Consider the following 57,054-nt stretch of genomic DNA (forward strand, 5'->3'; position numbering starts at 1 on the left):
CCGCCGCAAGGAAAAGAAGAATGTCGCGCACGGTCACGCGCACATCAAGAGCACCTTCAACAACACCATCGTCTCGATCACGGACCCGACCGGTGCCGTGATCGCGTGGGCGTCGAGTGGTCACGTGGGCTTCAAGGGCTCGCGCAAGTCCACCCCGTTCGCCGCGCAGATGGCCGCCGAGAACGCTGCCCGCAAGGCCGCCGAGCACGGCATGAAGAAGGTCGACGTCTTCGTGAAGGGCCCGGGTTCGGGCCGCGAGACGGCGATCCGCTCGCTGCAGGCGGCCGGCCTCGAGGTCGGCACCATCCAGGACGTGACCCCGCAGCCTCACAACGGCTGCCGCCCGCCCAAGCGGCGCCGGGTCTGAGGAACGGGGAGGAGTAAGAAGAAATGGCTCGTTACACCGGCCCCGCGACGCGTATTTCGCGTCGCCTCAAGGTTGACCTCATCGGCGGCGACCAGGCTTTCGAGCGTCGCCCCTACCCGCCGGGCCAGCACGGCCGCGGGCGCATCAAGGAGTCCGAGTACCTCCTGCAGTCGCAGGAGAAGCAGAAGGCTCGCTACACCTACGGCGTTCTCGAGCGTCAGTTCGTCCGGTACTACAAGGAAGCCGTCCGGCGTCCGGGCAAGACCGGTGAGAACCTGCTGCAGATCCTCGAGTCCCGCCTGGACAACGTGATCTACCGCGCCGGCATCGCCCGCACCCGCCGTCAGGCGCGTCAGCTGGTGAGCCACGGCCACTTCCTGGTCAACGGCCAGAAGGTGAACGTCCCGTCGTTCCAGGTCACCAAGTGGGACATCATCGACGTGCGGCCGAAGTCCATGGGCATGCTGCCGTTCGTGGCGGCGAAGGAGTCCTTCGGCGACCGCCCGATCCCGGCGTGGCTGCAGGTCGTCCAGTCCAACCTCCGCGTGCTGGTCCACCAGCTCCCGGAGCGCGCGCAGATCGACGTTCCGGTTCAGGAACAGCTGATCGTCGAGCTCTACTCGAAGTAGTCCGGCCCCGGCTGGAGTACGGGCGGCGGCGCAACAGGTGCGCCGCCGCCGCGCCATCCCTTCGACGTCATATGGCGGGCGTCGTCTGGAAAGGAACTAGGAAGAAATGCTGATTTCCCAGCGGCCGGCTCTCGGCGAAGAGACGGTCAACGAGACCCGCTCCCGGTTCACCATCGAACCGCTGGAGCCCGGCTTCGGCTACACGCTCGGCAACTCGCTGCGTCGTACGCTGCTGTCGTCCATCCCGGGCGCGGCCGTGACGAGCATCCGCATCGACGGCGTGCTGCACGAGTTCACCACCGTTCCCGGGGTGAAGGAAGACGTCACCGACATCATCCTGAACCTCAAGGAGCTCGTGGTGTCCTCGGAAGAGGACGAGCCGGTCACCATGTACCTGCGCAAGCAGGGCCCCGGTGAGGTCACGGCGGCCGACATCGTGCCGCCGGCGGGTGTCACCGTGCACAACCCGGATCTGCACATCGCGTCGCTGAACGGCAAGGGCAAGCTCGAGATCGAGCTCGTCGTCGAGCGCGGCCGCGGTTACGTTCCGGCCCTGCAGAACAAGCAGGCGGGCGCGGAGATCGGCCGGATCCCGGTCGACTCGATCTACTCGCCGGTGCTCAAGGTGACCTACAAGGTCGAGGCCACCCGTGTCGAGCAGCGCACCGACTTCGACAAGCTGATCCTGGACGTCGAGACCAAGCCGTCGATCACGCCGCGCGACGCGGTCGCGTCGGCCGGCAAGACGCTGGTGGAGCTGTTCGGTCTCGCCCGCGAGCTGAACGTCGACGCCGAGGGCATCGAGATCGGCCCGTCGCCGCAGGAGGCGGACACCATCGCCGCCTACGCGATGCCGATCGAGGACCTGGACCTCACCGTCCGGTCGTACAACTGCCTCAAGCGCGAGGGCATCCACACGGTGGGCGAGCTCGTCTCGCGCAGCGAGGCGGACCTGCTCGACATCCGCAACTTCGGCGCCAAGTCGATCGACGAGGTCAAGCTCAAGCTCGTCGGCCTCGGCCTCGCGCTGAAGGACAGCCCGCCCGGGTTCGACCCGACCGCGGCGGCCGCCAGCTACGACGGTGAAGGCTGGTCGGAGGGTGTCGGCAGCATCGCCGACGGGATTTCGGACGGCCACGACGATGGCCAGGACTACGCAGAGACCGAGCAGCTCTGAGGCCGTGTGCCTGGACGCTGTGAGCTGAACTAGGAGAACCAATGCCCACCCCTACCAAGGGAGCCCGGCTCGGCGGGTCGTCCGCGCACGAGCGGCTGATCCTGGCCAACTTGGCCACGCAGCTGTTCGAGCACGGCAAGATCACGACCACCGAGGCGAAGGCCCGCCGGGTCCGCCCGCTGGCCGAGAAGCTGATCACGAAGGCGAAGCGGGGCGACCTGCACAACCGCCGTCAGGTGCAGAAGGTCGTCCGTGACAAGGACGTCCTGCACAAGCTGTTCGCCGAGATCGGTCCGCACTTCGCGGAGCGCGCGGGTGGCTACACCCGGATCACCAAGACGATGCCGCGCAAGGGCGACAACGCCGCCATGGCCGTCATCGAGCTGGTGGCCGAGAAGACGGTGACTTCGGAAGCCGAGCGCGCTCGCAAGACGAAGTTCGCCAAGGACGAGAAGGCCGCCGCCCCGGTTGCCGAGGAGACCGCCACCGAGGCGCCCGCCGCTTCGGAGGAGGCTCCGGCCGCCGAGGAGGCCAAGGCCGAGGAGACCACCGAGGCTCCCGCCTCGGAGGCGACCGACGCCGACGCCAAGAAGGACTGACGTCCTGACGGCCGATTCGACACCGGACGAGCCCGCCACTCCCCCCGGGGAGGGCGGGCTCGTTCGTCTGCGCCTGGACGTCTCCTACGACGGCACGGACTTCTCGGGCTGGGCCCGGCAGCCGGGCCGCCGGACGGTCCAAGGCCTCCTGGAGGAGGCACTGCGGAAGCAGCCGCCCGGGTCCGCCGTGCCGAAGTCGGTCGTCGTGGCGGGCCGCACGGACGCCGGCGTGCACGCGACCGGCCAGGTGGTCCACGTCGACGTGGTGCCCCTTTCCGAGCCCTCAGGCCGCATTCCCGTGTCTCCCGAGGGCATCCCGGACCTGACGCGCATGGTGGGCCGGTGGAACCGTCTCCTGCCGGGCGACGTGCGCGTGCTGGGTGCCCGGATCGCGCCCGAGGGCTTCGACGCCCGGTTCTCCGCGATCCGCCGTCACTACCGCTACCGCGTCTCGGACGCGCCCTGGGGCGTGGACCCGCTGCGCCGCCACGACACGCTGGCCTGGAACCGTCCACTGTCGACGGACGCGATGAACGCGGCGGCCGCGGAACTGCTGGGCCTGCACGACTTCGCGGCGTACTGCAAGCAACGCGACACGGGCACGACGATCCGCGAGCTGCAGCGTCTGGAGTGGACGCGGGTGGACGACCACCTGCTGGAGGTCCGGGTCTCGGCGGACGCGTTCTGCCACTCGATGGTCCGCAGCCTGGTGGGGGTGCTGCTGTTGGTCGGCGACGGCCGCCGCACCGACGCGTGGCCTGGGAAGGTCCTGGAGAGCGGCATCCGCGACAGCGCGGTGGCCCCGGCCCACGGCCTCACGCTCCTGGGCGTCGACTACCCGCCGGACGGCGAACTCGCGGCCCGCGCGGAGCAGACGAGGAACGTCCGCACCTCGCGCTAGCGATCGACGGAACTACCTTGCGCATCGGTCGCAAGGGCATGGCATCCCGCACCGCCCCCGGATTACCTTCTGGCGCGGCATTTCAGCCGACGGGAAGGGTGGGAACATGAATCGCAAGAAGGCCTGGTTCGCGGGCGCGGCCGCGGCGGTCACGGTGTCGGCCGGCACGCTGGTGCTGACCGCCGGACCGGCCGCCGCCGCGGGCTGCTCGGCGCCGGGGGACAAGTCCTGCGTGGCCACCACGTACCAGACCTCGGCCGTCCGGAGCATCCGCGTCAACGGAAGGTGCCTGACGGGCCCGTCGGGCCACCACCCGGACGTTCTCGTCGACCGGTTCGGCACACCGGACGTGCAGACGTACGCCGGGACCAGGTGTGAGAGCAGCAGCCACAACTCCGCGGCGGTCCGCTGGGGCAGCGAGGACGCCGAGCACTTCCGCTGGGTGCGGATCGCCTAGCGTCGCGGCCCACCGACGACGAAGCGGGTGGCTCCCCGAGAGGAACCACCCGCTTCCGGCTGTCCGAAGAGGACTCAGTCGCCGCGGCGGACCGGGCCGAGGAGCTGCTGCTCCTTGCCCGTCGTCACCAGGCGAAGCGGTCGCCAGAGGTTGCGGCCGAGGGCCACCACCTGGTCGTCCTTCAACGTCGTCAGCTGGCGCATCATCTGGGGCGGCAGCCGCCAGATGCGGGCCGCCAGCTCGGCCTGGCCGGCCGGGAGGCGCTGCATCAGCACCAGGTCGGCCGCGTTGGCCGTCGCGCCCGCCTGCGGGTGCAGGTACGGGAGCACGTAGACCGTCGTCTGCCAGGGCGAGCGGGGCGGGAACAGGTCCTGCGGGGTCGGGCCGCCGTCGGTCACCACCAGCAGCGGCGCGTCCTCCGACGGCCGCGGCAGCTCGACCGGCGACAGCCGGCGGATCTGCACCAGCGGCGAGGGCCGCCCGTCGCGGCTGCCCGCCGCCCGGGACAGCACCTGCCACTCGGTCGGGCGCCCGGTCGCGACCACGACCCACGCGCCGACCGCCATCGCCCGCATGGCCACCTGGCGGGCCAGGTACAGCCCGCCGACCAGCACGATCCGGGTGGGGGTGGAGCGCAGCGCCGAGATCGTCAGCGGCTCGCCCTTGAGGCCCGAGCCGAGCACGATGCCCCCGCGGTCACCCGACGGGCTGATCGCGTCGAGCATGGCGGGGTCGACCGTGAACTCCGGTGCCACGCCGCTGTTCTGCCCGGCGTCACGGACGCGGGAACTCATGCTGTGCCTCCGATCGGCAACGTCGCGGCGAACGCGGAAACCTGCAGCCCGCGCAGCGGCGTCAGGTCGACGCCCAGCCGCTCGGACAGTCCCTGCAGCCGCTGGTCGGCGGCGTCGAGCTCACGCGGGTTCCGCGCGCTCAGCCGGACGACGCCGCGCAGCCCGATCTTGCCCTCGTCGGACGCGGGCGAGATCGACATCGCGAGCGTGGCCGACAGCGCGCGGACGCTCGTCAGCGCGTTCAGGCTGCTGCTGACCTTGCCCTTCGGCCAGCCGGTGATGGCGTAGCTCGCGTGCCCGATGCCGGCCGCGGTCACACCGGACCAGCGCTCCTGCAGCGTCACCTTGGCGGGTGAACCGGCGACGGCGGTCAGCTCCGCGGCCGAGATGCCGGCGCGCAGCAGCTCGTCCGGGTCGAGCGGCCGCGTCGGCACGCCCTGGGACTCCAGCGCGTTGCGCACCCGCGACAGCGCGCCGATGAGCGCGCGGTGGGCGCCGACGACGCCGCCGCCGCGCTCCCGGATCGCCGCCGGGCACCGCTTCGGGTCGAGCCGGATCGCCACCCACGTCGTCCGCCGCGCCGCCGCGGGCAGCGGGCCCAGCACCTCCATGTAGGAGCTGAGCGCCGGCGAGTCCGACGGCAGCGCCGCGCTGCCCGGGTAGCAGTGCCAGATCATCTGGATGGAGTCGAGGACCACACCGCGGTCTTCGAGGCAGGGCGCCAGCGCCGACAGCGGCAGGCTCGGTGCCCCGTCCGCCTGGGTGATCAACGCCGGCGCCGGCTCGACGAGCAGCACCGCCGTCCAGGTGCCGTCGTTCCAGGCGAGCCCGACCTGCTGGCGTTCGTGGTCGACGCCGTGGGCCACGACGAGGTCCGGCACGGCGATGCGCAGCAGGTTCACCCGCGCGTCGTCCGGACCGGTGACCGTGGTCTCTTCGGCGGCCATGGCTTCGACGCTGCTGGGCGGCAGCGGGGTGGCGACGCGGTCGTGCGAGCGGAAGCTGTAGCGCAGCGTCAGGCCGACCCACTGGGTGAACCAGCGGCCGCGCCACCGCAGCAGCGCGACGATGAGGGCGAAGCCGACGATGCCGATGCTGACGTACTTGAGCGACAGGTTGATCGCGAGCAGCACGAGGCCGATCGCGAGGCCGACTTCGAGCACGACGAGGTTCGCCACGGGCAGCGGGCCGAGGGTGACGCCGGAGGAGCGCCGCCGCGCGGGCGGGGCCACCCGGGCCGGGCCGGGCGGGGGAGTGGCGGGACCGCTGTCGTCGGGCCCCTGAGGACCACCAGGGCCGCCGGGACCACCGCCGCCGGGACCGCCGGGGCCACCGCCGCCAGGGCCACCGGGACCGCCGCCGCCGGGACCACCAGGACCGCCGGGACCACCGCCACCGGGACCACCCGGACCGCCAGGGCCACCGGGACCGCCGGGACCACCAGGGCCGCCGCCACCAGGACCACCCGGACCGCCGGGACTACCCGGCCCACCCGGACCACCAGGACGTCCGCCAGGGCCGCCGGGCCCGCCTGGGCCGGGACCGGGGCCACCAGGACCACGAGGAGGCATGCCAGGACCACCGGGCGCGCCGGGAACACCACCGGGCCCACCAGGGCCGCCGGGAACGCCACCGGGTCCACCGGGACCGCCGGGTCTGCCCGGCCGCGGCGGCGGGCCCGGCGGACGGCCACCGGGCGGCGGGGGCCCGGGCGGGCCAGGCGGACGTGGAGGAGTGGTGACGGACATCCGCGCTTTCTCTTCCCCTCGTGCTTGCTGCGTACCCGGAAGCCGGGTCCCGGGGTGCCCGACACTAGCTTGAGTTGGTAGAAACCCCACACCAGACGGTCCCCGTACGGCTATCCTGCGGAACCGTACCGCGACGGGGAGAGCTGTAGGTCGAGAATGCCATCAACACCCACGACTAAGTCTCAGGTCCAGGCGTATCAGTTCGTCCTACGGCGGATGCAGTCGGCGCTGGTCCGCAGGGACGCCGTGATGCTGCACGACCCGATGCGCACCCACACGCGGGCCACGATCGTGGGCGTCGTGCTGGGCGCGCTCGGCATGATCGTCTTCGTCGTCTGGGGCCTGCTCAGCCCGGCGCCGTCGGTGCCCGAGGCCGGGAACATCGTGATCGGCGAGCAGTCCGGCACCGTCTACGTCGTGGCGGGCAACCCGAAGAAGCTCATCCCGACCTTCAACCTCGCGTCGGCCCGGCTCCTGCTGCTGGCGCAGCAGAAGCAGCCGGGCGCGGGCGGTGCGACCGGGGCACCCGCCCCGGCCCCGGCGAGCCCGGCGAGTGTGAAGAATCCCACGGTCGTTTCCGACGATCAGCTGAAGAACATTCCGCGCGACAAACTGACCGGAATTCCGGACGGTCCGCAGCTGATCCCGTCGGATTCCCAGCGTATTTCCCCCAATTGGGCGGTCTGCGACCAGGTTCAGCTCGACCCGTCGCTGCCGAACCCCGACACGGGCCGGACCAACACCTACGTTTTCGGCGGTATCGCGCCGAGCGGCCTCGGCGCCGAGCTGGGCGAGAACGAGGCGCTGCTGGCGAAGGCGGACAACGGCAAGACCTACCTCGTCTACCGGCTGCCGAGCTCCCGGAACCGGCCGAACGCGAACACCGTGCGTGCCGAGATCGACGTCGACAACCCGAACGACGCCGTCCGGACGGCGCTGCAGCTGCCGCCGTCGCCGCGGAAGATCACGCAGGGCCTGCTGAACGCGATCCCCGAGGTCGCGAAGCTGACCCCGCCGAAGATCGCGAACGGCCCGGCCCCGGCGGACTTCGACGGCCTGACCGCCGGCGACGTCTTCGCGACGCAGCAGGCCGGTCAGCGCGAGCTGAACTACTGGGCGATCACCACGACCGGCATCCAGCGGGTGTCCAACGCCGTCGCCGACATCATCCGCGTCGCGAAGAACGGCAGCTCCGGCAGCATCCAGACGCTGGGCCTCGACAAGCTCGCCGGCGTGCGCACCCTGCAGCCCACCGACCCGGACTACATCCCGGTCGACGACTTCCCGCGCTCGGTGCCGACGGTCCTCGACGCGACGAAGAACTCGTCGGTCGCGTGCCTGGGCTGGTCGCTGGTCGGGTCCGGTCCCGACCAGGACGCGCACACGTCGGTGTACGTCGACACGCAGCTGCCCGGCCAGAAAGCCACCGGCGACAAGTTCACCCCGATGGCAGTCACCACGCCGGGCCCGAACCGGGTGCCGCTCAACGGCTTCTACCTCAAGCCCGGGTTCGCCGCGGTCGTCCAGTCCGCCACCGGCAAGGCCAGCTTCGGCAAGGGCGCGATCCAGCTGATCTCCGACCGGGGCATCCGCTACAGCGTCCCGGACGCCCAGACCGCGGACGCGATCGGCCTGAACAACCGGCAGCCCGCGCCCGAGTCGATCATCGGCCTGCTGCCGACCGGGGCGTCGCTGAACACCCAGGACGTGCTGCGGCAGTTCGACGCGGTGCCGATCGACCCGAACGCCGGCGCGTACCCGACCCCGGCCCAGCCGCCGGGGAACTGAGCGGAACCGCCGTCCGGCGGCGGGCGTCCCACGCTCGTAGGTCTTTTTCGTGAGCGGAGGTGCCGTGGCCGGCTTGAGGATGGACGGCGTCGTCGTCGCCCGGTACGCCGAGACGGCGGAGGCCGCCGCGGCCGACCTGGACGCGGCGGCGGCCGAGGTCGGCGGCGACGTCACCGCGGAGTCCTACGGGACGCTGGGGGCGCAGATCGGCCTCGGCGAGTCGTACGGCCGCGCGGCGGGGGCGTTGCGGCGGCAGCTGGCCGACGGCGCCGAGGCGCTGCGCTCGGCCGCGGAGGCGCTGCGGCAGGTGACGGTCCGCCACGGCGGGCAGGACGAGGAAGCCGCGGAGCTGATCAAGCGGGCCGGGAGGCTCGAGGGATGACGACTTCGGTGCCGGTGCCCGCCGGCGAGGACATCACGGCGGCGGCCGAGCCGTACCTGGCGTACCTCACGGACCTGTCGGGGCAGCTGGGCGTGATCGACCCCGTCGAGACGTACTTCCGCCCGCTGCTCGGCCGCTGGGCCGATCTCGGCGCGGAAGCGGACCGCCTGCGCCAGGCCGCCTCGGTCGCGGCCGAGGTGTCGGCGCGCCTGGACGACCAGCTCGGCCGGCTCGACGCGGGCTGGGCGGGCCGCGACGCGGATTCGTTCGTCACCTACATCCGCGCGATCGGCGCGGCGGGCGGCGACCTCCGCGAGGCCCTCGAAACCCTGGCCGGAGCGCTGGACGAGATGGTGACGACCCTGCGGAACGTCGTCGTCGACCTGGTCGAGGTCCTGGTGGACGCGGCGGAGCTGACGTCGGAGACGATGCTGCTCCCGAGCGGCGGCGCCAAGCGGGCCCGGACACAGCTGCAGGAGACGCAGGACTCGGCGAAGGCCCTGCACGAGACGGCCCGCGACGTCATGGAGGCGTTCGACCGGCTGTGCAACGGCGTCGACGACCCGGACGCGGCCTCCCGCACGATCGAGATCCGGCACCGGTACCCGCCGGAGCGCTTCAAGCTGCACGACGACGCGCTGAACGAGGCCGGCGAGCAGGAAACGTCTGCTTCGGCCGCCTCGGCCGACGAAGTCATGACACCGTCGTCGGCCGCCGGCCCGGCGGAGGGGCGGCACACGGGCGCCGGCCCCACCGACCCCGACCACCCCGCGGACCCGCAGCCGGCACCGTCCACAGCGGACCGCCACAGCACGTCGGGTGGCGTCCCGATGATGCCGATGATGGGGTTCGGTGCCTTCGGCGGAGGCGGCCAGGCCCGCCGCCCGTCGAAGGCCCGCCCGGTGACGAAGTCGTCCGACCTGCTGGGCGAGCCCGGCCTGGTCGCCCCACCGGTGATCGGCGAGGACGAGACCGCGCAGCAGAAGAAGCCACCGGCCCCACCCGCGAAGTGACGAAAGGGGCATCACGCGTGATTCGCGGGGCATCTCGCGTGATCAGCGGGGCATCACGCCGATGCCCGCCCAATCACGCGTGATGCCCTTCCCAGCACGCGTGATGCCCGCTCAATCACGGGTGATGCCTCTTACCGCACGGGACGTCAGCGGCGGGTCGGGCCGGTCTGCTCCGGGCGGTTGCGGCGGATCGTGTGCATCACGAACAAGGTGATCAGCAGCGCGACCACGCCGCCGCCGGTGCCCGCCAGCGCCACGATCACCGGGGTCGGGCTGCGGTCGTTCGCCGGGGGCAGCTGGGCCAGCTGCGGGGCCGGGATCGGTGCCTGGTTGCCCACCTCCGACGGCAGGACCTGCGTCAGCGCCGCGACCGGGTCGATCACGCCGTAGCCGACGAAGTTGTCGCGGCCGCCCGGGGCCGCCGGGTGCTGGGCCGTCTCCTTGATCCGGTTGACGATGCCCTTCGCGTCGAGCTGCGGGTACTTGGCCTTGACCAGCGCCGCCAGGCCCGCCACGTACGGCGCCGCGAAGCTCGTGCCCTGGATTTCGCTGGCCTTGTCACCGTTTTCGAACGTCAGGTTCGCCAGGCTGCTGGACCCTTCGGCGGGGTCGAGCGAGATGATCCGCGTGCCGGGGGCCGCGACGCCGACCCACGGGCCGCGCACGCTGAACGGCGCCACGCCGCCGGACTCGTCGATCGCCCCGACCGAGAGCACGTCGTCGGCGAACCACGGCGGCGTCACGATCGTCTTCGGCTTCCGCGCGTCCGGCTGGTCGTTCTGCGGGCAGGTGTCCGTCGCGTTGCCGGCGGCGGCGATGATCACGATGCCGGCCTGCGCCGCGAAGTGCACGGCCGCCTGGACCTGCTGCTCGCCCTCGGTGATCGAGCCGGTGGCCGGGCGGCAGTTGTCGACCGACATGTTGATCACGTCGGCCTCGCGCCGGTCGGCGATGCCGCGGATGATCTCGGCCAGCGTCTTCAGCGTGCCCGCGGTGCCCGCCTTCTCCAACTGGCGGCCGCCGTTGGACTGCCCGGGTGACGTCCCGTCGCCTTCGGCGGCACCGCCGCCACCGCCCGGCGGCGGGCTGGTGCTCGACGACGGCGTGCCCCCGCCGGTGTTGCTCGCCGGCGGCGTCTGGGTCGACGTGTCGGGCTCGTAGTTCTCGCTCAGCTGGCGGTAGGACACGATCGTGGCGTCCGGCGCGACGCCGACGAACCCGACCTCGGGGTTGTCCGGCTTCGCGCCGATGATCCCGGCGACCTCGGTGCCGTGGCCGTCGCAGTCCTCGAGCCCCGGTGGCTGGCCCTTGGTCGGCGTGGCCACGTAGTCGCCGCCGGACTTGATCCGGTCCTGGAACCACGGGTGGCGCGTCACGCCGGTGTCGATCACCGCGACCCTGACGCCGCCGCCGGCACTGCCCGTGGCCGCCCGGACGATGTCCTGCGCCTTGGAGATCTGCAGGTACTCCTGGCCCCACGGCCGGTTCTTGATCTCGATGTTCTGGCCGAGGGTGCTGCGCTGCACGCAGCCCTTCGTCTGCTTGTACTTCTTGTCCGGCCCGCGCGAGTCGGGGATCAGCTTGCCGGGGTCGACCGGGGGCGGCGTCGCGAAGTAGCCGTCGGCCGGGGCGGTCTGGGCCTGCGCCGGGAGTGCGCCGGCGACCGAGGCCAGGACGCCGATCGTGCCGGCGACCAGTGCCGTCGTGGTCCGCCGGGCCGGGCCGAAGGAGCGTCCTGCTGCCATCCGAGATTCACCCGATCCGGTCACTTGAAGTTCAGGTGCCGCAGAGTGGTGTAGAGGTCCATGACCCCGAGGGCCAGCGGCAGCACCGAGGCGATGCAGATCGCTTCGATGATCTCCACCGTGCGGCGCAGCGGCGGCGAGAACCGCTGGTTCGGGAAGATCACGCCGACCACGAGCGCGCCCGCGGCGAGCAGGATCAGCAGGCCGAAGACGTAGAGCAGGCGGTTCTGCGCGCTCGCCGAGACGAGCCAGCCGATGGCGATCCCGGTGGCCGAGACCAGGCCGGTGGTGAGCAGGGCGATCGCCTGGCTGCCGTTGGCGTACGCGCGGGCGCGCAGCAGCAGGACGAGCGTCGCGACGACGCCGAGGATGATCCCGAACGCCCCGGGCGCGCTCGCCGCGATGATCGCCGAGATCGCCACCGTGGCACCGCAGCCGACCATCAGGCCGGTCATGTAGTTGTGCGCGATCGCCGTGCGGCGCTCGATCGCCCGGTAGTCGGGGAAGCCGGAGTCTTCCTTCAGCTCCTCGGCGTTGCTCGGGACGTGCGGCAGCGGCAGCTTCGCGAGCCAGATCGTGGCGCGCGGCAGGATCGAGATGCAGGCGAGGGCGACGGCGACCGTGCCGGCCGCGATGCCGGCCGCCGGGTGCGCGACGAGCGTGCCGAACAGGAAGGCCAGCGCGCCGAAGGTGCCGGCGGTCGCCGCGGCGATGAACGTCGTGATGCCGGCGCCGATGACCATGATGCAGACCGAGGCGACGATGATCACCAGGACCGCGCCGAGCAGCAGGTTCGCCCGCAGCGAGAGGCCCGGCACGATGTAGAAGCCGCTGACGAAGGCCAGCGGCAGGCCGCCGGCCGCGGCGATCAGCACGCCGGTCGCCTCGGCCTGGTAGCCCTTGGCGAGGGTCGCGCCGATCGCGACGCAGGCGATCGCGGCGATGCCGCCGGCGATGGCCGCGCCGAGCGCGCTGCCGCCGTAGAAGGAACCGCTCATGAACAGCGCGACGGCGGCGGCGAACAGCGCCAGCCCGCCGGCGACGTGCCCGAACCGGTTCGCCGTCTCCTTGGTCCACGGCCGGAAGCTGTCCGGGGAGGATTCGGCGATGGCGTCGACGACGTCGTCGTACAGCGGCGGCGGCGGGTTTTCGTTGCGCTTGCGCAGCTGGAGCAGCTCACCGTCGACCACGCCGAGCGAGGCCAGCGTGCGGCTCGGGTCGAGCGGGGCGTCCCCGAGCTTCGCCAGCGCCCAGCCGCCGTGGCGGGCCCCGCCGTCGGGCGCGGTCTCCTTGGCCATGTCCAGCAGCATCGGCAGCAGATCGGCCACCGCGACGTCGGCGGGCAGCGCCACGTCGATCCGGGTGGACGGCGCGACGACCGTCACCCTGCTGAATACTGTCGTGCCCGTAGCCACTGCACTGCCCCCGCTCTGATGAGACGTCTCCCGGGGGAACTTATACCGAAGCCCGGTGCGGGCATCATCGAACGTCCGAAATTCACCGGCAACCGCAGCTCAGGGCAACGAACGCGGCATTACTGTCGGTGGTGGGCCGTACACTCGCCCCACGACGGTGAGACAGCGTTACCGGGCGGTTCCGGCATCCGGCGGAATTCCACGGAGGCGTTCGATAGGTTGGTCGCGCACCAAGCGCGGTGGCCGCCATCGTCGAGTTTGAATGAGGGGTCCTTCGATGAGCACGCTGCAGTTCAAGAAGTCGCCGCGGCTGGCGGCACCGCGGCCGCCGGGCGGTGAGGTGCACCTCGAGCCGCCGCCCGAGGTGCCCCGGGTCATCCCCGGGAACATCGTCATGAAGGCGCTTCCGATCGTCATGATCGTCGCGTCGCTCGGGATGATGGTCTTCATGTTCCAGGCCAGCAACCGGAACCCGATGATGATGGCCATGGGCGGCATGATGGTCGTCGGGACGCTCGGGATGATGGCAGGCGGCAGCGGCAAGGGCGGCGGCGCCAGGCGCGCCGAAATGGACGAAGACCGCAAGGACTACCTCCGCTACCTGGGCCAGATGCGCGACCGCGCCCGCGAGGCGATGGTCGACCAGCGCGCCGCCCTGGAATGGGTGCACCCCGACCCGCAGTCCCTCTGGTCGCTGGCCGCCAGCCGGCGGATGTGGGAACGGCGGCAGAACGACCAGGACTTCCTGCACCTGCGCGTCGGGCGCAGCTCGCACCGGCTCGCCACGCGGCTGGTCCCGCCGCAGACCGGGCCGGTCGACGAGCTGGAGCCGATCGCCACCCTCGCGCTGCGCCGGTTCGTGCGCGCGCACTCGATCGTCCCCGACCTGCCGACCCAGATCACCCTCCGCGGGTTCGCCGCGGTCAGCATGCAGGGCGACCGCGCCCTGACCCGCGGCCTCACCCGCGCCATGCTCGCGCAGCTCGTCTCCTTCCACAGCCCCGACGACGTCCTGATCGCGGTCGCCACCGCGGGCCGGGCGAAGGAGGAGTGGGAGTGGGCGAAGTGGCTGCCGCACGTCCAGCACCCCACGCTGTCGGACGGCATCGGCCAGCTCCGCATGATGGCCGGCTCGCTGGCCCAGATCGAAGACTGGCTCGACGAAGAGCTGCGTGACCGCCAGCGTTTCTCCCGCAACGCCACGCCGGCGCCGGACCAGCCGCATGTCGTCATCATCATCGACGACGCCGAGGTCACCCGCGAAGAGCAGATCGTCCTGGAGGAGGGCCTGGTCGGCGTCACGCTGATCGACCTGTCCGACTCCCTCGGCAACCTCGCCGCCCGCCGCGGCCTCCGGCTGGTCGTCGAGGCCGACAGGCTGGGCGCGCGCAGCGCCGGCGGCGTCGAGTGGTTCGGCCGGCCGGACACCCTCAGCCTGGTCGAGACCGAGTCGCTGGCCCGGCTGATCTCGCCGTACCGCGTCGGCGGTGCCGCGGGCCAGGACGTCGGCGACGAAGAGCCGTTGCTGTCCAACCCGTCGCTGCTGGAGCTGCTCGGCATCCCCGGCGACCCGATGACGTTCGACGTCCAGCAGGCGTGGCGGCCCCGGCCGATCCGCGACCGCTACCGCGTGCCGTTCGGCGTCGGGGAGTACGGCCAGCCGGTCGAGCTGGACATCAAGGAAGCCGCCGCCGAGGGCATGGGCCCGCACGGCCTGTGCATCGGCGCCACCGGTTCCGGTAAGTCGGAGTTCCTCCGCACGCTGGTGCTGGGCCTGCTGGCCACGCACTCGTCGAGCACCCTCAACTTCGTCCTCGTCGACTTCAAGGGTGGCGCGACGTTCCTCGGCCTCGACAAGGCCCCGCACGTCTCCGCGGTCATCACCAACCTCGCGGACGAGGTCACGCTGGTCGACCGCATGAAGGACGCCCTGGCCGGCGAAATGAACCGGCGTCAGGAAGCGCTGAAGAACGGCGGCAACTTCAAGAACGTCTGGGAATACGAGAAGGCCCGTGAAAACGGCGCCGACCTCGACCCGCTGCCCGCCCTCTTCATCGTCTGCGACGAGTTCTCCGAGCTGCTGTCGGCGAAGCCGGACTTCATCGACCTGTTCGTCGCCATCGGCCGGCTGGGCCGGTCGCTGCAGATGCACATGCTGCTCGCCTCGCAGCGCCTCGAAGAAGGCAAGCTGCGCGGCCTCGACTCGCACCTGTCGTACCGGATCGGCCTGAAGACGTTCTCGGCGGCGGAATCCCGCGCCGCGATCGGCGTGCCGGACGCGTTCGAGCTGCCGTCGGTCCCCGGTGGCGGGTACCTCAAGTACGACACCTCGACGCTGGTGCGGTTCAAGGCGTCCTACGTCTCGGGCCCGTACCGGCCGGCCGGCCTCAAGGCGGCGGGCCCGGCGGCGACCGTGGTCCGCGCGGACAAGCGGCCGCAGCTGTTCGTCCCGGACTTCGTCGAGCTGCCGAAGGAGCCGGAGCCGCAGCAGATCGAGGCGCCGGTCCAGCAGCAGCCGCAGTCGGAGGAGGCGGTCGAACCCAGCGAGCTCGACGTCATCGTCTCGCGCCTGGTCGGCCAGGGCCCGCCGGCGCACGAGGTGTGGCTGCCGCCGCTGAAGGACCCGAACTCGCTCGACACGCTGCTGCCCAACCTGAACCCGACCGACGACCGCGGCCTGTCCCCGGTCGGCTACTTCGGCAACGGGCGGCTGCAGGTGCCGCTGGGCATCATCGACCGGCCGTACGAGCAGCGCCGCGACCCGCTGTGGGCGGACTTCTCCGGTGCGGCGGGCCACGGCGTGATCGTCGGCGGCCCGCAGACGGGCAAGTCGACCATGCTGCGGACGCTGATCATGTCGATGGCGCTGACGCACACGCCGGAGGAAGCGCAGTTCTACTGCCTCGACCTCGGTGGTGGCACGCTGGCCGGGCTCGCGGACCTGCCGCACGTCGGTGGCGTCGCGGTGGCCCGGCGCGAGCCGGACAAGGCCCGCCGGATCGTGGCCGAGCTGACCACCCTGCTCACCGAGCGGGAAGGCCGGTTCGGGGCGATGGGCATCGACTCGATGACCGAGTTCCGCAACCGCAAGCGCCGCGGGGAGATCCGGCCGGAGCAGGACCCGTTCGGCGACGCGTTCCTGATCGTGGACAACTGGCGAGCCCTGCGCGACGACTTCGAAGAGCTCGAAACCACGATCACCCGGCTCGCCACGCAGGGTCTGTCCTACGGCGTGCACGTGATGATCGCCGCCAACCGATGGGCCGACATCCGCCCGGCGATCAAGGACATGCTGGGCACCCGGTTCGAGCTGCGCCTCGGTGACCCGACCGAGTCGGACATCGACCGGCGCGTCGCGGTGAACATCCCGGCCGGGCGGCCGGGCCGCGGCCTCACCCGGGAGAAGCTGCACATGCTGGGCGGCCTGCCCCGGATCGACGGGTCCAGCGACCCGGAGACGATCGCGGCCGGCGTGGCCGACGCGGTGGCGAAGATCAAGGGCGCCTGGCGCGGCCGCGTCGCGCCGCAGGTCCGCCTGCTGCCGGAGCTGATCACCTACGAGGACGTGCTGAAGCTCGACACCGCACGGGATTCCAAGCTGATCCCGATCGGCGTCAACGAAGAGGATCTGCAGCCGATCTACATCGACTTCAACGCCGAGCCGCACTTCTACGCCTTCGCGGACGGCGAGTCGGGCAAGACGAACCTGCTGCGGCAGATCGCCCGGGGCATCTCGGAGCGCTACACCGCGAAGGAAGCGCTCATCCTGCTGGTCGACTACCGGCGCACGATGCTCGGCTTCATCCAGGGCGACTCGCTGCTCGGGTACGCGGTTTCGTCCGCACAGCTGGAAAGCATGGTCGGCGACGTCTTCAACTCGATGACGCGCCGCCTGCCCGGCCCGGACGTCACGCAGGAGCAGCTGAAGACCCGGTCCTGGTGGAAGGGGCCGGAGCTGTTCATCCTGGTCGACGACTACGACCTGGTCGCCACGTCGACGAACAACCCGCTGCGCAAGCTCTCCGACTTCCTGCCGCAGGCCAAGGACGTCGGCCTGCACCTGGTCGTCGTGCGGCGCACCGGCGGCGCGAGCAAGGCGATGTACGACCCGATCATCGGCAAGCTCAAGGAGATCGCGGCGCCGGGCATGGTGATGAACGGCTCGCGCGACGAAGGCGCGCTGGTCGGCAACATCAAGCCGAGTGCGATGCCGCCGGGCCGGGGCAACCTGCTGACCCGGAAGAACGGCAAGCAGCTGATCCAGGTGTCGTGGATCCAGCCGGACTAGACACGGCGGCCGGACGCGCTCTCGGCGAGGTGGGTAGGTTCCTCCCCGAGGGTGCGTCCCGGCGGCCGGGCGCGGGGGATCGCGACGGAATGTGCGGGAGCTGCTGGTGACGGTCCGGGTTGCGGTCGACTTCGGGACATCGAGCACCTGCGTCGTCGCCTCGGTCAACGGGCGCGAACCGCAGGTCGTGGTGATCGACGGCCAGCCGCTGATGTCCTCGGCGGTGTACGCGGCGGCGGACGGCACGCTGTTCGTCGGCCAGGAAGCCGAGCGGCAGGCGGCCGTCGACCCGTCGCGGTACGAGCCGCACCCGAAGCGCCGGATCGACGAGGGCGAGCTGCTGCTCGGCGAGAACGTCCTGCGGGTCACCGACGTCGTGCACGCCGTGCTGGGGCGCGCGGTGTCCGAAGCGCGTCGCTTGGCCGGCGACGCCGAGGTCGACCTGCTCGTGCTGACCCACCCGGCCGACTGGGGCGCGATCCGCACCCGGCTGCTGCGGCAGGCCGCGGGCGGGCTGGCGCGCGAGGTCGCGCTGGTGCCGGAGCCGGTCGCGGCGGCGGTGTACCACGCGGCGACGTTCGCGCCGCAGGAAGTGGCGAACGACCGCACCGTCGAGTTCAGCGGCCGCCCCGGCGACGCCCTCGCGGTGCTCGACCTCGGCGGCGGCACGGTCGACGTCAGCGTGGTGCGGCGGCTGCCGCCGGACACCACGCGGGGCCGGGCCGGCCGTCCGCAGCGCGGCGGCTTCCAGGTACTCGCCACCCGGGGCGACCCCGGGTTCGGCGGCGCGGACATCGACCAGGCGCTGCTGGAGCACGTGGGGTCGCTGGTCTCCGCGGCCGATCCGGGCGCCTGGCGCGAGCTCGTCGAAGGACGCGAGCTGGCCGACCGGCGCCGTCGCCGCGTGCTGCGCCAGGACGTGCGGGGCGCGAAGGAGACGTTGTCGCGGCACGCCTACACCGACGTGCCGATGCCGCCGCCGTTCGCCGACGCGCACGTCACGCGCGAGGATCTCGAACGGCTGATCGCGGCGCCGCTGGGCCGGGCCGTCGAGCTCACGGTCGCTGCGATCGGCGACGCCGGCCTGCGGCCGCAGCAGCTCACGGCGATCTTCCTGGTCGGCGGCTCGAGCCGGATCCCGATGATCTCGCGGCTGGTGCACGAACGCACCGGTGTCGTGCCGACGAGCCTCGACCAGCCCGAGACGGTCGTCGCGCGCGGCGCGCTGCGGGCGGTGCTGGTGGACCCGGACCGCACCGGCGCGCTGCCCGGGGAAGCGATGGCCCGGCTGGGTGCCGTGCCCGGCGGCGCCCTCAACCCCGCGGCGCAGCGCACGGAGGTCGTCCGCCCCGGCGACGTCGCCCCGCGCCCGGGTGACGCGGGCCAGCGTCCGGTGCCGCCCCGCGCGCCGGTCCCGCCCCCGCCCGGGCCCGCCGGGTTCCCGAACCGCGCGGCCCCGCCGTCGCCGCCCCACGGCCAGCCGGTGGCCCAGCCGTGGAACCCGCCCGCCGGACCGCCCGGCCGCCAGAACCCGCCGAACCCGCCGGGCCCGGCCACCGGTGCCCGGCCCGCGCCCGAGCCGGCCGCGAAGGGCCGCCGGAAGCTCGCGGGTGTCGTCGCGGTCGCGGTGGTCGTCGTGGCCGCGCTCGTCGTCGGCGGGTTCTTCGTGTTCAAGGGCTCCGGGACCGAGAGCGGCCGGACGCTCTCGCAGTACGACTTCAAGTTCGTCGCGCCGGAGGACTGGGTCCAGACCGACGACCGGGTCGCCGAGAAGCAGGTCGTGATCCACCCGCAGGAGTCCCGCGACGGCAACGATCTCGTGGTCGTGCAGGAGTACGTCATGGACTACGACGCGACGGCGGACCCGCAGAAGCTCGTCGACGAGCTCAGGCGCCTCGCCGCGGACAAGCCGGAGCGCTGGAGCGCGTTCAACCCGAGCCTGTCCTACGCCGGCAAGACGGTGATCGGGTACCACGAGAGCAAGCCGGACCGGCCCGACCTCCAGGTCGACTGGTACGTCGTGGCGAAGGGCCGGGTCCGCGTCCACGTCGGCTGCCAGTACGCCACGGCCCCGTTGCGGGACCGGGTCGCGACGGCCTGCGCGCAGGCCGTGCGCACGGTCGAAATCCTCAACTGAGAGGAGGGCACGCGGTGCCGTCCGAAGAATTCGAGAGCGCTGCGGCGTCCTTCAAGCGGATCGGCCAGGACGCGGTGACGCATTCCCGGCGCGTCGCCGGGAACGCGCTCGCGCGCAGCCGGCGACGGCACAGCGAGAACGCCGAACTGCTGAAGCAGAGCGGGCGCGGCACGAAGTCCGGCGACCCGACGCCGGGAACGCTGCGCGCGGCCGCCGAACGGTTCCGCCGCGCCCGGGGGCTGGCGGTTCCCGCGGTTCCCGATCCGGTTCCTTCGCGTTCGCAACCCGCCCCGCGAACCCCTCGATCGGGTGATGAGGACGAGGACTTTTCCCAGATGCGAATCATGCAGCGCGATCAGTGAAACCCGCGCGGCGATCGCTGTGCGCGTGCTAACCCCCCTGGTGGGGAACACTTTTTCGGGTGATGCGCCACCGGTTCGTGGTGTTCCCCGGATACCCGCGGCGACCGGTTCCCAGGATGAGCGTTCACGCAAGCAACTACTTCCGGGCAAACCACGACACGGGGGAACCGGACGTGGCAGTGTCTGCGTCGTAGGGCCGTACGAACCAAGAAGCACGGTTGCGGCCGACCAACACTCTTTAGAAGGGGGTTCCAGCATGGCTGGATTCCAGGGAACAGTCGCCCAGTTCACTGATGCCGAGGGCCGCGTCACCGAGGTCCGCGCTCAGATGGACCAGAACCTCTCGACGCTCCGCGACCGCATCGAGGCCACCCGCGCCGGCTGGCAGGGTGAGGCGCAGAAGGCGTTCGACCACGTGATGATGCGCTTCGACGAGGACGCCCGCGGCATGAACCAGGCGCTGCAGCGTATCGGCGAGCTGCTCCGCGAGGCCGGCTCCAAGTACGAGCGCTCCGAGCAGCAGCAGCAGGAGATCCTCGGCGCCGTGAACCGCGGCTTCGACGCCCTCGGCTGATCTCGTTCCTGAACTTTCCTGTCATTCACCTGAACTTTCTCAGCACAAAAGGAGCACATCATGCCTGATGGCGCCGGCATTGTCGTCAATTACGCCACCATCCGCGCGGCCGCGGACGACTGCACGCAGACCGGGGGCGAGCTGCAGGCGGCCTTCGACCGCCTCAAGGACGACCTGCGTCCGCTGACCACCACCTGGACCGGTTCCGCGAAGGAGCAGTACGACCAGGCCCAGCGCACCTGGGACCAGAAGTTCGAGGACCTGAAGCAGGTTCTGGCGCAGATCGCCGCCGCCCTGCCGCAGATCGCCGACGGTTACCAGCAGACGGACAACGCCGTCGAAGGCCTGTTCTGAGCCGGTAGCCCCGGAAACCACGGCGGGCCCGCACTCCGGTGCGGGGCCCGCCGTTTTCTTTGGGCAGCAGAGCCTGTTTCCGGGCAAGGGAAACTCAGTGTGGCGCGCCGACCTCGTACTCGGGCCGGTCGTTGAGCACCCGCACGGTCACCTTCTTCTGCTGCCCGCCGATGGTCACCGTGCAGTCGAACGTCGTGCCGTTCCGCGCGGCTTCGTTCGCCGGGCACTGCGCGTTCTTCACGTCGGGCTCGCCGTAGTTCTCGTTGAGGACCTTGACCACACCGTCCTGAAGGGACTGTTGCTCCAGCACGTCCCCGCGGAACGCGCCCAGCAGCCACGCCGCACCGCCGCCGAGAGCGAGCACCAGGACCGCCGCGCCGGCGATCAGCGCCGGCTTCTTCGACTTCGGCGTCTTCGCGGGCTCGGCCGGGAACGCGCCGAGACCGCCGTACTGCGACGGCTGGAACCCGCCGCCGCCGTACTGCGGCTGCGGCGGCTGCTGCTGCCCATGGCCGGGCGTCGGCGGCTGCTGCTGCGGCGTCGGCTGGGAGGGCGGCTGCCACGGCCCGCTCTGCTGCCCCGGCTGCCACGGCCCGGAGAACGACCCCGACGGCTGCCCCGGGTTCCACTGGCCGGTGTAGGAGCCGGTCGCCCCCGGGTCGGCGGGCTGCTGCTGCCACTGCCCGGCGTGCGGCCCGGTCGCCTGCTGCTCGGGCTGCCACGCGCCGGGCTGGGCTGTGCCGGGCTGGGGTGTGCCGGGCTGCCACGCATCGGGCTGCGGCGTGCCGGACTGGGGTGTGCCGGCCTGCCACGCGCCGGGCTGGGCTGTGCCGGGCTGCGGTGCGGCGCCGGCGGCGGGCGGCTGCCACCACTGCGGCTGCTGCTGCGGGTCGGGCGGCTGCGTCATCGGAGATCACCTCGGGTCGTGGTCACGCCTCAGCTGCCCTGCGCTTCGCCGAGCCGGCGGTAGAAGTCGTCCATCGCCGCCCGGTCGGGCAGCACCGTGATCTGGCTCGCGTCCGGCAGCTTCGGCATGTCCTGCCGGCTGGCCTTGCCGGTGAACCGGAAGTCGTACTTGAGCTCGAGCTGGTGGCCGTCGCCGGCGAACTTGGCCTCCATCACGAAGGAGCCGAGGCTGCCGTCCGGGTTCAGCGTGATCGTGGCCGGGACCGCGGCCTTCTTCAGCTCCGGCCCGATCTGGCTCGTCAGGCTCGCCGGCAGGATCTCGACCCGCTTTTCGACGAAGACCCCGAACGGCACGTTCACCGTCAGCGCGGTCTTGCCGTCGCCGAGGCTCTTCGCCCCGCGGACGGCCCGCTTGTCGGCCTTGTAGGCGGCCACGGTCGAGTCGGCCATCCGGCACGGTGTCAGCACGCCGCCCCAGGCGCACGGCACGACCAGGCCGCCCTCCGGCTTCGGCATCGACACCCACGCCGTCGGCGAGACGCCCTTCTGCACGTACACCGGGCCGAGGTAGGTGTACTCGACCGTGCCGTCCGCGGGCGTGTACGTGTCGATGATCTCGTCCGGGTTCTTCTGCGACCGGTGCCGCACCGCCCGGCTCTCCGGGCTGCCGGTGCGCGCCGACGTCACCGTGCTGTGGATCCACTTGTCGTCGAACTTGAAGTAGGCGTCCAGCGAGTTGGTGACGTCGCGCGAGTCGGTGATGGCGTCGGAGAGCTTGCCGATCACCTGCTCGAACTTGGCGCCGACGTAGTCCGCCGCGTCGTCGCCCTTCGGGAGCGCGGTGCCCGCCTTCGCCTGGCCGCACGCGCTGACCACCAGGGCCAGCAGGGCGCCCATGACGAAGATCGCCGTCGGTCGTTTCCTCATGCCGTCCCCTGCTCGCGTGTGTCGCCCGGATGGCCCCATCCTCGCGTGTCGCGGCGGCGAGTGCAGGCGCTTCGGCGGGAAAAATCCGGTAGAGTGCCGCTGCGCCCGGGCCGCTCGGAGCCTAGTATGGGCGCTTCCACCACCCCCGATGCGCGGGTGCGGTGACCGTGGGGGTATCTTCATATGTCGTTGTGCGCTGCGGCGCGTAAGCGCTAGGCCCGCACAGAACCCACACGCAATGTTGACGACGAGGTAGACCCTTGCCCACGTACAGCCCCAAGCCCGGCGACGTCACTCGTGCCTGGCACGTGATCGACGCCGAGGATGTCGTGCTCGGACGGCTGGCGACCGAGGTCGCCACGCTGCTGCGCGGCAAGCACAAGCCGACCTACGCCCCGCACGTGGACACCGGTGACTTCGTCATCATCGTCAACGCCGAGAAGGTCGCGCTCACCGGTAACAAGCGGGAGCAGAAGTTCGCGTACCGGCACAGCGGTTACCCGGGCGGTCTGCGGAAGCGCTCGTTCGGCGAGCTGCTGGACACCAAGCCCGAGCACCTTGTCGAGAAGGTCGTCAAGGGCATGCTGCCGAAGAACAAGCTCGGCCGCGCCCAGGCGAAGAAGCTGAAGGTGTACGCCGGCCCGCAGCACCCGCACGCCGCGCAGCAGCCGCAGGCGCGCGAGATCACCAAGATCGCGCAGGTCGCGCAGTGAGTGAGGAACAGTCTGTGACCAGCACCGAGACCGAGGCCCCCGAGGTCGTCGAGACCACCGAGGCGACCGAGACCGGCGCCGTCGCGACCAGCGAGACCCCCGCCGCGCCGCGTCCGTCGCGTGCCGCCGGCGGCAACGCGCAGACCGTCGGCCGCCGCAAGGAAGCCGTCGTCCGCGTGCGGGTCGTCCCGGGCACCGGCGAGTTCAAGCTCAACGGCCGCACCCTCGAGGAGTACTTCCCGAACAAGGTGCACCAGCAGCTCATCCGCGAGCCGCTGGTCACGGTCGAGAAGCCGGACTCCTTCGACATCTTCGCCAACCTCAAGGGCGGCGGCGTCTCGGGTCAGGCCGGCGCGCTGCGCCTGGCGATCGCCCGCGCGCTCGTCGAGGTCGACGCCGACGACCGCCCGGCCCTCAAGAAGGCCGGCTTCCTGACCCGTGACGCGCGCGCCACGGAGCGGAAGAAGTACGGCCTCAAGAAGGCCCGCAAGGCCCCGCAGTACAGCAAGCGCTGATCGCGCCGTTGGCGCAACCCACCGGAGCGCCCATCCGTCCATCGGATGGGCGCTCCGGCGGTTTAATGGGGGTACCTGGGGTTACGGGGGGGCGGCAACACACACAACGGGGGGTAGCCCACCCCCCGGGCGCGCACAACGGCCCAGGGGTTGGGCGCTCCGGCGTTTTCAGGGGGATCCGTGTCGTTCCGGGGGTCCGGAACGACAATCCAGGGGGGATCGCGGTCCGTCAGGATCGCTAGGTTGTCGTGGTGTTCCCACAAGGAGGTCGATCGATGGCACGCCTGTTCGGTACCGACGGGGTCCGTGGCCTGGCCAACGCCGAGCTGACGCCGGAGCTGGCCATGGCGCTGGCCGCCAGCGCCGCCCGCGTGCTCGCCGCGCACGACCGCTCGCACCGGCCGGTCGCGGTCGTCGGCCGCGACCCGCGCGCCAGCGGCGAGATGCTGGAAGCCGCGGTCGTGGCGGGCCTGACGTCCGCCGGGGCCGACGTGCGCCGCGTCGGGGTGCTGCCCACGCCGGCCGTCGCCTACCTGGTCGGCGCGCTCGACGCCGACCTCGGCGTGATGATCTCCGCGTCGCACAACCCGATGCCCGACAACGGCATCAAGCTCTTCGCCGCGGGCGGGCACAAGCTCCCCGACGGCATCGAGGACGAGATCGAAGCCGGCCTGTCCGCCGACGCCGTCCGCCCGACGGGCGCCGGTGTGGGGCGCGTCACGGACGTCGAAGACGCCCTCGACCGCTACGCCGCCCACCTGCTCGACGCCACCCCGCACCGGCTGGCCGGGCTCAAGGTGGTCGTCGACTGCGCCAACGGGGCCTCGTCGGCCGCCGCACCCGAGGTCTACCGCCGCGCCGGGGCCGAGGTCGTCGCGCTGCACGCCGACCCGGACGGCATCAACATCAACCAGCACTGCGGCTCCAACCACCCGGAGAAGCTGCGCGAGGCGGTCGTCGCCCACGGTGCCGACCTCGGCATCGCGCACGACGGCGACGCCGACCGCTGCGTGGCCGTCGACTCCGCCGGCGAGCTCGTGGACGGCGACCAGATCATGGCGGTCCTGGCGCTCGCGCTGGCCGAGTCCGGCGAGCTGACCAAGGACACGCTGGTCGCGACCGTGATGAGCAACCTCGGCCTGCACCTGGCGATGAAGGCGCACGGCGTCACGGTCGTCACGGCGGCGGTGGGCGACCGGTACGTCCTGGAGGAGCTGCGCTCGGGCGGCTTCGCCCTCGGCGGCGAGCAGTCGGGCCACGTCGTGCTCCCGGCCCACGCCACGACCGGCGACGGCCTGCTGACGGCGTTGCGCCTGATGAGCCGCATGGCCGAGACGGGCAAGTCCCTGGCCGACCTGGCGGCCGTGATGAACCGCCTGCCCCAGGTCCTGGTCAACGTCCCGGTGGCCGACAAGGCCGCGGTGGCGGACTCGTCCGAGGTCCGTACCGCCGTCGGCGAGGTGGAGGCCGAGCTGGGCGAGGAAGGCCGGGTGCTGCTGCGCCCGTCCGGTACCGAGCAGCTGGTCCGCGTGATGGTCGAGGCCACGGCCCAGGCCACGGCGCAGGCCGCGGCCGACCGGCTCGCCGGGGTCGTTTCAGCGGTTTCCTGACGCGAGGGTGACCACGGCCTTCTCGAGGCCGTGGAAGACCGGGTGGGTCTTCCAGCGCACTTCGCCCACCCGGCACTCGCCGCCGAGCAGCTTCGCCAACGCGCCCAGCGCGATCTCGCCCTCGGCCACCGCCACGCCGGAGCCCGGGCACGCGTGGCGGCCCAGGCCGAACGGCAGCCCGTCGGCCAGGGAGATCGCCACCGGGCCGTCCGGGCCGAACCGCAGGACGTACCGGGCCGGGCAGATCGCCGTCACCAGCTCACGCACGGGCCGCGGGCCCGAAGCGAGTTCCAGCCCGGCGCAGGCCAGGAAGTTCAGTGAGTTCTCGTACGCCGCGTGGGCCAGCACCACGGCGTTGATCACCAGTTCGTCCTCGTCGAGCCGGCCGGCCGCGTGGGCCGCCCGCAACGCCGACAGCCCGCCGGGCCCGGCCGGGGTCCGGCTCAGCTGCACCGCGAGCCGGAACGCCGCCGCCTGACCGGCCCGGTCCGCGCCGCCGAAGACGTCGAGGTTCGCCGTCGTCGCCTCCAGGCGGTCGAGGAAACCGTCGTCCAGGTCGATCCCGAGCACCGCCGACGTCACCAGCCCCGCCACCGGCCGCGCGAAGTCGCGCACGAGGTCGAACGCCGGCCCCAGCCCGGCCACCACGTCCTCGATCGACGCCCGCAGGGCAGCCGGGAACGGCTCCAGCCCGGCGATGATCTCCCGCAGCACCGCGCGCACCCGGGTGTGATCTTCGCCGTCGCGCAGCAGCACGCTGGGCGAGCCCGCGCCGGGATCCGACGTCAGCTCGGGCGACCGCAGGGCCCGCGCGCACGCGTCGCGGCCGGAGACCACGGCGATGCCGTGCCGTTCGAACTCGTCCATCGCTTCGACACCGTAGGGCAGGATGGGCCCGTGCCGCCCGCAGCAGTCCCGGAAGACGTCCTGGCCACGCCGTTCACGGACTACTTGCTGCGCAACGCCCTCGAAGACCGGCCGGCCTTCACCTGCCGCACCTTCCCGGGCCCCACCGACCACACGCTGACCTGGCCGCAGGTGCTGGCCCGCGTCCGCGGGGTCGCCCGCGAGGTGCGGCGTGTCACCCGGCCAGGTGACCGGGTGGCGATCGTCGCCCGGCAGGACCTCGGCTACGTCACCGCCTTCCTCGGGACGCTCTACGCGGGCCGCGTCGCGGTGCCGCTGTCCGTCCCGACCGGCCGCACCGGCCGCGCCCGGGTCGGGCCGGCCTTCGCGGACGCCACCCCGGCGGCCTGCCTGACCTCGAAGAACCTCGTGGACAAGCTCCCGCCGGTGACCGCGCTCGTGATCGAGGACATCGCGGACGACGCCGCCGAGCCGCCCGCCGCCGTGGCGATGACCGATCCCGCGTACCTGCAGTACACGTCCGGCTCGACGCGCCACCCGGCCGGCGCGGTCATCTCGCACCGCGCGCTGGTGGCCGCCTGCTGGCAGACGACGCGGTGCTACCACGCCGACGCGTCGACCCCGCTGGCCGGCTGGGTGCCCTTCTTCCACGACATGGGCCTGGTCCTGCTCATCGGCACGCCCGTCTTCCTCGGCTCGCGGTCGGTGTTCTGCACGCCGATGGAGTTCGTGCGCGACCCGCTGCGCTGGATCCGGCTGCTGGCCGAGCTGCCGGGCGTCGTCAGCGCCGCCCCGAACTTCGCCTTCGACCTGGCCGCCGAAGCGGCGGGCGACCTCGAAGCCGTCGACCTTTCGCGGGTGAACTCGCTGCTCAACGGCAGCGAGCCGGTCCGCGCGGCCACCGTCGAGGCCTTCGAGCGGGCCTTCGCCCCCTTCGGGCTGCCGCGGGCCGCGCAGAAGCCGTGCTACGGCCTGGCCGAGGCGACCGTGTTCGTCACCAGCGCGGGTGACGAGGGGCCGACGATCACGGCGTTCGACGGCGAGCCGCGCGTGTCGGTGGGGCGGCCCTTCGGCCAGCGGATCCGCATTGTCGACAAAGAGATCCAGGTGTCCGGCCCCAACGTCGCCGACGGCTACTGGGGCCGGGACGACGTGCTCGCCCCGGACGGCTGGCTGCGCACCGGCGACCTCGGCTTCGTCCACGACGGCGAGCTGTACGTCACCGGACGCCTCAAGGACCTGATCATCGTCGACGGCCGCAACCACCACCCGCAGGACATCGAGGCCACCGTCGAAGCCGCGCACCCGAGCATCCGGCGCGTGGCCGCCTTCGCCGTGCGGGACGGCCACGGCGAAGGCGTCGCGGTCGTCGCCGGGTGCGCCGCGCCGGACGAGGCGGTCGAGACGGCCGTGCGGCGGGCGGTCTCGGCGGGCCACGACCTGCCGCTGCGTGCCCTGTGGCTGGTGCGGCCGGGCGAGGTGCCGCGGACCTCCAGCGGCAAGGTCGCCCGCGCCGCGGCCCGCGAGCGCTGGTGGGGCGAGAATGAGCGCCATGGCTGACCCGGGCACCTACGTCGACGAGATCCGCCGGATCATCAGCTTCGCGCTGGAGATCCCGCCCGAGCGGCTCACCGAGACGACGCCGTTCGACGACCTCGGCATGACGTCCCGGCAGCGGATCCAGCTGCTGTCGCGGGTCGAGGTGACCTACGGCGTCTCGGTCGACATCGACGAGCTCGACCGGCTGGTGGACATCCGCGGTGTCGCCGAGGTGATCGCCGAGGCGGTCGCGGCGCAGCACGCGCACGAGTAGGTCCCGGCCGGGTGCACTTGGCGGAAGCCCAGGTGAGCCGCCCGGGTGAACGCTAGACTCTGTGTGCATCTGCGACGGCACCGATTGGTGTCCGGGCGCGTCACAGTCCCGGAACGCAAGAGGGACCTGTGGGATCGAAGGGGGCAGCGACCATGCCGAACGGGTATGAAGCAAGTTCGGAGGCGATGACGCGGGCGCAGGTTCGCCTGGCGGATGTCGCCGACGACCCGGCGAACGAAGCGAAGAAGGTCGCGCCGACCGCGATCGTCGCCGTGGACTTCGGTCGCGTGCACCAGGAGAGCTTCGGCAAGTACAAGGCCGGGATCGACGAGATCGGCGCGGGCATGACCGGGCTGTCGAACGCCCTCCTGAACCTGGGCAGCGGGATCGGGTCGGCCGGCGCCAAGTACACCGCGCAGGAAGCGAACGCCGGCGCGCAGGCGAACCAGGCCGGGGGTAACCGCTGATGGCCGAATGGGCTGACATCAAGAAGGTCCTCGACGACCCGAACGTCTCGATGGAAACCAAGTCCAAGCTGATGGAGGAATACAGCGAGGACACGATCAACTTCAATGACGAAGAAGAGGCGTACGCCGCCAAATACATCGAGAACTACACCGACAGCGTCAGCATCAACGACGACTGGCTGCCGGGGTCGTCGTCCGACGTCGACGAAGCGCTGAAGGAAGCCCAGCAGGAAGCGGCGGCCAAGAAGCAGGAACACGATCGCGACACCGCCCAGCGTGACCAGGCGAAGAAGAACCTCGACGGCATCGCCGCGCCGACGCTCGGGGCCGGCGCGAAGAGTTCCGACGAGCAGCTCGACCAGGGCAACGTCGCGGTCGACATGCTCGCGAAGTGGACCGACGAGGTCTGGAACAAGTTCGGCGGCAAGAAGGATTCCCAGAAGGAGCTCAAGGACAAGTTCCACGAGAACCGGGGGATCCAGTATCAGAAGTTCCTCACCGACGCCGACGACCTGAGCAAGGCCCACAAGGTCGTCGAGGAGGCGCTCGCCAAGAGCGACACGGAGCTCCAGACCCTCTTCGACGCGTGGAAGGGCAAGGGCGCCAACGCCGCGGAGATCAAGTACGACGAGTCGATCAAGCCGCACGCCAAAGAGCTTTCGCAGCAGATCGACGGGGCGGCGAAGCTGATCCCGCAGACCGTGACGCAGGTTTACACCGCGGTCAAGAAGAAGGTCGACGAAGTCCTGCAGCTGCACCGCCCGGTGATCGCCGAAGCCGACATCCCGATGGCCAAGGACGTCCTCAAGATCGCCAACGGCGAAACCGAGGAGTTCGACGACTTCATGAAGGTCGCCGGCTGGATCGACGCGGTCAACGCGAAGAACGGCAACAACTCGAACCTCGCCGAGCGCCTGCAGAACGACGACGGCTGCTTCAACGACGAGAACATCGAATACGGCCGGAACGTCTGCCGCTACTGGCGCGACGGTGCGTTTTCGAAGGAGTACAACAGCCTGATCACCGCGTTCGACGGCTCCTGCAAAACCGCCAAGGACACGATCGACCAGCAGTTCGGCGCGCTGGCGCGGTACATGGACGGCTACCGCAACCAGCTGACCGAAGCCAAGAACGAGGGCGGCGGCAACACCGGGAACACCGGGAACACCGGGAACACCGGCAACACGGGGAACACCGGGAGCACCGGCACCGGCAGCACGGGCAGCACCGGGTCGGGCAGCACCGGCAGCACCGGGAGCGGCTCCACGACGCCGTCGGCGGTCGAGCCCCCGAAGGCCGAGGAGCCCGCGAAGCCCGAAGAGGGCAAGAACCCGATCACCGGGAAGCCCCTGGAGGTCGACCCGGCCACCGGGGAGCCGTACCCGATCGACCCGAAGACCGGCGAAGCCATCAAGGACACCGACGACACGGACACGGTCTCGGTCAAGAAGGGCGACAACACGATCACGATGTCCGAGCCCGACGCGCAGGGCAAGCAGGACATCTCGGTGGACGACGGCCAAGGCCACAAGAAGGACTACCACCTCGACTGGGGTGACGACGACAAGGCCGAGGCGGGCAAGGACGGCGCGGCCAAGGACGGCGACAAGGCGACCTTCGGGCCGCAGGGCAGCCAGCAGGCGGTGAAGGAGGGGCAACCCTCCGCGGACGGCTCGTACAAGCCGGGCCCGGACGGCAAGATCCACATCCAGGACGGCAACCTCAAGATCACCGCGGAGCGGCCGGAGGGCCCGGACGGCCCGACGATCGTGACGGTCGACGACGGCAAGGGCGAGCCGACCACCTACACCCTGGACGAGAAGGACGACCCGAAGGCGGGCGACCTCAAGGCCGACGGGCTCAAGGCGGACGTCAAGCCGGTGGCCGACGGCGTCGGCGCGGACATCCGGCACGACCCGAACGCCGAATCCCCGCTGACGAAGGATCCCGCCCCGGCCAACCCAGACCCGGGCTTCACGCGCAGCGAAGGGGCCTCGGGTGGCGGCGGCGGGTTCAGCGCGCCCGGCGGCTTCGACGGCGACCTCGGCGGCGGCAGTGTCGGGGCCGAGCCCGCGGTGGCCACGGCCGACGCGGGTGCCGGCGCCGGCGCCGCTTCCGGTGACGCGACGACGACGGCCGGGGCGAGCGACTTCGGCTCGGCCGTCACCGGCGGCGGGTCGCCGGACTTCGCCGGCGCCGTCTCGCTCGACCCGGGTGCCCACACGGGCAGCGACGCGTCACTGCCGATGTCCGACGGCGGCGGCGGGCTCGGCGCCACCCCGGTCGACCCCGGGATGCACCAGGCCGCGGCGAGCTCGTCGAGCATGAGCGGGATGTCCGGCATGGGCGGCATGGGGATGATGGGCGGCATGGGCGGCGCGCCGGGCGGCGGTGGCGGCGACCAGCAGCGCGGCGCCAGCCAGTACCGCATCGAGGGCGGCGTGTTCGAGACCAGCGGCGCGAAGGGCCGGATCAGCGGCTCGCTCGACGACGAGGGTGACCGTTCGATCCGGTACGACCGGTGACGAGGGCCGAGGAGGGCCGATGACCAGCGCCGAAGACCGGTACCGGGCGGCGGTTTCGACGATGGAAGCCGCCGCGCGCGAGCAGGACGAGCAGCGGGGGCTGCGTGAACGCCGGCTCGCCGAGGCCCAGCAGCAGGCCCGCGAGGGCATGCAGAAGGAGCTGGCCGCCGCGCAGAAGTACGCCGAGCACATGGACGAGCTCAACAAGCGCAAGCAGAGCGCGGGCGGCTGGGCGACGGAGAAGACGCTGGCCGACAAGTCGCGTGAGTCGCTGATGGAGTTCGGCGTCCACGACGAAGAGGCGGACACCGGCTACACGAACTACCCGACGCCGAGCTACGGCACTCCGGCGGCCGCAGTCCCGCCGCGCCCGGAACCGGCGCCGGAACCGCCGGCCGCCGCGCCCGAGCCGCCGCGGCGTGGCCGCCACGCGCGTCAGCCCGACGACGAGGACGACTTCTCCAGCACGAGCTGGCTGGTCTGAGTCCGCGAAGAGCCCGTCCGCGTCAGTGGGCGGGCTCTTCCGCACGCTCGATGGGGGCGCGCTTGACGTCCGCCTCGAGCAGGGGCCGGTACTTGTCGGTGCCGGTCAGGTGGGTCAGGAAGAACGCGGTGAACAGCGCGCGCGTGAGCTGCTGCGTCCCGCGGTGCGGCTTGCCGTGCATGATCAGCTGCGACCAGTGCTTGCCTTCGGTGACGCCCAGGTGGGACGCCTTGCCGAGGAACCGCAGCTGGACGTCGTCGCCACCCCAGGCGCCGACGATGGCTTCGGCGTGCGCGACGGCGGGAGCGACGAGGTCGCCATCGGCGGCGAGGTGCAGACCGGGCACGGTGATCGCCTTCGCCGACTCGGTGGCGGGCGGGAGCGTCTGCGCCGCGGTGATGGTGGCGACGGCCTTGATCCGCTTGCTCTGGGCTTCCTGAGCCGCGGCGAGAACGGCGGAGCCGCCGCCGGTCGAGTGGCCGGCGAGGCCGAGCTTGGCGGGGTCGACGCTGATGCCGTCGGGACCGAGCCGGACGGTGGTGACGACGTCGAGGGTGGTCAGCAGGTCGGCGGCGAGCAGCCGGTGCGAGGGCAGCGGCCCCCGTTGAGTGGCCGGCGCGGCGGCGACGATGCCCCAGCTCGCAAGGTGGCGCAGCAGCCCCCGGTACCGGTCGGGCGGCTGCAGCCAGCCGTGCCCGAAGGCGACGGCGGGCAGCCCCAGCCCGGCCCGCGGCGTGAACACCACGCCGGGCAACCCGACCAGGGCGAGGTTGCCCCGCAGGACCTCGTGCGGACCCGGGTGCGTCAACTCCGCGAGCAGCTGTTTGGGCTTGCTGGCCATGGCCGGAACCCTACTGTGCGAGCCCGCCCACGGCTCGCCCGCCACCCCGCCCCCACGCAACCAACGCCACATTGGGGTGATCGGGACGAGCGCTCGGTGCACCGCATTGGTTCGAACCACCGGGACCACGTCAGCGCAGGTCGAAGGCCGTTCGCCCACCCCGTCAACCCGCTGAATGTCCCTCGTTAGGCTGGTGCGCGTGTGTGGAATCGTGGGATATGTCGGGCACCGCCCGGCTCTGGACGTCGTCCTCGGTGGGCTCCGGCGCATGGAGTACCGCGGTTACGACTCCGCCGGTGTCGCGGTCCTCGACGGCGCCGGCGCGCTGACCGTCGAGCGCAAGGCGGGCCGGCTGGCCAACCTGGAAGGCCGGCTCGACGAGGTCGGCCGTGAGCGCTTCGGCGGCACCGCCGGCATGGGGCACACCCGCTGGGCCACCCACGGCGCGCCGATCGACCGCAACTCGCACCCGCACCGGGACGCCTCGGAGCGCGTCGCCGTCGTGCACAACGGCATCATCGAAAACTTCGCCGCCCTACGCGCCGAGCTCGAAGCCGACGGTGTCGAGATGGCCAGCGACACCGACACCGAAACCGCCGCCCACCTGGTGGCCCGCGCGTACACCGAAGGCGACACCAAGGGCGACCTCACCGCCAGCGTCGCCGCCGTCTGCCGCCGCCTCGAAGGCGCGTTCACGCTGGTCGTCACGCACGCCGACCACCCGGACACGATCGTCGCCGCGCGCCGGTCGTCGCCGCTGGTCGTCGGGGTCGGCGACGGTGAGCACTTCGTCGCATCGGACGTCGCCGCCTTCATCGAGCACACCCGCGAAGCCGTCGAACTCGGGCAGGACCAGCTCGTCGTCATCACCCGCGAGGGCTACGACGTCCTCGACTTCCACGGCGACGCCGCCCAGGCCAAGCCCTTCACGGTCGACTGGGACCTGAGCGCCGCCGAGAAGGGCGGCCACGAGTACTTCATGCTCAAGGAGATCGAAGAGCAGCCCGAAGCGCTGGCCAACACGCTGCGCGGGCACTTCGAGTCCGGCCGGATCATCCTCGACGAGCAGCGCATCTCCGACCAGGACCTCCGCGACGTCGACAAGGTCTTCGTCGTCGCCTGCGGGTCGGCCTACCACTCCGGCCTGGTCGCCAAGTACGCCATCGAACACTGGACGCGGCTGCCGGTCGAGGTCGAGCTGGCGTCCGAGTTCCGCTACCGCGACCCGGTCCTCGACCGTGACACGCTGGTCGTCGCCGTGTCCCAGTCCGGTGAGACGGCGGACACGCTCGAAGCCGTCCGGCACGCGCGGGAGCAGAAGGCCCGCGTCCTCGCCGTCTGCAACACCAACGGCGCGCAGATCCCGCGTGAGTCCGACGCCGTCCTCTACACCCACGCCGGGCCCGAGATCGGCGTCGCCTCGACCAAGGCGTTCCTCGCCCAGATCGCGGCCAACTACCTGGTCGGCCTGGCGCTGGCGCAGGCCCGCGGCACGAAGTACCCGGACGAGGTCGCCCGCGAGTTCGCCGAGCTGGAGGCCATGCCCGCGGCCGTCCAAAAGGTACTGTCCACTGTGGAGCAGGTGCGCGACCTCGGCCGGCGGATCGCCGACTCGAAGGCGATCCTGTTCCTCGGCCGCCACGTCGGCTTCCCGGTCGCCCTCGAAGGCGCGCTGAAGCTCAAGGAACTCGCGTACATGCACGCCGAGGGCTTCGCCGCCGGCGAGCTCAAGCACGGCCCGATCGCGCTGATCGAAGACGGCCTGCCGGTCGTCGTCGTGATGCCGTCGCCCAAGGGCCGCGCGGTGCTGCACTCGAAGCTCGTGTCGAACATCAGCGAGATCCAGGCCCGCGGCGCCCGCACGATCGTCATCGCCGAGGAGGGCGACGAGACGGTCCGGCCGTTCGCCGACGAGCTCATCGAGGTCCCCGCGGTGCCGACGCTGCTGCAGCCGCTGGTGTCCACCGTGCCGCTGCAGGTGCTGGCCGCGGAGATCGCCCGCGCCCGCGGGTACGACGTCGACAAGCCGCGTAACCTGGCGAAGTCCGTCACCGTCGAGTAAGCCGGGGGTCGCCGCCGTGCAGGGAATCTGGACCACGGAACGGATTCGCGAAGCGGAGGGGCGGGCGTTCGCCGTGACGCCGGAAGGCGAGCTGATGCGGCGAGCGTCCTTCGGGCTCGCGGTGCACCTCGCGGACTTCCTGGACGACCACACCGGCGGTGTCTCCGGCCGCCGGGTCGTCCTGCTGGTCGGCTCCGGCGACAACGGCGGCGACGCGCTCTGGGCCGGCGCGTTCCTGCGCCGTCGCGGAGTGGCCGTGACGGCGATCCTGCTCAAGCCCGAGAAGGCCCACGCCAAAGGACTCAAGGCGCTCAAGCGCGCCGGCGGCCGCGCGGTGCCCGCCGCGGACGGTCCACAGTGGATCGCGAAGGCCGACGTCGTGGTCGACGGCATCGTCGGCATCTCCGGCCGGGGCCCGCTGCGCCCGGACGCGGCCCGGCTGGTGGCCCTGGTCGAGGCGCCGATCGTCGCGGTCGACCTGCCCAGCGGCGTCGACCCGGACACCGGCGCGGTCGATGGTCCCGCGGTGCGGGCAGCCAAAACCGTCACCTTCGGCGCGCTCAAGCCGGTGCACGCGCTCGCGCCCGCCCACTGCGGCGAGGTCGTGCTGGTCGACATCGGCCTCGAACTGGAGAAGCCCGACCTCCAGCGGCTCGACATCGTCGACGTCGCCGCCGCCTGGCCGGTCCCCGGTCCCGAAGACGACAAGTACAGCCAGGGCGTCGTCGGCATCGCGGCGGGCTCGGCGACGTACCCGGGCGCGGCGGTGCTCGCGGCGGGCTCGGCGGTCCGCGCGACCTCGGGCCTCGTGCGCTACGCGGGCCACGCGGCCGACGTCGTCCGCGCGCAGTGGCCGGAGATCATCGCGACGGGCACGGTCGCGGACGCCGGCCGCGTCCAGGCCTGGGCGGTCGGCCCCGGCATCGGCACCGGCTCCGAGGGCCGCGACGTCCTGCGGTACGTGCTCGGCCAGGGCGTCCCGGTCTGCGCGGACGCCGACGCCACGACGATCATCGCGAAGACCCCGGACGTCCTCGACGCCCGCGACCCGGACACCCCGCTGGTCCTGACCCCGCACGCGGGCGAGTACGAGCGCCTGATGGGCCGGGCACCCGGAAAGGACCGGGTGGCCGCCGCGCGTGAAGCGGCGAAGAAGTACGACGCGGTGGTGCTGCTGAAGGGCCACTGCACGGTGATCGCGGCCCCGGACGGCCGGACCGCGGTGAACACCCCCCGCGGCGCCTGGCTGGCCACCGCGGGCTCGGGCGACGTCCTCTCGGGCCTGGTCGGCGCCCTCCTCGCGGCCGGGCTGGACCCCTGGCTGGCCGCGGCGGCCGCCGCGAACGTCCACTCGCTGGCCGGGGCGATCGCGGCCCAGAACGCGCCGACCTCGGCCTCCGGCCTGGTCCACGCCATTCCCGGGGCCATCCGCTCGATCCGCTCGCTAACGTCCCGAGAAGTCTTATCGAGTTCTCTGTTAACTTCGCGCGGCAAATCTGGTAAGAAGTCCGTGTGAGCGGCGGCACAGTACCCGGAGACCGGAAGACCCGGCCGTCCGATGCCGTCGTCGAACAGCGGCGGCAGGACATCCTCGACCACGTCATCGAGCAGGGCGAAGCCCGCATCGACGATCTGACGTCGAGGTTCAAGGTCAGCCTGATGACCATGCACCGCGACCTCGACGACCTGGCCGAACGCCGCCTTCTCCGCAAGCTCCGCGGCAAGGTCGAGGCCTACCCGGCGCTCACCATCGAGACCGCCGCCCGGTTCCGCGACACCCTCCACCACGGGGAGAAGGACGCCCTCGGCGCGGCCGCCGCGAAGCACGTCCAGCCCGGCCAGACCGTCTTCGTCGACGACTCCACCACCCTGCTCCCGCTGGTCAAGCGGCTCGCCGAGATCGACGCCCTCACCGTCGTCACCAACTCGCTGCACGCCGCCCGCCTGCTCGGGCCGAAGGTCGACGTCGTGCTCGCCGGCGGCCGCTACAGCCACGAGTACGACTCCTGCGCCGGGCCCGAGGTGCTCAACCTGCTCGACTCGATCCGCGCCGACGTCTCGTTCGTCTCGGTCACCGCCGTCGCCGTCGGGCGGCTCTTCCACCCGGACCGCGACTACGCCGAGCTCAAGAAGGCCGCGCTGAAGGTCGCGAACCAGAGCGTCCTCGTCGTCGACCACTCGAAGTTCGGCCGCACCGCCACGTACGCGCACGGCGACGTCGGCGACTACGACCTGCTGATCACGGGTGAGTTCACCCCCACCGAGGAGATCGAGGCCGCGCTCAACGCGGGCACCGCGATCGAGATCGTCGAACACGTCGCAGAGGGGCAGCCCTATGACAGCTGAGCTGGTCGCCGGCATCGACTCGTCCACGCAGTCGACCAAGGTCGTCGTGTGCGACGCCGAAACCGGCGAAATCGTCCGCACCGGCCGCGCGCCGCACCCCGACGGCACCGAGGTGCACCCCGACGCCTGGTGGGACGCCTTCCAAGAGGCGACCAACGGCGTGCTCGACGGCGTCAAGGCCATCGGCGTCGGCGGCCAGCAGCACGGCATGGTCACCCTCGACGAAGCCGGTGAGGTCGTCCGGCCCGCGCTGCTGTGGAACGACACCCGGTCCGCGCAGGCGGCGCTCGACCTCATCGACGAGCTCGGCGGGCCGTCAGCCTGGGCGAAGTCCGTCGGCTCGGTGCCGGTCGCGAGCTTCACCGTCACGAAGCTGCGCTGGCTGGCCGAGCACGAGCCTCAGCTCGCCGACCGCGTGGCGCGTGTGCTGCTCCCGCACGACTGGCTGACCTGGAAGCTCACCGGCGGCGACCCGGTCACCGACCGCGGCGACGCCTCCGGCACCGGCTACTTCTCGCCGTCCGACAACGCCTACCGCCTCGACGTCCTCAGCCACGCCTTCGGCGGCCGGACGCCGGAGCTGCCCACCGTGCTCGGCCCGGCCGAAGCGGCCGGCCACACCCCGGACGGCGTGCTCGTTTCGGCCGGCACCGGCGACAACATGGCCGCCGCGCTCGGACTCGAGCTCAAGCCCGGCGACGCCGTCGTCTCGCTCGGCACCAGCGGCACCGTGTTCGGCGTCGCCGAGACCGGCGCGGCCGACGTCAGCGGCGAGGTCGCCGGGTTCGCCGACGCCACCGGCCGCTTCCTCCCGCTCGCCTGCACCCTCAACGCCGCCCGCGTCCTGACCGCGACGGCCGCGATGCTCGGCGCGACGCTCAGCGAGTTCGACCGGCTCGCCCTGGCCGCCGAGCCGGGGGCCGGCGGGCTGACGTTCCTGCCGTACCTCGACGGCGAGCGCACCCCGAACCTGCCCGGCGCCACCGGCTCGCTGGCCGGGCTGACCAGGGACAACATGACCCCGGAGAACCTCGCGCGCAGCGCCGTCGAAGGCATGCTCTGCGGCCTGGCCGCCGGCCTCGACGCGGTGCGCGCGCACGGCCTCGACGTCCAGCGCGTGCTGCTGATCGGCGGGGGCGCGCAGTCGGCCGCCGTCCGCGCGGTCGCGCCGCTGGTGTTCGGGGTGCCCGTGCAGCTGCCCGAAGTCGCCGAGTACGTCGCGCTCGGCGCGGCGCGGCAGGCGGCGTGGGCCCTCGCTTCCAGTGCGGAACCCCCGTCCTGGCAGGAGAACCAGAAGCTTCGGCTCGAGCTGGACGAGCCGACCGAGGCGCAGCGCGCCGAGGGCCACCGGATCCAGCAGCGCCACCTCGAAGCCCGCGAAGCGGCTTACGGGGTCCGGCGGAATCTCGGAGAGGACTGACCGATGGCTTCCATCACCTACGACAAGGCGACCCGCCGCTACCCGGGTGCCGAGCGGCCCGCGGTCGACGCGCTGGACCTGGAGATCGCCGACGGCGAGTTCCTCGTGCTGGTCGGCCCGTCCGGCTGCGGCAAGTCGACCAGCCTGCGCATGCTGGCCGGCCTCGAGGACATCGACGAAGGCGCCGTCTGGATCGGCGACCGCGACGTCACTCAGCTGCCGCCGCGTTCGCGCGACATCGCGATGGTGTTCCAGAACTACGCGCTGTACCCGCACATGACGGTCGCGCAGAACATGGGCTTCGCGCTGAAGATCGCCGGCCGCCCCGCGTCCGAGATCAAGCAGAAGGTCCTGGAGGCGGCGAAGCTGCTCGACATCGAGCAATACCTCGACCGCAAGCCGAAGGCGCTCTCCGGTGGTCAGCGCCAGCGCGTCGCGATGGGCCGCGCGATCGTCCGCGAGCCGCAGGTCTTCCTCATGGACGAGCCGCTGTCGAACCTCGACGCGAAGCTGCGTGTGTCGACGCGTACGCAGATCGCCGCGCTCCAGCGCCGCCTCGGCGTCACCACGGTGTACGTCACGCACGACCAGGTCGAGGCCATGACGATGGGTGACCGCGTCGCGGTGCTGTCGGACGGTCTGCTGCAGCAGTGCGACACCCCGCGCGCGCTGTACGACAAGCCCGCAAACGCTTTCGTCGCGGGCTTCATCGGCTCGCCGGCGATGAACCTGGTGACCGCGAAGCTGACGGCGGACGGCGCCGAGCTGGGCGGCGGCAGCGTGCCGCTGACCCGCGAGGTCATCGCGGCCGCGGACGGCGACAAGGTGACCCTCGGCTTCCGGCCGGAGTCCCTCGAGGTGACCACCGAGGGCGACAGCTCGGTGCCGATCAAGGTCGACCTGGTCGAGGAGCTCGGCTCGGACGCGTACGTCTACGGCAAGCTGGCCGAGACGGACGCCGAGGGCACGAAGTCCAACATCGTCGCCCGCGTCGACCCGCGCACGCCGCCCGCCATGGGTGACACGGTCCACCTGCGGATCCGGCCGGACGAGCTGCACGTGTTCTCCGCCACGTCCGGGGCGCGCCTGCCCTGACCTCGGGACATGGGAAACTGGAAGGCGCCATGTCTTCCAGTTTTTCCCATGAACGCAGCCCCAGGGCGCAGGTCGACATCGACCTCGACGCGATCCGCCACAACCTCACCCTGCTGGGCGCCCGCGCGCCCGGCGCCGAGGTGATGGCCGTGGTGAAGGCCGACGCCTACGGCCACGGCGCGCTGCCGGTGGCGCGCGCCGCGGTCGAGGCCGGGGCGTCCTGGCTGGGCACCTGCTCGCTCGGCGAAGCCCTCGCCCTCCGCGAGGCCGGGATCACCACGAGGCTGTTCAGCTGGCTGGACACCCCGGACGTCGACTTCGCGCCGGGCATCGAGCACGACATCGACCTCGCCGCCAGCTCGCTGGGTGAGCTTCGCCGCATCGCGGCCGCCGCGAAACCGGGTACCCGGGCTCGTGTGCACCTCAAAATCGACACCGGGCTCTCGCGCAACGGCTGCCCGCCGTCCGCCTGGGCCGAACTGGTCGAAGCGGCGGCCGCCGAACCGCGGGTCGAGGTCGTCGCGATCTGGTCCCACCTCGCGTGCGCCGACGAACCCGGGCACCCCTCGATCGACCTGCAGGCCAGGCGCTTCGCCGACGCCTACGACGCCGCGCGCGCGGCCGGGCTCGACCCGCTGCGGCACCTGGCGAACTCCGCGGCCCTGCTCACCCGGCCCGACCTGCACTTCGACGTCGTCCGGCCCGGCATCGCCATGTACGGGCTGAACCCGGTGCCGCAGGCCGAAGACCTGCGCCCGGCCATGACGTTCCGGTCCGCGGTCGCCCTGGTCAAGCGCGTCGAAGCCGGCGAATCGGTGTCCTACGGGCACACCTGGACGGCGGAGCGGGACACGAATCTCGCGCTCGTCCCGGCCGGGTACGCCGACGGTGTGCCCCGCAGCTTGTCCGGCCGGATGGACGTCTGGCTGGGCGGGCAGCGGCGGCCGGTCGCCGGGCGGGTCTGCATGGACCAGCTGGTGGTCGACTGCGGCGACTACGCACCGGCCGTCGGCGACGAGGTCGTCCTGTTCGGCGCGGGGACGCACGGCGAGCCGACCGCCCGCGAATGGGCCGGCAAGCTGGGCACCATCGACTACGAAATCGTCACCTCGATGTACCGCCCGCGGGTGCGGCGCCGGTATCTGGGGACGAGCGAGTGACACCTTCACGACGACTGCTGGCCATCGCCGGCGGGGTCGGGGCCCTGGCCACCGGCACCGCCGCCGCCATCGCCGTCGCCGCGCAGCAGCGGCGGCACAGTGAGGATCCGTACGTGGACGAGCCGCTGGGGGAGCTGAAGCCCGACCGCACTTCGACGGTCGCGGCCGAGGACGGCACGCCGCTTTCGGTCGAGGAGATCGACCCAGAAGACGGCGGCGAACCGGAACTGACCGTCGTGGGAGTCCACGGCTTCGCGCTTTCGCGGCGCTGCTGGCACTTCCAGCGCCGCGACCTGGCGAAGCTGAGGCTGCCGCGCGTGCGTCAGGTGTACTACGACCACCGCAGCCACGGCCTGTCCGGCGCGGCGTCCGCGGAGACGTCGACCATCGAGCAGCTGGCGCGCGACCTGGACTGCGTGCTGCGGTCCGTGGTGCCGGACGGGCCCATCGTGCTGCTGGGGCACTCGATGGGCGGCATGGTGATCATGGAGCTGGCCGCCGAGTTCCCCGAGCTGTTCGAAGACCGCGTGTGCGGGGTCGCCTTCATCGCGACGGCGGCGGGCGAAGTCGGGGCACGCGGGTTGCCGCGTTCGCTGCTCTCGAAGTACAACCCGCTGACGCGCGCCGCCGGCGGTCTCGCCGGCTGGCAGCCGGGGCTGGTGGAGTTCGTCCGCGCGGCGGGCGGCCAGCTGACGCGCCAAGCCGTGCGCCGGCTGGCGTTCGGCAGCCGCGACGTCGCTCCGCGGCTCGTCGACTTCATGCTCGAGATGCTGGAAGTGACGCCGGTCCGCGGGCTGGTCAACTTCATCGACACGCTCGGCAGCCACAACCGCTATGCCGCGCTGGCCGGCCTGAAGCACGCGGAAGTGCTGGTCGTCGGCGGCGATTCGGACCGGTTCACGCCGTTCTCGCACGCCGAGCGGATCGCGGCCGAGCTGCCCGACGCGGAGCTGGTCCGCGTCCGCGGCGCCGGCCACATGGTCCAGCTCGAGCAGCCCGAGCTGGTGAACAGCCATCTGATCGATCTCCTGCAACGCTGTTCCGGTGTGGACGGCGTGACCTCGTCCCGGCGAACCTGGTGGTGGCAGCGTTGAGTTTCGTGTTCCCGACCCCCGAAGAGACCATGGACTTCGGGCGGGCGCTCGGCCGCGCCCTGCGGGCGGGTGACCTGGTCCTCCTGGCCGGCCCGCTGGGCGCGGGCAAGACGACGCTGACCCGCGGCATCGCGGACGGCCTCGGCGTCGGCGGCCGGGTCAGCAGCCCGACGTTCGTCCTGGCCCGCGTCCACCCGGCTGGTGCTGCCGGTGTCCCGCTGGTGCACGTGGACGCGTACCGCCTGGGCGGGGACCTGTCGCAGCTGGACGACCTGGACCTGGACACGGACCTGGAGCGCTCGGCGATCGTGGTCGAGTGGGGCGAGGGCTCGGCGGAGCGCCTGTCGGACGACTACCTGGTGGTCCGCCTCGACCGGCGCGAGGACGACTTCCGCGAGATCACCCTCGAACCGCACGGCACCTGGGCCGACCGGGTTCCGGACCTGGTGCGGGCGTAGGCCCGCACCAGGTAGCCGCGCTCAGCCGCCGTTGTACTGCCGGTAGGCCGGTGCCCGGAACGTCCTGGTGCCGGCGCCCGCGATCTTGTCCACCGCGCGCAGGAACTTCGGCCCCATCTTCGCGGTGGCCTGCCGGACCGGGTGCGTGGCCCCGAAGTCCTCCGGGTTCGCCTGGCCGTGCGCGAACATCGAGTAGATCACCACCGGCTTGCCCGCGGCGTCGAACATGATCCCCGCCTCGTTGCGGCCGTCGTTCAGCCAGCCCGCCTTCGTGGCGATCCTCGCCCGGTCGACGGACGACATCTCGCGGCGGACACCGTCGGTGAACGCCACCTGCGACCGCAGGATGGACAGCAGGTACTCCGTCGACGCCGGGCTCAGCAGTGTGCCCGCGACCAGCGCCTTCAGCAGGTCGTGGGTCTCGCGCGGAGTGGTCTTGCCGAGGAAGTAGCGGTTCGGGTTGGCCACCGGCGTGACCTGGGTCTTGGGGAAGCCCTTGGCCACCAGGATCTCGTTGATCTCGGCCGCCGGGACCACGAGTCCCACCAGCCGGACGCACGTGTCGTCCGAAACCGTGAGGAACAGCGACAGGACGTGCCCCAGCGTGAACGCGCTCGGGTACGCCTTGTCCAGGATGATGATGCCGTCGCCACCCGGCACGACGATGCTCGCCGGCACCTGGACCTGCTGGTCCAGCGTGAGCAGGCCACGGTCGATCTTGTCCATCAAGGTGACCGCGACGGCCACCTTGTTGACGCTGTACGCCTCGACGATCTCGTCGGACGCCACGTCGACGGCCACCTGGCCGGCCACGCTGATGTAGGAGTTCCAGATGCCGCCCGCCTCGGCGGCCGCGTCGTCGTAGACGCGCTTGACCTTCTGCCTGGCCAGGTCCGGCGTGGCCGGGCTGGCCTCGATGTCTGCTTCCTGCGCGTACGCGGGAGAGCCGGCCAGAATGCTTCCGGCGGCGACGGCGGTTCCCAAACCGAACGCCGCGCGCCTGTTGAGTCGATACCCCATCGCAAGATCCAACCACGGACCTCGTGAGTGAGAAACAGTGTTCTAACGCTGTTTCTCACTCACGACCGCGCGGGCCACGCCGAGGTCGACCAGGTCCTGCGGCCGCAGGTGCAGCTGGTTGGCGATGTCCGGCACCTCCGCCGCCGGCCGCTTGAGGATCGCCGCCGCGGCTTCGGGGGACGTCACCGAGAAGTACGCGTCCGGTGTCACCCACGTCGAGCCCGCCGCGGCGAACGCCAGCGCGCCGCCCGAGCCGCCTTCGCCGATCACCAGCGTCGTCACCGGGACCGAGGCCGTGGCCACCGCCTCGAACAGCTCCGCGATCGCGCCGCCCGCGCCCGCCCGCTCCGCCGCCGCGTCGTTCGCCGCGCCCGGGGTGTCGACCAGCGTCAGGACCGGGATGCCCAGGCGGGAGGCCAGGCGCACCAGGCGGGCCGCCGTCCGGAAGCCCGAGGGCAACGTCGGTGTGCCGCACTGGGCGGCGTACGCGATCGTCCGTCCGTCACGCCAGCCGAAGCCGCACGCGACACCGGGATCCGCGCCGCCCACCCGGTCGCCGCTGATGTCCTGGCGCCAGTCGAAGTACGCGTCGAGGTACTCGGCGGCGCGGGCGCGGGACGGTGACCGTGCGGCCTGGACCGCCTCCCAGCCCGTCGAAGGCAGCGAAGCGGCCCGCAACGCGGCAGGCGGCGGCGCCGCGGCCGTCGAACGCGCGGTCAGCAGCCGCAGCCACCGCTCCAGTGCCGCGCCGAGGTCATCCGGGGCCACGACCGCGTCGACCTGGCCCCACTCGAGCTTCGCCTCGGCGGTGTAGGCCTCCGGCGAACCGGGCGGCCGCACCCGCGAGCCCGCGAACCCGACCTGCGCGTCCGGCAGCGCGAGGATGACGTCGGCGCCCGCGCCGAGCGTGGCCCAGCCGCCCCCGGTCGTCGGGTCGCGCAGCACCGAGATCTGCGGGATGCCCACCGACCGCGTCAACGCCGACGCCCGCGCCACCCGCTGCAGCTGCATCAACGCGCGCATGCCCTGCTGCATGCGGCTGCCGCCGGTCGCGATCAGCGACACCACCGGCAGCCGCACGTCGCGGGCGTGGGCGAACGCCGCCTCGATGCGGTCGCCGGTGCGCTGCCCGAGCGACCCGCCGAGGAAGCCGAACTCGAAGGCGACCAGCACGGCTTCGACGTCGCCGATCTTCGCCGTGCCGCAGACGACCGACTCCTTCTCGCCGGTGCGTTCTTCCGCCGCGGCACGCGCTTCCCGGTACCCCGGCCAGTGGATCGGGCCGTCGGCGGGCTCTTCGCGCAGCGGGGTCGGGAACTCGGTGAACCCGCTTCCGATCGCGCCGACGATCTCGCGCGCGGGCAGCCTAGGCACCGAGCGTCCGCTTCATGACCTTGCCCATGTCGTTGCGCGGCAACGCGTCCAGGTACCGGACGACCCGCGGGCGCTTGTGCGGCGCGAGCAGCTTCGCGACGTGGTCGGCGAGTTCCTCCGCGGCCGGTGGCTCCCCGGACGGCACGATCCACGCGACGATCCGCTCGCCGAGGTCGTCGTCCGGCTCGCCGGTGACGGCCGCCTCGGCGACGCCGGGGTGTTCGAGCAGCGCGTTCTCGATCTCGCCCGCGCCGATCTTGTACCCGCCGCTCTTGATCAGGTCGGTCGCCTTGCGCCCGACGATCTTGACGTACCCGTCGGCGTCGCGCGTCGCCATGTCGCCGGTGCGGAACCAGCCGTCGTCGAACGCGGCCGCGGTCGCGTCCGGCCGGTTGAGGTACTCGGTGAACAGGTTCGGGCCGCGCACCTGGATCTCGCCGACGGTCTCGACGTCGTCGATCACTTCGCCGGCGTCGCCGACCAGCCTGAGTTCGACGCCGGGGAGCGGCACGCCGACCGTGCCGGGCTTGCGCTCGCCGTCCGCGCGGACGCTGGTGTTCATCAGCGTCTCGGTCATGCCGTAGCGCTCGACGACCTGCCGGCCGGTGGCCGCGGTGATCCGCTGGTGGTCGTGCACCGGCAGGGCCGCGGACCCGGAGACCAGCAGCCGGGCTTGCTTGAGCGCGTCGGCCAGCGCGGTGTCGGAGCCGACTTCGCCGGCGATCCGGTGGTACATCGTCGGGACGCCGAACAGCATCGTGGCGCCGTTCGAGAGTTCGCGGGCGACGCCTTCGGTCGAGAACCGGCCGAGGTGGCGCACCGAACCGCCGCGGCGCAGCGGGCCCAGGATGCCGAGGATCAGCCCGTGCACGTGGAACAGGGGGAGCGCGTGCACGAGGACGTCTTCGGCGCTCCACTCCCAGGCGTCTTCCAGGGCGTCCAGTGTGGTCGCGAGCGCCCGGCGGGGGAGTACGACGCCCTTCGGCGGCCCGGTGGTGCCCGAGGTGTAGACGATCAGGGCGGGGCTTTCCGGGTCGGGCTCGTCCGCGAGTGGCGCTTTCCCGCCGGTCAGCGGGATGTCCCGGCGCGGCAGGGCGGCGAGCCCGGCGGGCAGCTCGGCGCCGGGTTCGGCCAGGACGAGCGCGGGTTCGCTGTCGGCGAGGATGTGGGCGAGCTCGCGTTCGCCGATCTTCGGGTTGAGCGGCACCGCCGGCACCCCGGCGAGCAGTGCGGCGACGACCGCGACGCTCGTGTGCACAGTCGGCGTCGCCCAGACGGCGACCCGGCCGGGCGGCAGTTCGCGGGCGAGACCGCCGGCGACGGCGGCGAGGTCGTCGTAGGTCAGGGCGTGGTCGCCGAAGCGCAAGGCTTCTTTTCCGGCACCGGCGACGAGCGTGGGGAACAACGGGTCGGGCACCGCGGGGACCTCCCAGTGTCGGACTCGATCAGCACGTTACCGCGCGGATCGATCCCCTGCAGCAAGCGGCCGAAGACGCTGGTCGTAGGCTGGGACACCGTGTTGGTACTGGCGATCGATACCTCGACCCCGGCGGTGACAGCGGGCGTCGTCGCGCTGGACGGCGGCCTGGTCGAGACGCGCGGTGAGCGTGTCACGGTCGACCCCCGCGCCCACGGGGAGCTGATCACGCCGCACGCGCTGGCCTCCGCCGAAGCCGCGGGCGTGACCCTCAAGGACCTCGACGCGATCGTCGCCGGTGTCGGTCCCGGGCCGTTCACCGGCCTGCGTGCCGGGATGGCCACCGCCGCCGCGCTCGGCCACGCCCTCGGCATCCCGGTGTACCCGGTCTGCAGCCTCGACGCGCTGGCCGCCGACGTCGCCCCGGGCGACCACGCCTTTCTCGTGCTGACCGACGCCCGGCGCCGCGAGGTCTACTGGGCCGCCTACGACGCCGCGGGGCAGCGCACCGACGGGCCGCACGTCCAGTGCCCCGCCGACCTCGAAACCGACGTCAAGGTGGCGGCCGGCGACGGCGCGCTGTTGTACGCCGACGCGCTCGGCGTCCGGCCGATCGAGCCGCGCTTCCCGTCGCCCGCCGGCCTGGTGAAGGTCGCCCGGGAGGCCCTGCTCGCCGCGGCGCCCCCGGCGCCGCTGACGCCGTTGTACCTGCGTCGTCCGGACGCCGCCGAGCCCGCCGCGCCGAAACGGGTGACCGTCCCGTGAGACTCGGCCCCCTGCGCCGCATGGACATCGCCCGGTGCGTGGAGATCGAGCAGATCCTGTTCCCCGGCGACGACCCGTGGAGCGCCCGCGCGTTCCATTCCGAGCTGGACGCGGGCAATTTCTATCTCGCCGCGCGCCCGGACGAGGGCGACGAGCTGCTCGGCTACGCCGGGCTGGCCGTCGTCGGGCGACGCCGCGGCGAGTACGAGGCGACCGTGCACACGATCGGCGTCGCACCCGAACACCAGGGCCAGGGCATCGGCAAGGCGCTGCTGCGGGCACTGCTGGCCCGGGCCGACGAGTTCGAGGCGCCGGTCTTCCTCGAGGTCCGCACGGACAACACGACCGCGCTCGCCCTGTACGAGCGCCACGGCTTCGAACGGCTCGGCATCCGGAAGCGCTACTACCAGCCTTCCGGCGCCGACGCGTACACGATGGTCCGCCCGGCGCGGACGCGAGACGGGGTGGCGGGCTGATGGCACGCATCATCATGGGTATCGAGAGCTCGTGCGACGAGACCGGCGTCGGCCTGGTCCGCCTGCACGACGACGGCACGGTCGAGCTGCTGGCCGACGAGGTGGCTTCGAGTGTGGAGCAGCACGCCCGCTTCGGCGGCGTGGTGCCCGAGGTCGCCAGCCGGGCTCATCTGGAGGCGATGGTCCCGACGACCTCGCGTGCCTTCGCCGCAGCGGGCCTCTCTCTGTCCGATGTGGACGCGATCGCGGTGACAGCGGGGCCGGGCCTGGCGGGTGCGCTGCTGGTCGGCGTCTCGGCGGCGAAGGCGTACGCGACTGCTTTGGACGTGCCGCTCTACGGTGTCAACCACCTGGCCGGGCACATCGCGGTGGACACGCTGCAGCACGGGCCGCTGCCGACACCGTGCCTGGCGCTGCTGGTCTCCGGTGGGCACACGCAGCTGCTGCGCATCGACGACATCGCGTCGTCGATCACCGAGCTGGGGTCCACTGTGGACGACGCGGCCGGGGAGGCGTACGACAAGGTGGCGCGGGTGCTGGGGCTGCCGTACCCGGGTGGGCCGCCGATCGACAAGGCGGCCAAGGACGGTGACCCGGCGGCGATCGCGTTCCCGCGGGGGATGACCGGTCCGCGTGACGCCGCGTTCGATTTCTCTTTCTCGGGCTTGAAGACTGCGGTGGCGCGTTGGGTGGAAGGCGCTGGGCGGCGGGGTGAGGAAATCCCGGTGGGGGATGTCGCGGCGTCGTTCCAGGAGGCCGTCGTGGACGTGCTCACGGCCAAGGCGGTTCGCGCGGCGAAGGAGCAGGGGATCGGCACGATGGTGATTTCCGGTGGGGTGGCGGCGAATTCGCGGTTGAAGGAGCTGGCGGCGGAGCGGTGTGCTGCGGCGGGGATCGAGCTGCGGGTGCCGCGGCCGAGGCTGTGTACGGACAACGGGGCGATGATTGCCGCGTTGGGGGCGCATGTTGTGGCTGGGAAGCGGCCGACGGCGCCGTTGGACTTCAGTGCCAATCCGGCTTTGCCGGTCAGCGTGGTTTCGCTTTAGGTTCCCTTCAGCAGCCATCGGCCGACCGGTACTCGTACTCGGTGGAGAGCCGTCTACGAGCGCGAGACTGACCTGGGGGTTGTGTCGGATGCGTGCGGTGAGCCGTCGGGGGCGGTCGGTGATCTTCGTGTCTGTCTGGCCGGTTTCTCTCCGCCACCCCGAAGCCTTCATTGTGACTACGGCCGGTGGCACCGCGTCAAGGCGGGAAAGCGTGCCTTGACCCGGTGCCGCCGGCCGTGTTCTGGCTTCGGATCGGGGTTGCGGGGGGTCTGGGCCCCGTGTTGCTGGGGTCGCGGGCCGCGATCGACGGGTGGCTTGTGGTGTGCTCGTGGGTGTAGGCCCGTAGCCGTTGGGCTGCGGGCCTTTCCCGTGTTCAGGCTGCGAATGGGAGTGGTTCGTGGAGGTTGTTGCGCCTTGGCTTTCGGCGCCGGTCGATGAACACTGGTGGCAGGAACTCCGGTAACCCGTCGGCGGCGATGCGGACTTCCCAGCCCGAGCGGTGCAGCAACCGGTGGTGGTGGGCGCACATCAGGACCAGGTTGGTGAGATCTGTGGGGCCGCCATCTGCCCAGTGCCGGATGTGGTGACCTTGACAGTGCCGGGGTGGCCGATGACAGCCCGGGAAGGCACAACCCCGATCCCGGAGGAACAATGCCCGGCGCAGCCCGGCGGAGATCAACCGGCGGAGGCGACCGAGATTCAGCGGTTCGCTTTTGTCGCCCAGCACCGCGGGGATGATCATGGCGTCGCAGGCATGCACCCGGGCTTCGGCCGCGGTCATCGTCCCGGTGTCGCCGAGGGTGGCCTTGCCGACGCCGGATTTCAGGTCTTCGAACGACACGGCGACCATGACGTGGGCTCGTTCCCCGGCCTGCATCGGCAACTCCGGAGAATTCAGAGCCAGGTCGACGGCGTCGGAGAAGGCATCCCCGTAGCGCTGCGGGGTGGTGCGGAAGTCGGGACCGTCGTCGCCAGTGCGGCGTTCGGCCAGAGCATCCAGCAGGGCGTGGGCGCGGGTGCCGGTCTCGTCGTCGAACCGGCCACTCAGTTCCCAGATCCCGGTTCTTTTGTGGCGCAGGAACAGTTCCCGGGTCGGAGCCGTGGGTTCGGTGTCGTCGGGTTCGGGACCGTCGGGAACCAGGTGGGCGAGGATGCGGGCACCGAGGGCAGCGACCTGCTTGTGCCCGGCCTCCTCGGCGAATGCCAGCAGGTTGGTCTCGGCACTCGCGCAATGCTCGGGCGGAACCTGGGCCAGCACAGAGGTGATCACGTCGATCATCGGGTTGCTCAACCGCCCAGCACGGGCCGCAACCCCGGTCGCGGGCGCCAGGGCGGGGATGGGGCTGCCGTCGAGGTTGCGGCCGGGATTGAGCAGGCGGGCGCGTTTGATCACCCGTTCCGTAGCCGGCTTCGGCATATCGGCCAGATGCTCCAACAGCCGGGCAGCGGAGCGATAGCCGAACAGCTCCATCACCCCGCGCTGCTCGATTTCCACCAACAGGGCCCCGACTTCGGCCTCAGCGGACCGCATCGACGCGACCAGCTCACCGAGGCGGTCGGCGAGAGCCACCGCCTCGGAGGAGAGAGCCACGTCGTTGGTCATATCTCCAAGCTACCGGCGATCGAACACAGGGTCATCACTCGATGCGGTGGGAACAAAAGGTAAAGCCGCTGTCCGCACCCCAGAACACCGGAAACCACGGCAGGGCAACCGAAGCGTGGGGAATCGACGCTACCGACCACGACGCAACACAACCCCGTGGAGCGCCGATTCCCCACGCCACGGCGAAGCCGTGCAGGAAACCCAGTCCGCGACGACTTCGATACCGGTCCTAGGCGGTGAATCGGAGCCGGGTGCCCGCCGTCGTCGACGTCGTTGCGCAGCAAGGCGAAGCCGGCGAGTGTGTGGTCGACGGTGATGAAATACGCCTCGCGGCCGGACTCGGTGAAGTACGGATCCAGGTAGCGGTAGGTGAACGTGCCGTGTGGGGTGAGGTCCAGCTCGCGGATCTCGGAGAAGTCGTACTGGTAGAGCTGGAGCAGGTTCGCCAGCACCGGTTTGTCCGCCTCGGCCACGGCGGTGAGTTCGACGTGCACGCGCGTCAGTGTCGTCGCCCCGATGCGGGCCCGCGACCGATTCAGGAAACCGTCGCCGCGGTGCGTACGCCCAGCAGCTCCTCGATCGCCGCCACCGCCAACACCGCCGCGTTTCCTTCCCCGTACGGATTTCCCACCTGGGCCGGCCGCAGCTCTCCGCTCAACAACCGTGCTGCCAGGTCCACGATGCCCGCCGTGTCCGTGCCCGCCAGCCACGCGCAGCCCGCCTCCACCACCTCCGCGCGCTCCGTCACGTCCCGCAGCACCACCACCGGGGTGCCGAACGTCGGTGCCTCCTCCTGGATGCCGCCCGAATCCGTCAGCACCAGCGATGCCAGGCGCAACGCCCGGACCAGGTCCGGGTACTCCAGGGGGTCCGTCACCGTCACCCGGGGCAGGCCGCCCAGTGCCGCCTCCACCTGGGTGCGGACCTGGGGGTTGGGATGGGCCGGGAACAGCACCTGGACGTCCGGGTGCTCGGCCACGATCAGCTGCACCGCCGCCAGCGTTCGCTCCAGGGGTTCGCCCCACGACTCGCGGCGGTGGGATGTCACCAGCACCAGCCGCTCGCCCGCCTCCGCTATCTCCATCTCCAGCAACGCCAGCGCCGTGTCGCGGGCGGGGAGGTCGCGGGCCGCGATTGCCAGCACCGCGTCGACCACCGTATTGCCCGTGACCGCTATCTGTTGGCGTGCAACGCCTTCCGAACGCAACGCCGCCGCCGCGCCGGCCGTTGGCGTCAGGTGCAGGGCCGCTATCCGGGACACCATCTGGCGCGCGCCCTCCTCCGGGAACGGCGCCGCCAGGTCGTGGGTGCGCAGCCCGGCCTCCAGGTGGACCACCGGGATGCCCAGCCAGAACGCCGCCAGCGCGCCGGCGAGTGTCGTCGTCGTGTCGCCCTGGACCACCAGTGCCGCCGGGGTGTGGCGGCGCAGCACGTCGTCGAGTGCCGGCAGCAGGCCCGCCACCAGCTCGGCCTGGCCGCCGGTGACCCGCGGTGGCACGTTCAGCCACACGTCCACGGCCAGCCCGAACGGCTCCAGCGCCTGCTCGACCATGCCCGGGTGCTGGCCGCTGTGGACCACGACCGGGCGCAGCGCCGGGTGCGCCGCCAGCGCCAGGGCCAGCGGCGCGAGCTTGACGGCTTCCGGCCGCGTCCCGGCCAGCAACATCACGTCCACCCCGTGCCGCCCCTTCTCCACATCGTCCATTGTCCGGCAGATTTCGACCCGTGCGGGCCGCCGGCGTGCGAGGGGCACACGCCGGCGGCCCGGGGCACCGTCTCAGTCCCGCGCCTGGGAAAGACGGCGGTTGCGGCGGTGGACGGCGATCAGCGCGCCGGTCCCGAGCAGGACCAGCAGCACGCCGAGGGCCAGCCACCACCCGATGTCGGCGCCGGTGGCGGCGAGGGTGCCCACCCCGCCACCGGCCACGCCGACCCCGGCGCCCGGCATCCTGTACATCCGGACCCCACTCAGGCCTGAGCGGAACGGCGGCGGACGATGCGGGTGCCGATCGGCACCGCGACGGCGCCGAGCAGGCCGAGCCCGATCCAGAGCCCGGCGCCGGACGCCAGCGGCATCGGCGGCGCGGCCGGGCCGCAGGTCGCCGACGAAACGATCACGTCACCCGAGCCGAGCGCCTTGAGCCCTTCGCCGAGCAGCTTCACGTGGACGGCATTGACCGTGAGGCTGCCGTCCTTGTTCTTGATCTGCTCGTTGAGGATGATCGTCGCGACGTTGAGCGCGCCGAGACCCACCTTGATCTGCGTGTTCGCGGCCGGCGCGGCGTCGACCGCGCCGACGCTGCCGAGGTTCGCGCCGACCAGCTTCGTGCTGCCTTCGACGCCCTTCTGCGTCGCGGTGCAGACGGCCTCGACGAGCTTGATGCCGACGTTGCCGAGCGCCGCCTTGAGCAGCGGCAGCGTGACGTCGGCGGTGCTCGCCTTCGCCGTCACCGCACCGGAGTTCTCGTCGCGCTTGGCCTCGGTGTTGATCGCGCCGGCGGTGAGGATGCCGGTGAGGTCGACCTTCGCCAGGCTGCTGCTCGTCGGGCCTTCGGTGGTCGCGGCCGCGAACGGGCCCGCCTTCACCGCGTCCTGGCCGAGCAGCTTGACGTCGACCTTGACGCCGTACGCGGACCCGTCGCCGGGGGCCGCCGAAGCGGGGGCCGCGCCGGCGAGCACGACGCTCGCCACGACCGCGGCGAGCAGGCCGCCACGGCGCACGAGGGAGCTCTTCATCAAGTGGTCCTCCGAATTTCGCTGGATTTATCCGGGGTTGCGTGACGGCGGCGCGGATCGAACCGGCTTGCCTCGACTCGGCACGCGGATCGACTATCGCGAAGACCGGGCCGAATAGCACACAAAATTTTCCGAATCACCGGATCGGGTATCGCTGGACGCCGTTTCCGCTGGTCGTTTTCGATATCACTCGGATGGCGTAACAAGTTCGCCGAAGGGCCAACCGATTGGGGCGGCGTTTCCACCCCACCGAGTGGAAACGCGAGGCACACATGTCCTACGCTCGGCCGGGGTCCGCAACTTGATCGGGAAATCGACACCGAGAGGAACGTCGTGGCGGTAGCGAGCGCTCCGAACTCAGGAATGACACGGTTTCCGCTGGTCGCGGCGCTGAGCGCGCTGGCCGCGGCGGGTGTCGTGGTGGTGCTGGCCGAGCGGTTCTACCGCGAACTGGAAGTGCGGCTCGCCGGCGCGATCCTCGATCTGTTCACTACATCGGGTGTTTATGTGGCACCCGATCGGGAGTCTGTTTACTTTGGGTTGACGAGCGCTGCTCCGTTCGGGTTGAGAATGACGCCGGAATGTTCTTCGGCGTTCCTTTTGCTCCCGCTGCTCGTTGTGACCATGGCCATGTTGTACTTCCGGCCGTCGAATGCGCGGCGGCTCTTCTTTTCGCTCGGCATTTCCGCGGTCGTCGTCGTGCTGGTGAACCAGCTGCGCATTCTGACGATCGTCGGGCTCGTGCACGGGTTCGGCACCGACGAGGGCTACTACTGGGGCCACACGCTGCTCGGCTCGATGGTGAGCGTGTTCGGCGGCGCCGTTTCGCTCGTCCTGTTCGTCTGGCTCGCCACGCGGAAGAAGAAGGCATGAGCGTCAAGGTCCTGCTGGCGATCACGCAGGCGTTCGCGCTCACGATGAGCGTGGCGTTCCTCGTCTACGTCGTGGTGATCGTGGTGCCCTACCTGCGCCGCAAGCCCGGCCCGGTCGGTGACCCGGGCGACTTCACATGGCACTTCTTCGTACCGTGCCGCGACGAGCAGACGGTCATCCGCGAGACGATCCGCTACCTGCGCACGACTTTCCGCAAGGCGCACGTCTGGGTCGTCGACGACGACTCCGAGGACCGCACCGCCCGCGTCGTCCGGATGCTGTGGCGGCGGCACGGCGGCTACGACCCGTACCTGCACCTGGTGCCGCGCGTGCGCCCCGAAGCCCGCACCGGCAAGGGCGACGCGCTGAACGCGGCCTACCGCGCCCTCAACGACTGGATGGGCCCGGACGCGAGCCGCGACGACGTCGTCGTCGTGGTCGTCGACGCCGACGGCCGCCCGGCGCCGAACTGCCTGGAGGTCTGCGCGGCGGACCACCTGTTCGGCGACCCGGAGATCGGCGCGGTGCAGCTGGACGTCCGGATGGGCAACGCCGGCACGCCGCCGCCGAGCCGCAACCCGGTCGGCCGCTGGTTCGGTCTCAAGCTCGCGCAGCTGCAGGACCTGGAGTTCCGCACGGCGATCGCGGCCATCCAGACGTCCCGCGGGTTCACCGGCACGATCTCCATGGGCGGCAACGGCCAGTTCACCCGCCTCACCGCGCTGGATTCGATCGCGGGCGACGACGAACAGCCGTGGCGCGGCTCGCTGCTGGAGGACTTCGAACTCGGCGTCCACCTGCTCACGGCCGGCTGGCGCACCGGGTTCACCCCGGATTCCCATGTGTCGCAGGAAGGTCTGTACAGCCTGCGCCGGTTCCTCGTGCAGCGCACGCGGTGGGGTCAGGGCACCATGCAGTGCGCCCGGTACCTGCGCCGGATCTGGGACTCACCGCACGTCAGCACGCTCGGCGCGGCGGAGATGATGTACTACCTGGCCCAGCCGTGGCTGCAGCTGCTGGGTTCGCTGCTGTACCCGATCCCGTTCGTGCTGCTGTTGATCGGCACCGCGGGCGACCCGGCGCAAATGTGGACGTGGTTCACCGAGGGAGCCTGGATCCTGTTCGCCATCTACGGCTCGTTCGGGCTGCTGCCGTTCCTCGTCTGGGGCCCGATCTACCAGCTGAAGTGCTTGCGCAGCAAGAACGTCCTGCGCGGACTGGGCATGGGCCTCGCGTACGCGGCATACATCTACACGTTCTACGTGACGTCGTGGCGCGCGCTGTTCCGGCTCGTCCGCGGGCGCAACGGCTGGGCGAAGACGCGCCGCAACACCGAGCAGGCGGCCGGGGTGAAGGTCGCGCTCGACGCGTGAGCGCGACCTCCACCCGGTGGGTCAGAACGCCGGGACGATCCGGACGTCGTCGGCCTTGACGAAGGCGATCCGGTGCCCGAACTGGATCTGGACGTACTTGAGCTTGCCCTTCACCACCACGTGGTTCGCCGGGTCGAAGGTGGTCGCCCAGTAGTACTCGGAGCCGACCGTCCCGCCCGAGGAGTACTTCTGGCCGGCGGCGAGCGTGTACGGCAGCGGCGTGATGGCCTGCACGGTCACGCCGGCCGGGTAGGCCTCCGGCTCGGGGTAGGCGCGGCCGTACACCGGCACCGTCGCGAGGCCGGGCTTCGGCGTCACGACCCAGCCGAACGCGGGCTTCGCGACCCGGGCGTCGCGCGGGTTGTGGAACCAGCCCTTCTGGCCGAGGTACCAGACCGCCGTCCAGTCGCCGCGCACCTCGGCGACGGCGTACCGCTGCCCGGTGGCGACCCGGCTGCCGATGTCGGCGACGTCCATGGTCGACGGCGTGCCCTTCGGGCGCAGGCCGATGTCGACCAGCAGCGGTGAGGACTCACTGGGCGCCGAGTGCAGTACGACGGCTTCCGAGCCCCGCAGGGTGCAGGGCGTGCCGCTGCCGGACTTGTCGCAGCCGGTGAACGCGGGCTGGTTCTTCGCGAAGTCCGGGTCGATGGTGACCAGCGACGAGCCGGGCAGCCCGAACCCGCCGAGCGGCGCGCCCATCAGGTCGAAGTAGCGCGACCAGTCCCAGTAGGGGCCCGGGTCCCAGTGCATGCCCGGGATGGTCGCCGGCGTGGTGCCCGGCACGTTGTCGTGGCCGATGATGTGCGCGCGGTCGAGCGGGATGCCGTACTTGCGCGCGAGGTAGCCGACGAGCTTCGCGCTCGTGCGGTACATGGCCTCGGTGTACCAGGTGCCCTTCGCGGCGAAGCCCTCGTGCTCGATGCCGATCGACTTCGCGTTGACGTACCAGTTGCCGGCGTGCCAGCCGACGTCCTTGGTCGGGACGTGCTGCGCGATCAGGCCGTCGGCCGAGCGGATGCTGTAGTGCCAGCTGACGTACGTCGGGTCCTGCACGAGGTCGAGGACGTTGGCCCAGTAGCCCTCGGTGTCGTGGATGACGATGTGGTCGATCTTCTGGCTGTCCGGCCGGTCCGCGAGGTCGTGGTTGCCGTAGTCGTCGTTCGGCAGCTCCTGGTACGGGGCCGGGACGGACTCGCAGGTCACCTTGCGGGGGCATTCGACGTTCTTCGGCGTCGTGTCGGCGTGCTGCGGGACTTCGATGCCGGGCGTCGGGGCCAGGGTGACCTGCTGGCCGTCGTCCGTGGTCCTGGTGGTGCCGGTCCTGATCGTGTCGAAGACTTCGTCGGCGAAGGTCTGTGCGGCGGCCTTGTCCGTGGAGCCGCTGTAGCGGGCCACCGCGTTGTACCAGTTGTTGTCGGTGTTGTACTTCGCGAGGAGGGCCGCGCCGCCGCGGATGTTCTGCTTGGCGTCGGTGCGGAGCGTTTGCGCGTCGGTCCGCAGGAGGTGGGCGGCCTCGTCGACGGTCTGCAGGGCCGGGGGTGGGGCCGGCGGGCCGGCCTGCGGGTGGACCGCGGGGCGGGCGTCGTCGCCTCGGGGGTCTTCGGAGCCTTCGTCGTGGTGGGTGCCTGCTACGCCGGCTTCGCGGAGGTCTGTCAGGTGCATGGGGCCGTAGCCGGCCGAGGTGCTGGGTGTTCCGGCGTTCGTGTCCCAGCGGGACTCGAGGTAGGAGACGCCCAGGAGGATGTTCTCCGGGACGTTGAACTCTTTCGCTGCCGCGGTGAAGTCGCGTTGGCGTTGGGAGGTGGGGTCGGCTTGGGCTTGCGCCGGGGCTGCGGCCAGGCTGGTGAGGAGGGTGATGGCCGCGGTGACGGCCGCGGCTCTCGGGATGGGGTGGGACATGGGCAATGAACCCCCAGGGTGCAGGTGCCAGAGGTCAGAACCTAACCAGAAACTCACGTCTCCGGTAAGGGCTGCGCTGGTTCGGCTGCTCCGGCTGCTCTGGCTGCTCCGGCTGCTCCGGCTGGAGAGGCTGCCGGGTTTCCCCCGCTCCTCGTCCTCGATTGTTCGACACCGGAGAGCCAGCCTCAAGGGCGCCTTCGGCGTCGCTTCGCGATGAGCTTCGCTCACCCTTGACCCCGGCTCTCCGGTGTTGACTGCGGCTGGGACGAGGGGCGGGGAGGTGTAGGGCGGGTGGTTTGGGGCCGTTGTCTGGTTCGGCTTGGTGTGGGGGAGGAAGCGGGGGTGGGGGAGGAAGCGGGGGTGGGGGCGGGGCGCCGGTCCGTGGCCTGTGCTCTCCCGCGGGCGGCCACGACCCCCGGCTAGTGCACTTCGCCGG

Annotated in this window: 52 protein-coding genes (1 of these 52 running past the window's edge); 35 read left to right on the forward strand and 17 right to left on the reverse strand. The window is 71.6% G+C overall.

The features are described 5' to 3' along the window. From rpsK to I4Q55_RS12755, 6 genes are all read left to right on the forward strand, one after another. Positions 1-367: the 3' portion of a 30S ribosomal protein S11 gene (gene rpsK, locus I4Q55_RS12730; RefSeq protein ID WP_004558885.1), read on the forward strand. The gene continues 41 nt to the left of window position 1, outside the view; 367 of the gene's 408 nt are visible here — the last part of the coding sequence; its start codon lies beyond the left edge, outside the window; its stop codon occupies positions 365-367. Between the two features lie 23 nt (positions 368-390). Next, complete coding sequence (gene rpsD / locus I4Q55_RS12735; RefSeq protein ID WP_043781959.1) at positions 391-996, forward strand: 30S ribosomal protein S4; 606 nt, start codon at positions 391-393, stop codon at positions 994-996. Positions 997-1,102: 106 nt separating this feature from the next. Then, positions 1,103-2,173, forward strand: a complete 1,071-nt coding sequence (locus I4Q55_RS12740) for a DNA-directed RNA polymerase subunit alpha (RefSeq protein ID WP_091304679.1) — start codon at positions 1,103-1,105, stop codon at positions 2,171-2,173. A gap of 41 nt (positions 2,174-2,214) precedes the next feature. Beyond that, complete coding sequence (gene rplQ / locus I4Q55_RS12745) at positions 2,215-2,772, forward strand: 50S ribosomal protein L17 (protein ID WP_206787585.1); 558 nt, start codon at positions 2,215-2,217, stop codon at positions 2,770-2,772. Between the two features lie 73 nt (positions 2,773-2,845). Continuing rightward, the gene (gene truA / locus I4Q55_RS12750; protein WP_242545908.1) at positions 2,846-3,673 is read left to right on the forward strand and encodes a tRNA pseudouridine(38-40) synthase TruA; all 828 of its coding nucleotides are present in this window, start codon (positions 2,846-2,848) and stop codon (positions 3,671-3,673) included. Positions 3,674-3,779: 106 nt separating this feature from the next. Then, a complete protein-coding gene (locus tag I4Q55_RS12755) occupies positions 3,780-4,130 on the forward strand; it encodes a hypothetical protein (RefSeq protein WP_206787587.1) in 351 nt (116 codons plus the stop codon). Between the two features lie 74 nt (positions 4,131-4,204). Here I4Q55_RS12755 and I4Q55_RS12760 read toward each other — a convergent pair whose 3' ends face one another. Both I4Q55_RS12760 and eccE read right to left on the reverse strand, forming a co-directional pair. Continuing rightward, positions 4,205-4,924, reverse strand: a complete 720-nt coding sequence (locus I4Q55_RS12760) for a hypothetical protein (protein WP_206787613.1) — start codon at positions 4,922-4,924, stop codon at positions 4,205-4,207. Further along, on the reverse strand, positions 4,921-6,102 hold the full coding sequence (eccE, locus tag I4Q55_RS12765; RefSeq protein WP_206787621.1) for a type VII secretion protein EccE: 1,182 nt from the start codon (positions 6,100-6,102) through the stop codon (positions 4,921-4,923). The genes I4Q55_RS12760 and eccE overlap by 4 nt, the downstream gene beginning before the upstream one ends. Positions 6,103-6,828: 726 nt before the next feature. On the opposite strand from eccE, the gene eccB reads away from it, so the two are divergent. From eccB to I4Q55_RS12780, 3 genes are all read left to right on the forward strand, one after another. Then, on the forward strand, positions 6,829-8,460 hold the full coding sequence (gene eccB / locus I4Q55_RS12770; RefSeq protein WP_206787631.1) for a type VII secretion protein EccB: 1,632 nt from the start codon (positions 6,829-6,831) through the stop codon (positions 8,458-8,460). Between the two features lie 64 nt (positions 8,461-8,524). Continuing rightward, the gene (locus I4Q55_RS12775) at positions 8,525-8,842 is read left to right on the forward strand and encodes a hypothetical protein (RefSeq protein WP_307793195.1); all 318 of its coding nucleotides are present in this window, start codon (positions 8,525-8,527) and stop codon (positions 8,840-8,842) included. After that, complete coding sequence (locus tag I4Q55_RS12780; RefSeq protein WP_206787635.1) at positions 8,839-9,855, forward strand: WXG100 family type VII secretion target; 1,017 nt, start codon at positions 8,839-8,841, stop codon at positions 9,853-9,855. The genes I4Q55_RS12775 and I4Q55_RS12780 overlap by 4 nt, the downstream gene beginning before the upstream one ends. Before the next feature lie 146 nt (positions 9,856-10,001). On the opposite strand, the gene mycP is transcribed toward I4Q55_RS12780, so the two are convergent. Both mycP and eccD read right to left on the reverse strand, forming a co-directional pair. Then, positions 10,002-11,600, reverse strand: coding sequence for a type VII secretion-associated serine protease mycosin (mycP, locus tag I4Q55_RS12785; protein WP_206787646.1), 1,599 nt, complete (start codon positions 11,598-11,600; stop codon positions 10,002-10,004). Between the two features lie 20 nt (positions 11,601-11,620). Next, a complete protein-coding gene (eccD, locus tag I4Q55_RS12790; RefSeq protein ID WP_206787657.1) occupies positions 11,621-12,985 on the reverse strand; it encodes a type VII secretion integral membrane protein EccD in 1,365 nt (454 codons plus the stop codon). A gap of 307 nt (positions 12,986-13,292) precedes the next feature. Between eccD and eccCa the strand changes: the two genes are divergently transcribed. The 5 genes from eccCa (at position 13,293) to I4Q55_RS12815 (ending at position 20,730) form a co-directional block, all read left to right on the forward strand. Then, positions 13,293-17,303, forward strand: a complete 4,011-nt coding sequence (gene eccCa, locus I4Q55_RS12795; RefSeq protein ID WP_206787665.1) for a type VII secretion protein EccCa — start codon at positions 13,293-13,295, stop codon at positions 17,301-17,303. 106 nt (positions 17,304-17,409) lie between these two features. Further along, entirely contained in the window at positions 17,410-19,440 is a 2,031-nt protein-coding gene (locus I4Q55_RS12800; protein ID WP_206787667.1) for a type VII secretion-associated protein, read from the forward strand. Between the two features lie 14 nt (positions 19,441-19,454). Next, positions 19,455-19,802, forward strand: coding sequence for a hypothetical protein (locus tag I4Q55_RS12805; protein ID WP_206787669.1), 348 nt, complete (start codon positions 19,455-19,457; stop codon positions 19,800-19,802). 256 nt (positions 19,803-20,058) lie between these two features. Further along, positions 20,059-20,376 carry a WXG100 family type VII secretion target gene (locus I4Q55_RS12810; protein ID WP_206787671.1) on the forward strand — a complete coding sequence of 106 codons (318 nt, stop codon included), beginning with the start codon at positions 20,059-20,061 and terminating at the stop codon, positions 20,374-20,376. A gap of 60 nt (positions 20,377-20,436) precedes the next feature. Beyond that, positions 20,437-20,730 carry a WXG100 family type VII secretion target gene (locus tag I4Q55_RS12815; RefSeq protein ID WP_206787673.1) on the forward strand — a complete coding sequence of 98 codons (294 nt, stop codon included), beginning with the start codon at positions 20,437-20,439 and terminating at the stop codon, positions 20,728-20,730. A gap of 94 nt (positions 20,731-20,824) precedes the next feature. Here the strand turns inward: I4Q55_RS12815 and I4Q55_RS12820 are convergent, their stop codons facing one another. Then, on the reverse strand, positions 20,825-21,637 hold the full coding sequence (locus I4Q55_RS12820; protein ID WP_206787675.1) for a DUF4333 domain-containing protein: 813 nt from the start codon (positions 21,635-21,637) through the stop codon (positions 20,825-20,827). Between the two features lie 29 nt (positions 21,638-21,666). After that, a complete protein-coding gene (locus I4Q55_RS12825) occupies positions 21,667-22,563 on the reverse strand; it encodes a hypothetical protein (protein WP_206787677.1) in 897 nt (298 codons plus the stop codon). Positions 22,564-22,823: 260 nt separating this feature from the next. Here I4Q55_RS12825 and rplM point away from each other — a divergent pair, with 260 nt between their 5' ends. The 3 genes from rplM (at position 22,824) to glmM (ending at position 25,401) form a co-directional block, all read left to right on the forward strand. Then, the gene (gene rplM, locus I4Q55_RS12830; protein WP_004560141.1) at positions 22,824-23,276 is read left to right on the forward strand and encodes a 50S ribosomal protein L13; all 453 of its coding nucleotides are present in this window, start codon (positions 22,824-22,826) and stop codon (positions 23,274-23,276) included. A gap of 14 nt (positions 23,277-23,290) precedes the next feature. Continuing rightward, a complete protein-coding gene (rpsI, locus tag I4Q55_RS12835; protein ID WP_091304664.1) occupies positions 23,291-23,791 on the forward strand; it encodes a 30S ribosomal protein S9 in 501 nt (166 codons plus the stop codon). A gap of 275 nt (positions 23,792-24,066) precedes the next feature. Continuing rightward, a complete protein-coding gene (glmM, locus tag I4Q55_RS12840) occupies positions 24,067-25,401 on the forward strand; it encodes a phosphoglucosamine mutase (protein ID WP_206787679.1) in 1,335 nt (444 codons plus the stop codon). Here the strand turns inward: glmM and I4Q55_RS12845 are convergent. Continuing rightward, the gene (locus I4Q55_RS12845; protein WP_206787680.1) at positions 25,387-26,268 is read right to left on the reverse strand and encodes a cytochrome P450; all 882 of its coding nucleotides are present in this window, start codon (positions 26,266-26,268) and stop codon (positions 25,387-25,389) included. The two genes, glmM and I4Q55_RS12845, sit on opposite strands and share 15 nt — an antisense overlap. A 30-nt stretch (positions 26,269-26,298) precedes the next feature. Between I4Q55_RS12845 and I4Q55_RS12850 the strand changes: the two genes are divergently transcribed. From I4Q55_RS12850 to I4Q55_RS12870, 5 genes are all read left to right on the forward strand, one after another. Beyond that, complete coding sequence (locus I4Q55_RS12850; protein WP_206787682.1) at positions 26,299-27,828, forward strand: fatty acyl-AMP ligase; 1,530 nt, start codon at positions 26,299-26,301, stop codon at positions 27,826-27,828. Continuing rightward, complete coding sequence (locus I4Q55_RS12855; RefSeq protein WP_206787684.1) at positions 27,821-28,081, forward strand: acyl carrier protein; 261 nt, start codon at positions 27,821-27,823, stop codon at positions 28,079-28,081. The genes I4Q55_RS12850 and I4Q55_RS12855 overlap by 8 nt, the downstream gene beginning before the upstream one ends. A gap of 152 nt (positions 28,082-28,233) precedes the next feature. After that, positions 28,234-28,548, forward strand: coding sequence for a hypothetical protein (locus I4Q55_RS12860; RefSeq protein WP_242545873.1), 315 nt, complete (start codon positions 28,234-28,236; stop codon positions 28,546-28,548). Then, complete coding sequence (locus tag I4Q55_RS12865) at positions 28,548-31,073, forward strand: WXG100 family type VII secretion target (protein WP_206787686.1); 2,526 nt, start codon at positions 28,548-28,550, stop codon at positions 31,071-31,073. Before I4Q55_RS12860 ends, I4Q55_RS12865 begins: the two co-directional genes overlap by 1 nt. A gap of 19 nt (positions 31,074-31,092) precedes the next feature. Then, on the forward strand, positions 31,093-31,557 hold the full coding sequence (locus I4Q55_RS12870; protein ID WP_206787689.1) for a hypothetical protein: 465 nt from the start codon (positions 31,093-31,095) through the stop codon (positions 31,555-31,557). 22 nt (positions 31,558-31,579) lie between these two features. Here I4Q55_RS12870 and I4Q55_RS12875 read toward each other — a convergent pair whose 3' ends face one another. After that, positions 31,580-32,398 carry a dienelactone hydrolase family protein gene (locus I4Q55_RS12875; RefSeq protein ID WP_206787692.1) on the reverse strand — a complete coding sequence of 273 codons (819 nt, stop codon included), beginning with the start codon at positions 32,396-32,398 and terminating at the stop codon, positions 31,580-31,582. A gap of 199 nt (positions 32,399-32,597) precedes the next feature. Between I4Q55_RS12875 and glmS the strand changes: the two genes are divergently transcribed. Genes glmS through tsaE form a run of 8 tightly spaced genes read left to right on the forward strand, consistent with a single transcriptional unit; the run spans position 32,598 to position 42,033 of the window. After that, positions 32,598-34,460 carry a glutamine--fructose-6-phosphate transaminase (isomerizing) gene (glmS, locus tag I4Q55_RS12880; protein WP_206787701.1) on the forward strand — a complete coding sequence of 621 codons (1,863 nt, stop codon included), beginning with the start codon at positions 32,598-32,600 and terminating at the stop codon, positions 34,458-34,460. Positions 34,461-34,476: 16 nt separating this feature from the next. Then, positions 34,477-35,976, forward strand: a complete 1,500-nt coding sequence (locus I4Q55_RS12885) for an NAD(P)H-hydrate dehydratase (protein ID WP_206787702.1) — start codon at positions 34,477-34,479, stop codon at positions 35,974-35,976. Next, the gene (locus tag I4Q55_RS12890) at positions 35,973-36,806 is read left to right on the forward strand and encodes a DeoR/GlpR family DNA-binding transcription regulator (protein ID WP_206787704.1); all 834 of its coding nucleotides are present in this window, start codon (positions 35,973-35,975) and stop codon (positions 36,804-36,806) included. Before I4Q55_RS12885 ends, I4Q55_RS12890 begins: the two co-directional genes overlap by 4 nt. Then, positions 36,796-38,226, forward strand: coding sequence for a xylulokinase (gene xylB / locus I4Q55_RS12895; protein ID WP_206787706.1), 1,431 nt, complete (start codon positions 36,796-36,798; stop codon positions 38,224-38,226). The genes I4Q55_RS12890 and xylB overlap by 11 nt, the downstream gene beginning before the upstream one ends. Before the next feature lie 3 nt (positions 38,227-38,229). Further along, positions 38,230-39,321, forward strand: coding sequence for an ABC transporter ATP-binding protein (locus I4Q55_RS12900; RefSeq protein ID WP_206787708.1), 1,092 nt, complete (start codon positions 38,230-38,232; stop codon positions 39,319-39,321). 29 nt (positions 39,322-39,350) lie between these two features. Then, positions 39,351-40,481, forward strand: a complete 1,131-nt coding sequence (alr, locus tag I4Q55_RS12905; protein ID WP_206787710.1) for an alanine racemase — start codon at positions 39,351-39,353, stop codon at positions 40,479-40,481. Next, positions 40,478-41,575 (forward strand): alpha/beta fold hydrolase, encoded by a 1,098-nt coding sequence (locus I4Q55_RS12910; protein WP_206787712.1) that lies wholly within the window; start codon positions 40,478-40,480, stop codon positions 41,573-41,575. Before alr ends, I4Q55_RS12910 begins: the two co-directional genes overlap by 4 nt. Continuing rightward, complete coding sequence (gene tsaE / locus I4Q55_RS12915) at positions 41,572-42,033, forward strand: tRNA (adenosine(37)-N6)-threonylcarbamoyltransferase complex ATPase subunit type 1 TsaE (protein ID WP_206787721.1); 462 nt, start codon at positions 41,572-41,574, stop codon at positions 42,031-42,033. The genes I4Q55_RS12910 and tsaE overlap by 4 nt, the downstream gene beginning before the upstream one ends. A 21-nt stretch (positions 42,034-42,054) precedes the next feature. On the opposite strand, the gene I4Q55_RS12920 is transcribed toward tsaE, so the two are convergent. The 3 genes from I4Q55_RS12920 to I4Q55_RS12930 all read right to left on the reverse strand — a co-directional run bounded on the left by I4Q55_RS12920 (position 42,055) and on the right by I4Q55_RS12930 (position 45,844). After that, on the reverse strand, positions 42,055-43,017 hold the full coding sequence (locus I4Q55_RS12920) for a serine hydrolase (RefSeq protein ID WP_206788090.1): 963 nt from the start codon (positions 43,015-43,017) through the stop codon (positions 42,055-42,057). 78 nt (positions 43,018-43,095) lie between these two features. Next, entirely contained in the window at positions 43,096-44,427 is a 1,332-nt protein-coding gene (locus tag I4Q55_RS12925; RefSeq protein ID WP_206787723.1) for a carboxyl transferase domain-containing protein, read from the reverse strand. Next, positions 44,420-45,844 carry an acyl-CoA synthetase gene (locus I4Q55_RS12930; RefSeq protein ID WP_206787725.1) on the reverse strand — a complete coding sequence of 475 codons (1,425 nt, stop codon included), beginning with the start codon at positions 45,842-45,844 and terminating at the stop codon, positions 44,420-44,422. Before I4Q55_RS12930 ends, I4Q55_RS12925 begins: the two co-directional genes overlap by 8 nt. Positions 45,845-45,943: 99 nt before the next feature. On the opposite strand from I4Q55_RS12930, the gene tsaB reads away from it, so the two are divergent. Genes tsaB through tsaD form a run of 3 tightly spaced genes read left to right on the forward strand, consistent with a single transcriptional unit; the run spans position 45,944 to position 48,131 of the window. After that, positions 45,944-46,609 carry a tRNA (adenosine(37)-N6)-threonylcarbamoyltransferase complex dimerization subunit type 1 TsaB gene (tsaB, locus tag I4Q55_RS12935; protein WP_206787727.1) on the forward strand — a complete coding sequence of 222 codons (666 nt, stop codon included), beginning with the start codon at positions 45,944-45,946 and terminating at the stop codon, positions 46,607-46,609. Further along, positions 46,606-47,085, forward strand: coding sequence for a ribosomal protein S18-alanine N-acetyltransferase (gene rimI / locus I4Q55_RS12940; protein ID WP_206787729.1), 480 nt, complete (start codon positions 46,606-46,608; stop codon positions 47,083-47,085). Before tsaB ends, rimI begins: the two co-directional genes overlap by 4 nt. Next, entirely contained in the window at positions 47,085-48,131 is a 1,047-nt protein-coding gene (gene tsaD / locus I4Q55_RS12945; RefSeq protein ID WP_206787736.1) for a tRNA (adenosine(37)-N6)-threonylcarbamoyltransferase complex transferase subunit TsaD, read from the forward strand. The genes rimI and tsaD overlap by 1 nt, the downstream gene beginning before the upstream one ends. Positions 48,132-48,504: 373 nt before the next feature. Here the strand turns inward: tsaD and I4Q55_RS12950 are convergent, their stop codons facing one another. The 5 genes from I4Q55_RS12950 to I4Q55_RS12970 form a co-directional block, all read right to left on the reverse strand. Continuing rightward, positions 48,505-49,734, reverse strand: a complete 1,230-nt coding sequence (locus I4Q55_RS12950; protein ID WP_206787738.1) for an HNH endonuclease signature motif containing protein — start codon at positions 49,732-49,734, stop codon at positions 48,505-48,507. Next, a complete protein-coding gene (locus I4Q55_RS12955; RefSeq protein WP_206787740.1) occupies positions 49,731-50,228 on the reverse strand; it encodes a hypothetical protein in 498 nt (165 codons plus the stop codon). Before I4Q55_RS12955 ends, I4Q55_RS12950 begins: the two co-directional genes overlap by 4 nt. 41 nt (positions 50,229-50,269) lie before the next feature. Next, the gene (gene wecB, locus I4Q55_RS12960; RefSeq protein WP_206788092.1) at positions 50,270-51,409 is read right to left on the reverse strand and encodes a non-hydrolyzing UDP-N-acetylglucosamine 2-epimerase; all 1,140 of its coding nucleotides are present in this window, start codon (positions 51,407-51,409) and stop codon (positions 50,270-50,272) included. A 102-nt stretch (positions 51,410-51,511) separates the two neighbouring features. After that, on the reverse strand, positions 51,512-51,691 hold the full coding sequence (locus tag I4Q55_RS12965) for an LPXTG cell wall anchor domain-containing protein (protein ID WP_206787744.1): 180 nt from the start codon (positions 51,689-51,691) through the stop codon (positions 51,512-51,514). Between the two features lie 11 nt (positions 51,692-51,702). Next, on the reverse strand, positions 51,703-52,470 hold the full coding sequence (locus I4Q55_RS12970) for a choice-of-anchor P family protein (RefSeq protein WP_206787752.1): 768 nt from the start codon (positions 52,468-52,470) through the stop codon (positions 51,703-51,705). 363 nt (positions 52,471-52,833) lie between these two features. Between I4Q55_RS12970 and xrtP the strand changes: the two genes are divergently transcribed. Together xrtP and I4Q55_RS12980 are read left to right on the forward strand one after the other, a co-directional pair. Then, entirely contained in the window at positions 52,834-53,343 is a 510-nt protein-coding gene (xrtP, locus tag I4Q55_RS12975; RefSeq protein WP_206788094.1) for an exosortase P, read from the forward strand. Next, positions 53,340-54,716: a glycosyltransferase gene (locus I4Q55_RS12980; protein ID WP_206787757.1), complete on the forward strand. Its 1,377-nt coding sequence runs from the start codon at positions 53,340-53,342 to the stop codon at positions 54,714-54,716. Before xrtP ends, I4Q55_RS12980 begins: the two co-directional genes overlap by 4 nt. 21 nt (positions 54,717-54,737) lie before the next feature. On the opposite strand, the gene I4Q55_RS12985 is transcribed toward I4Q55_RS12980, so the two are convergent. Further along, positions 54,738-56,618, reverse strand: coding sequence for an N-acetylmuramoyl-L-alanine amidase (locus tag I4Q55_RS12985; RefSeq protein WP_206787758.1), 1,881 nt, complete (start codon positions 56,616-56,618; stop codon positions 54,738-54,740). Between the last annotated feature and the right edge of the window lie 436 nt (positions 56,619-57,054).

The organism is Amycolatopsis sp. MtRt-6 (assembly GCF_017308975.1).
In the GTDB taxonomy this organism is placed as follows: Bacteria; Actinomycetota; Actinomycetes; order Mycobacteriales; family Pseudonocardiaceae; genus Amycolatopsis.

Bases quoted from the DNA above. Each gene is read 5' to 3' on its own strand.
- I4Q55_RS12810 (WP_206787671.1), top strand. From the start codon at position 20,059: ATGGCTGGATTCCAGGGAACAGTCGCCCAGTTCACTGATGCCGAGGGC.
- I4Q55_RS12740 (WP_091304679.1), top strand. From the start codon at position 1,103: ATGCTGATTTCCCAGCGGCCGGCTCTCGGCGAAGAGACGGTCAACGAG.
- I4Q55_RS12855 (WP_206787684.1), top strand. From the start codon at position 27,821: ATGGCTGACCCGGGCACCTACGTCGACGAGATCCGCCGGATCATCAGC.
- glmM (WP_206787679.1), top strand. From the start codon at position 24,067: ATGGCACGCCTGTTCGGTACCGACGGGGTCCGTGGCCTGGCCAACGCC.
- I4Q55_RS12865 (WP_206787686.1), top strand. From the start codon at position 28,548: ATGGCCGAATGGGCTGACATCAAGAAGGTCCTCGACGACCCGAACGTC.
- I4Q55_RS12900 (WP_206787708.1), top strand. From the start codon at position 38,230: ATGGCTTCCATCACCTACGACAAGGCGACCCGCCGCTACCCGGGTGCC.
- mycP (WP_206787646.1), bottom strand. From the start codon at position 11,600: ATGGCAGCAGGACGCTCCTTCGGCCCGGCCCGGCGGACCACGACGGCA.
- xylB (WP_206787706.1), top strand. From the start codon at position 36,796: ATGACAGCTGAGCTGGTCGCCGGCATCGACTCGTCCACGCAGTCGACC.
- I4Q55_RS12985 (WP_206787758.1), bottom strand. From the start codon at position 56,618: ATGTCCCACCCCATCCCGAGAGCCGCGGCCGTCACCGCGGCCATCACC.
- xrtP (WP_206788094.1), top strand. From the start codon at position 52,834: ATGACACGGTTTCCGCTGGTCGCGGCGCTGAGCGCGCTGGCCGCGGCG.
- I4Q55_RS12820 (WP_206787675.1), bottom strand. From the start codon at position 21,637: ATGACGCAGCCGCCCGACCCGCAGCAGCAGCCGCAGTGGTGGCAGCCG.
- I4Q55_RS12950 (WP_206787738.1), bottom strand. From the start codon at position 49,734: ATGACCAACGACGTGGCTCTCTCCTCCGAGGCGGTGGCTCTCGCCGAC.
- tsaD (WP_206787736.1), top strand. From the start codon at position 47,085: ATGGCACGCATCATCATGGGTATCGAGAGCTCGTGCGACGAGACCGGC.
- I4Q55_RS12755 (WP_206787587.1), top strand. From the start codon at position 3,780: ATGAATCGCAAGAAGGCCTGGTTCGCGGGCGCGGCCGCGGCGGTCACG.
- eccB (WP_206787631.1), top strand. From the start codon at position 6,829: ATGCCATCAACACCCACGACTAAGTCTCAGGTCCAGGCGTATCAGTTC.
- I4Q55_RS12860 (WP_242545873.1), top strand. From the start codon at position 28,234: ATGCCGAACGGGTATGAAGCAAGTTCGGAGGCGATGACGCGGGCGCAG.
- I4Q55_RS12780 (WP_206787635.1), top strand. From the start codon at position 8,839: ATGACGACTTCGGTGCCGGTGCCCGCCGGCGAGGACATCACGGCGGCG.
- I4Q55_RS12825 (WP_206787677.1), bottom strand. From the start codon at position 22,563: ATGAGGAAACGACCGACGGCGATCTTCGTCATGGGCGCCCTGCTGGCC.
- eccCa (WP_206787665.1), top strand. From the start codon at position 13,293: ATGAGCACGCTGCAGTTCAAGAAGTCGCCGCGGCTGGCGGCACCGCGG.
- rpsD (WP_043781959.1), top strand. From the start codon at position 391: ATGGCTCGTTACACCGGCCCCGCGACGCGTATTTCGCGTCGCCTCAAG.
- alr (WP_206787710.1), top strand. From the start codon at position 39,351: ATGTCTTCCAGTTTTTCCCATGAACGCAGCCCCAGGGCGCAGGTCGAC.
- I4Q55_RS12970 (WP_206787752.1), bottom strand. From the start codon at position 52,470: ATGAAGAGCTCCCTCGTGCGCCGTGGCGGCCTGCTCGCCGCGGTCGTG.
- I4Q55_RS12815 (WP_206787673.1), top strand. From the start codon at position 20,437: ATGCCTGATGGCGCCGGCATTGTCGTCAATTACGCCACCATCCGCGCG.
- I4Q55_RS12875 (WP_206787692.1), bottom strand. From the start codon at position 32,398: ATGGCCAGCAAGCCCAAACAGCTGCTCGCGGAGTTGACGCACCCGGGT.
- I4Q55_RS12760 (WP_206787613.1), bottom strand. From the start codon at position 4,924: ATGAGTTCCCGCGTCCGTGACGCCGGGCAGAACAGCGGCGTGGCACCG.
- I4Q55_RS12980 (WP_206787757.1), top strand. From the start codon at position 53,340: ATGAGCGTCAAGGTCCTGCTGGCGATCACGCAGGCGTTCGCGCTCACG.
- I4Q55_RS12845 (WP_206787680.1), bottom strand. From the start codon at position 26,268: ATGGACGAGTTCGAACGGCACGGCATCGCCGTGGTCTCCGGCCGCGAC.
- rplQ (WP_206787585.1), top strand. From the start codon at position 2,215: ATGCCCACCCCTACCAAGGGAGCCCGGCTCGGCGGGTCGTCCGCGCAC.
- I4Q55_RS12965 (WP_206787744.1), bottom strand. From the start codon at position 51,691: ATGTACAGGATGCCGGGCGCCGGGGTCGGCGTGGCCGGTGGCGGGGTG.
- I4Q55_RS12870 (WP_206787689.1), top strand. From the start codon at position 31,093: ATGACCAGCGCCGAAGACCGGTACCGGGCGGCGGTTTCGACGATGGAA.